The sequence below is a fragment of the Komagataeibacter ossonobensis genome (assembly GCF_057359305.1).
Window position 1 is genome coordinate 1 of the sequence record NZ_JBXAYQ010000025.1, and the last position, 49,242, is coordinate 49,242.

At 65.3% G+C, this 49,242-nt stretch carries 55 protein-coding genes; 11 read left to right on the forward strand and 44 right to left on the reverse strand.

The annotated features are described in order from the left end of the window. Positions 1-27: 27 nt before the first annotated feature. The 18 genes from AC1RQ9_RS12860 to AC1RQ9_RS12945 all read right to left on the reverse strand — a co-directional run bounded on the left by AC1RQ9_RS12860 (position 28) and on the right by AC1RQ9_RS12945 (position 12,205). Entirely contained in the window at positions 28-204 is a 177-nt protein-coding gene (locus AC1RQ9_RS12860; protein ID WP_485987269.1) for a hypothetical protein, read from the reverse strand. Next, positions 201-779, reverse strand: a complete 579-nt coding sequence (locus AC1RQ9_RS12865; RefSeq protein ID WP_485987270.1) for a hypothetical protein — start codon at positions 777-779, stop codon at positions 201-203. The genes AC1RQ9_RS12860 and AC1RQ9_RS12865 overlap by 4 nt, the downstream gene beginning before the upstream one ends. A 273-nt stretch (positions 780-1,052) precedes the next feature. Beyond that, the gene (locus AC1RQ9_RS12870; protein ID WP_485987271.1) at positions 1,053-1,448 is read right to left on the reverse strand and encodes a hypothetical protein; all 396 of its coding nucleotides are present in this window, start codon (positions 1,446-1,448) and stop codon (positions 1,053-1,055) included. 153 nt (positions 1,449-1,601) lie between these two features. Then, on the reverse strand, positions 1,602-2,027 hold the full coding sequence (locus tag AC1RQ9_RS12875; RefSeq protein ID WP_485987272.1) for a structural protein: 426 nt from the start codon (positions 2,025-2,027) through the stop codon (positions 1,602-1,604). Next, entirely contained in the window at positions 2,024-2,455 is a 432-nt protein-coding gene (locus tag AC1RQ9_RS12880) for a hypothetical protein (RefSeq protein WP_485987273.1), read from the reverse strand. Before AC1RQ9_RS12880 ends, AC1RQ9_RS12875 begins: the two co-directional genes overlap by 4 nt. Positions 2,456-2,518: 63 nt before the next feature. Then, positions 2,519-3,079, reverse strand: a complete 561-nt coding sequence (locus AC1RQ9_RS12885) for a hypothetical protein (protein ID WP_485987274.1) — start codon at positions 3,077-3,079, stop codon at positions 2,519-2,521. A gap of 21 nt (positions 3,080-3,100) precedes the next feature. After that, a complete protein-coding gene (locus AC1RQ9_RS12890; protein ID WP_485987275.1) occupies positions 3,101-4,777 on the reverse strand; it encodes a glycine-rich domain-containing protein in 1,677 nt (558 codons plus the stop codon). Next, positions 4,777-5,394, reverse strand: coding sequence for a hypothetical protein (locus AC1RQ9_RS12895; protein ID WP_485987323.1), 618 nt, complete (start codon positions 5,392-5,394; stop codon positions 4,777-4,779). Before AC1RQ9_RS12895 ends, AC1RQ9_RS12890 begins: the two co-directional genes overlap by 1 nt. 1 nt (position 5,395) lies before the next feature. Continuing rightward, positions 5,396-6,520 carry a baseplate J/gp47 family protein gene (locus AC1RQ9_RS12900; protein WP_485987277.1) on the reverse strand — a complete coding sequence of 375 codons (1,125 nt, stop codon included), beginning with the start codon at positions 6,518-6,520 and terminating at the stop codon, positions 5,396-5,398. Positions 6,521-6,562: 42 nt separating this feature from the next. Continuing rightward, positions 6,563-6,925 (reverse strand): phage tail protein, encoded by a 363-nt coding sequence (locus tag AC1RQ9_RS12905; protein ID WP_485987278.1) that lies wholly within the window; start codon positions 6,923-6,925, stop codon positions 6,563-6,565. Further along, entirely contained in the window at positions 6,922-7,602 is a 681-nt protein-coding gene (locus AC1RQ9_RS12910) for a phage baseplate assembly protein V (RefSeq protein WP_485987279.1), read from the reverse strand. Before AC1RQ9_RS12910 ends, AC1RQ9_RS12905 begins: the two co-directional genes overlap by 4 nt. Continuing rightward, complete coding sequence (locus tag AC1RQ9_RS12915) at positions 7,595-8,740, reverse strand: hypothetical protein (RefSeq protein ID WP_485987280.1); 1,146 nt, start codon at positions 8,738-8,740, stop codon at positions 7,595-7,597. Before AC1RQ9_RS12915 ends, AC1RQ9_RS12910 begins: the two co-directional genes overlap by 8 nt. After that, positions 8,737-8,946, reverse strand: a complete 210-nt coding sequence (locus AC1RQ9_RS12920; RefSeq protein WP_485987281.1) for a hypothetical protein — start codon at positions 8,944-8,946, stop codon at positions 8,737-8,739. The genes AC1RQ9_RS12915 and AC1RQ9_RS12920 overlap by 4 nt, the downstream gene beginning before the upstream one ends. 13 nt (positions 8,947-8,959) lie before the next feature. Then, complete coding sequence (locus AC1RQ9_RS12925) at positions 8,960-9,862, reverse strand: hypothetical protein (RefSeq protein ID WP_485987282.1); 903 nt, start codon at positions 9,860-9,862, stop codon at positions 8,960-8,962. 185 nt (positions 9,863-10,047) lie between these two features. Continuing rightward, complete coding sequence (locus AC1RQ9_RS12930; protein WP_485987283.1) at positions 10,048-11,187, reverse strand: hypothetical protein; 1,140 nt, start codon at positions 11,185-11,187, stop codon at positions 10,048-10,050. Continuing rightward, positions 11,180-11,305, reverse strand: a complete 126-nt coding sequence (locus AC1RQ9_RS12935) for a hypothetical protein (protein ID WP_256431413.1) — start codon at positions 11,303-11,305, stop codon at positions 11,180-11,182. Before AC1RQ9_RS12935 ends, AC1RQ9_RS12930 begins: the two co-directional genes overlap by 8 nt. Positions 11,306-11,352: 47 nt before the next feature. Next, positions 11,353-11,664, reverse strand: coding sequence for a hypothetical protein (locus AC1RQ9_RS12940; RefSeq protein ID WP_193731830.1), 312 nt, complete (start codon positions 11,662-11,664; stop codon positions 11,353-11,355). A gap of 109 nt (positions 11,665-11,773) precedes the next feature. After that, positions 11,774-12,205: a hypothetical protein gene (locus AC1RQ9_RS12945; RefSeq protein ID WP_485987284.1), complete on the reverse strand. Its 432-nt coding sequence runs from the start codon at positions 12,203-12,205 to the stop codon at positions 11,774-11,776. A gap of 105 nt (positions 12,206-12,310) precedes the next feature. On the opposite strand from AC1RQ9_RS12945, the gene AC1RQ9_RS12950 reads away from it, so the two are divergent. Continuing rightward, on the forward strand, positions 12,311-12,493 hold the full coding sequence (locus tag AC1RQ9_RS12950; protein WP_485987285.1) for a hypothetical protein: 183 nt from the start codon (positions 12,311-12,313) through the stop codon (positions 12,491-12,493). On the opposite strand, the gene AC1RQ9_RS12955 is transcribed toward AC1RQ9_RS12950, so the two are convergent. The 9 genes from AC1RQ9_RS12955 to AC1RQ9_RS12995 form a co-directional block, all read right to left on the reverse strand. Then, complete coding sequence (locus AC1RQ9_RS12955) at positions 12,494-13,981, reverse strand: phage tail protein (RefSeq protein ID WP_485987286.1); 1,488 nt, start codon at positions 13,979-13,981, stop codon at positions 12,494-12,496. Next, positions 13,978-14,391 carry a hypothetical protein gene (locus tag AC1RQ9_RS12960; protein WP_485987287.1) on the reverse strand — a complete coding sequence of 138 codons (414 nt, stop codon included), beginning with the start codon at positions 14,389-14,391 and terminating at the stop codon, positions 13,978-13,980. The genes AC1RQ9_RS12955 and AC1RQ9_RS12960 overlap by 4 nt, the downstream gene beginning before the upstream one ends. Next, positions 14,348-15,217 carry a hypothetical protein gene (locus AC1RQ9_RS12965; protein WP_485987288.1) on the reverse strand — a complete coding sequence of 290 codons (870 nt, stop codon included), beginning with the start codon at positions 15,215-15,217 and terminating at the stop codon, positions 14,348-14,350. Before AC1RQ9_RS12965 ends, AC1RQ9_RS12960 begins: the two co-directional genes overlap by 44 nt. Before the next feature lie 214 nt (positions 15,218-15,431). Further along, positions 15,432-16,082, reverse strand: a complete 651-nt coding sequence (locus AC1RQ9_RS12970; protein WP_485987289.1) for a hypothetical protein — start codon at positions 16,080-16,082, stop codon at positions 15,432-15,434. Further along, positions 16,082-16,555 (reverse strand): hypothetical protein, encoded by a 474-nt coding sequence (locus AC1RQ9_RS12975; RefSeq protein WP_485987291.1) that lies wholly within the window; start codon positions 16,553-16,555, stop codon positions 16,082-16,084. Before AC1RQ9_RS12975 ends, AC1RQ9_RS12970 begins: the two co-directional genes overlap by 1 nt. Before the next feature lie 194 nt (positions 16,556-16,749). Further along, positions 16,750-18,102 carry a major capsid protein gene (locus tag AC1RQ9_RS12980; RefSeq protein WP_193731874.1) on the reverse strand — a complete coding sequence of 451 codons (1,353 nt, stop codon included), beginning with the start codon at positions 18,100-18,102 and terminating at the stop codon, positions 16,750-16,752. A 485-nt stretch (positions 18,103-18,587) separates the two neighbouring features. Next, the gene (locus AC1RQ9_RS12985) at positions 18,588-19,283 is read right to left on the reverse strand and encodes a cupin domain-containing protein (protein ID WP_485987292.1); all 696 of its coding nucleotides are present in this window, start codon (positions 19,281-19,283) and stop codon (positions 18,588-18,590) included. 195 nt (positions 19,284-19,478) lie between these two features. Beyond that, the gene (locus AC1RQ9_RS12990; protein WP_485987293.1) at positions 19,479-19,979 is read right to left on the reverse strand and encodes a phage scaffolding protein; all 501 of its coding nucleotides are present in this window, start codon (positions 19,977-19,979) and stop codon (positions 19,479-19,481) included. A gap of 27 nt (positions 19,980-20,006) precedes the next feature. Further along, entirely contained in the window at positions 20,007-21,419 is a 1,413-nt protein-coding gene (locus tag AC1RQ9_RS12995; protein WP_193731821.1) for a portal protein, read from the reverse strand. Between the two features lie 115 nt (positions 21,420-21,534). Between AC1RQ9_RS12995 and AC1RQ9_RS13000 the strand changes: the two genes are divergently transcribed. Beyond that, positions 21,535-22,161, forward strand: coding sequence for a DUF2726 domain-containing protein (locus tag AC1RQ9_RS13000; protein ID WP_485987294.1), 627 nt, complete (start codon positions 21,535-21,537; stop codon positions 22,159-22,161). Between the two features lie 11 nt (positions 22,162-22,172). Here AC1RQ9_RS13000 and AC1RQ9_RS13005 read toward each other — a convergent pair whose 3' ends face one another. The 9 genes from AC1RQ9_RS13005 to AC1RQ9_RS13045 form a co-directional block, all read right to left on the reverse strand. Further along, positions 22,173-23,486 (reverse strand): phage terminase large subunit, encoded by a 1,314-nt coding sequence (locus AC1RQ9_RS13005; RefSeq protein WP_485987295.1) that lies wholly within the window; start codon positions 23,484-23,486, stop codon positions 22,173-22,175. 129 nt (positions 23,487-23,615) lie between these two features. After that, a complete protein-coding gene (locus tag AC1RQ9_RS13010; RefSeq protein WP_227672446.1) occupies positions 23,616-24,008 on the reverse strand; it encodes a terminase small subunit-like protein in 393 nt (130 codons plus the stop codon). Positions 24,009-24,248: 240 nt separating this feature from the next. Then, the gene (locus AC1RQ9_RS13015; protein ID WP_485987296.1) at positions 24,249-24,878 is read right to left on the reverse strand and encodes a hypothetical protein; all 630 of its coding nucleotides are present in this window, start codon (positions 24,876-24,878) and stop codon (positions 24,249-24,251) included. A 4-nt stretch (positions 24,879-24,882) separates the two neighbouring features. Beyond that, positions 24,883-25,401 carry a hypothetical protein gene (locus AC1RQ9_RS13020; RefSeq protein ID WP_485987298.1) on the reverse strand — a complete coding sequence of 173 codons (519 nt, stop codon included), beginning with the start codon at positions 25,399-25,401 and terminating at the stop codon, positions 24,883-24,885. Positions 25,402-25,621: 220 nt separating this feature from the next. After that, positions 25,622-26,701: a hypothetical protein gene (locus AC1RQ9_RS13025; protein WP_485987300.1), complete on the reverse strand. Its 1,080-nt coding sequence runs from the start codon at positions 26,699-26,701 to the stop codon at positions 25,622-25,624. A 194-nt stretch (positions 26,702-26,895) separates the two neighbouring features. Beyond that, entirely contained in the window at positions 26,896-28,308 is a 1,413-nt protein-coding gene (locus tag AC1RQ9_RS13030; RefSeq protein WP_485987301.1) for an APC family permease, read from the reverse strand. After that, the gene (locus AC1RQ9_RS13035; RefSeq protein ID WP_193731811.1) at positions 28,305-29,093 is read right to left on the reverse strand and encodes a carbon-nitrogen hydrolase family protein; all 789 of its coding nucleotides are present in this window, start codon (positions 29,091-29,093) and stop codon (positions 28,305-28,307) included. The genes AC1RQ9_RS13030 and AC1RQ9_RS13035 overlap by 4 nt, the downstream gene beginning before the upstream one ends. 461 nt (positions 29,094-29,554) lie before the next feature. Then, the gene (locus AC1RQ9_RS13040) at positions 29,555-30,631 is read right to left on the reverse strand and encodes a DMT family transporter (protein WP_485987302.1); all 1,077 of its coding nucleotides are present in this window, start codon (positions 30,629-30,631) and stop codon (positions 29,555-29,557) included. An 88-nt stretch (positions 30,632-30,719) separates the two neighbouring features. Further along, positions 30,720-31,283, reverse strand: coding sequence for a hypothetical protein (locus AC1RQ9_RS13045; protein ID WP_485987303.1), 564 nt, complete (start codon positions 31,281-31,283; stop codon positions 30,720-30,722). 400 nt (positions 31,284-31,683) lie between these two features. Between AC1RQ9_RS13045 and AC1RQ9_RS13050 the strand changes: the two genes are divergently transcribed. Further along, positions 31,684-33,507 (forward strand): amidohydrolase, encoded by a 1,824-nt coding sequence (locus AC1RQ9_RS13050; RefSeq protein WP_485987305.1) that lies wholly within the window; start codon positions 31,684-31,686, stop codon positions 33,505-33,507. Positions 33,508-33,697: 190 nt separating this feature from the next. Here the strand turns inward: AC1RQ9_RS13050 and AC1RQ9_RS13055 are convergent, their stop codons facing one another. Together AC1RQ9_RS13055 and AC1RQ9_RS13060 are read right to left on the reverse strand one after the other, a co-directional pair. Then, a complete protein-coding gene (locus AC1RQ9_RS13055) occupies positions 33,698-34,963 on the reverse strand; it encodes a virulence-associated E family protein (RefSeq protein WP_485987307.1) in 1,266 nt (421 codons plus the stop codon). Position 34,964: 1 nt separating this feature from the next. Then, the gene (locus AC1RQ9_RS13060) at positions 34,965-35,801 is read right to left on the reverse strand and encodes a bifunctional DNA primase/polymerase (RefSeq protein ID WP_485987308.1); all 837 of its coding nucleotides are present in this window, start codon (positions 35,799-35,801) and stop codon (positions 34,965-34,967) included. Positions 35,802-35,895: 94 nt separating this feature from the next. Between AC1RQ9_RS13060 and AC1RQ9_RS13065 the strand changes: the two genes are divergently transcribed. The 5 genes from AC1RQ9_RS13065 to AC1RQ9_RS13085 all read left to right on the forward strand — a co-directional run bounded on the left by AC1RQ9_RS13065 (position 35,896) and on the right by AC1RQ9_RS13085 (position 39,450). Continuing rightward, on the forward strand, positions 35,896-36,864 hold the full coding sequence (locus tag AC1RQ9_RS13065; RefSeq protein WP_485987309.1) for a S24 family peptidase: 969 nt from the start codon (positions 35,896-35,898) through the stop codon (positions 36,862-36,864). Positions 36,865-36,984: 120 nt separating this feature from the next. Continuing rightward, the gene (locus tag AC1RQ9_RS13070; RefSeq protein ID WP_010508445.1) at positions 36,985-37,239 is read left to right on the forward strand and encodes a hypothetical protein; all 255 of its coding nucleotides are present in this window, start codon (positions 36,985-36,987) and stop codon (positions 37,237-37,239) included. A 228-nt stretch (positions 37,240-37,467) separates the two neighbouring features. After that, entirely contained in the window at positions 37,468-38,079 is a 612-nt protein-coding gene (locus AC1RQ9_RS13075) for a YceI family protein (RefSeq protein ID WP_485987310.1), read from the forward strand. A gap of 55 nt (positions 38,080-38,134) precedes the next feature. Then, the gene (locus tag AC1RQ9_RS13080) at positions 38,135-38,560 is read left to right on the forward strand and encodes a DOPA 4,5-dioxygenase family protein (RefSeq protein WP_193731799.1); all 426 of its coding nucleotides are present in this window, start codon (positions 38,135-38,137) and stop codon (positions 38,558-38,560) included. A gap of 206 nt (positions 38,561-38,766) precedes the next feature. Continuing rightward, on the forward strand, positions 38,767-39,450 hold the full coding sequence (locus AC1RQ9_RS13085) for an EcsC family protein (protein ID WP_485987312.1): 684 nt from the start codon (positions 38,767-38,769) through the stop codon (positions 39,448-39,450). Between the two features lie 110 nt (positions 39,451-39,560). Here the strand turns inward: AC1RQ9_RS13085 and AC1RQ9_RS13090 are convergent, their stop codons facing one another. From AC1RQ9_RS13090 to AC1RQ9_RS13115, 6 genes are all read right to left on the reverse strand, one after another. Beyond that, complete coding sequence (locus AC1RQ9_RS13090) at positions 39,561-40,079, reverse strand: GlcG/HbpS family heme-binding protein (protein WP_485987324.1); 519 nt, start codon at positions 40,077-40,079, stop codon at positions 39,561-39,563. 259 nt (positions 40,080-40,338) lie between these two features. Next, the gene (locus tag AC1RQ9_RS13095) at positions 40,339-41,403 is read right to left on the reverse strand and encodes an alkene reductase (RefSeq protein ID WP_485987313.1); all 1,065 of its coding nucleotides are present in this window, start codon (positions 41,401-41,403) and stop codon (positions 40,339-40,341) included. 84 nt (positions 41,404-41,487) lie between these two features. Continuing rightward, positions 41,488-42,177 (reverse strand): hypothetical protein, encoded by a 690-nt coding sequence (locus tag AC1RQ9_RS13100; RefSeq protein ID WP_485987314.1) that lies wholly within the window; start codon positions 42,175-42,177, stop codon positions 41,488-41,490. A gap of 42 nt (positions 42,178-42,219) precedes the next feature. Beyond that, on the reverse strand, positions 42,220-42,600 hold the full coding sequence (locus AC1RQ9_RS13105; RefSeq protein WP_485987316.1) for a hypothetical protein: 381 nt from the start codon (positions 42,598-42,600) through the stop codon (positions 42,220-42,222). Positions 42,601-42,947: 347 nt separating this feature from the next. Beyond that, positions 42,948-44,030 carry an Lnb N-terminal periplasmic domain-containing protein gene (locus tag AC1RQ9_RS13110; protein WP_485987318.1) on the reverse strand — a complete coding sequence of 361 codons (1,083 nt, stop codon included), beginning with the start codon at positions 44,028-44,030 and terminating at the stop codon, positions 42,948-42,950. Continuing rightward, on the reverse strand, positions 44,027-46,171 hold the full coding sequence (locus tag AC1RQ9_RS13115) for an esterase/lipase family protein (protein ID WP_485987319.1): 2,145 nt from the start codon (positions 46,169-46,171) through the stop codon (positions 44,027-44,029). Before AC1RQ9_RS13115 ends, AC1RQ9_RS13110 begins: the two co-directional genes overlap by 4 nt. Positions 46,172-46,298: 127 nt before the next feature. Between AC1RQ9_RS13115 and AC1RQ9_RS13120 the strand changes: the two genes are divergently transcribed. The 3 genes from AC1RQ9_RS13120 to AC1RQ9_RS13130 all read left to right on the forward strand — a co-directional run bounded on the left by AC1RQ9_RS13120 (position 46,299) and on the right by AC1RQ9_RS13130 (position 49,068). Further along, complete coding sequence (locus tag AC1RQ9_RS13120) at positions 46,299-46,505, forward strand: hypothetical protein (RefSeq protein ID WP_485987320.1); 207 nt, start codon at positions 46,299-46,301, stop codon at positions 46,503-46,505. A gap of 75 nt (positions 46,506-46,580) precedes the next feature. Then, positions 46,581-47,405 carry an EcsC family protein gene (locus AC1RQ9_RS13125; RefSeq protein ID WP_485987321.1) on the forward strand — a complete coding sequence of 275 codons (825 nt, stop codon included), beginning with the start codon at positions 46,581-46,583 and terminating at the stop codon, positions 47,403-47,405. 202 nt (positions 47,406-47,607) lie between these two features. Then, positions 47,608-49,068 (forward strand): FAD-dependent monooxygenase, encoded by a 1,461-nt coding sequence (locus AC1RQ9_RS13130; RefSeq protein ID WP_485987322.1) that lies wholly within the window; start codon positions 47,608-47,610, stop codon positions 49,066-49,068. Positions 49,069-49,242 lie beyond the last annotated feature (174 nt).

Consider the following 49,242-nt stretch of genomic DNA (forward strand, 5'->3'; position numbering starts at 1 on the left):
CTTTCAAAGCGTCACCAAAAAACCTGCTTATGATCTGCGCGATGGCCTGATGGCAGATGGGTCCGGCACGGGCGGGCCAAGTATCTCGGCAATCTGCCGCCTGCGCCGCACGGCCCGCCATGCCGCGATACCGAACGCCAGCACCTGCGAAAATACAGCCCCGCTGACGAACAGCCCCACACCGGCCAGCGCGTGGGTGGTCATGGCTGTGCCGCCACGAAAATGGCGATCCGCCCGATTGCGGCCTGTCCGCCCTGCGGTGATGCGCCACGCAGGCGCGTGCCGGACAGGTCAGGCATGGCCTTGAGCAGGTCGATCAGCGTTTCCGCCGCCCCGGCCGCCGCCCTGGCTTCGGACACCACGCTGCTGGACAGGTTGGCCGCCGTGCCGGTGATGACCGCGATGATCAGCGTGTCGATCTTCTCCACATCGGCAAGGATGCTGTCGAAGGCCGCCCTGACGCTGGTGCTGTCATAGCTGACGGATGTGCTGGACCCGGCGGCGGACTGGAACGCAGCCAGCGCGGATATCAACGACGAGATGACAGTACTGGCCAGCGCAAGATTGGCCGTGCCCATGGCGCTGGCTACGAATGACACGTTGATGGCCGTGCTGGCGAAGGACAGGATCGCATTGCCGTAATCCACGACCTCGGCCACGTTCAGGGTGATGGTCGTGACCTTGCCGGATTTCGTGGCCGTGCAGGCCGCAAGCCAGCCAGTCGCCAGCGTTCCGGCCCCGGCGCGCAGCAGGGACCGGCGGGAAAAACTGATATGCATGAAAAGGCTCCGTTCGGGCAATTGCGCGGCGTCAGTGACGCATGCGGCGGAAATGTGCAGCCTGTGCGGGCAGTCCCGGCTGATCCCGTCATCCATCCCTGGCCGGGGCTGTGTCCTGCCCGCGTCGGGCCAGCGCCCCGGATGTCGGGCGTGGCGGGATGCGGCTGGCGTTTATTGCACTTCGCGACATATTTCTGCCTTGAAGTTGCGTATGATCGTCAAGGCAGCCCCGGATTGCATCGGCCATCCACCTAGCGCCGGGGCTGTCTTCCCCTATTTTGCCGGCATTTCGGGCTGGCCCCTGTAATTCAGGACCGGGATACCGGCCGAGGCCACGGCCCGCTTGGCCGCGGGCTTGTCCGCCAGCGGCACGCGCACGCCCGACTGCCCCGGCTTGAAGTGGTTTTCAGCCCAGCCGATGTTCAGGCCGATGGTGGTGATGACCTGATACGCCACCGCCCAGCGGCTGCCGGCATGGGGCGGTGGAACCAGCGCGGACACGGCCGAACAGGCCAGTACGAAGACCGCGGCATAAAGCGTGTACTGCTCCGGCACCGCGTCCAGCACGAACAGGACAAAGGCCCCAAGACCGCCCAGCCTGGCCATATTGCCCGACAGGACCTGATTGCGTGTCGCCAGCACGGCGCATAATTTGCGGTTGATGGTCATGTCATGTCCCACTGCCTTGCGGGAACCCGGCGACCGGCCACCGGCCCATGTCGCCTGTCCCCGGGGTTGGAAATATCAGCCCGTCCGTGCATCGGGCATGGTGCGAGCGGTGGTTGCCCGTGCCGTGTCATGATGCGGGGGAAACATGGCCGCTCACCCGGCCGCCGTGCCGGGCGCGGCATTCAGCGCGCTGGCAATCTGCGCCGGGCCGATATGCCCCGGCCCGTTCTCCATGGTGGCGATGCCTTCAATCAGCCCCCGCATGGTGGCCAGGTCGCGCAGGTCTAGAACGGTATGGGGCTGCACGCCCATATGGCGGCACAGGCTGGCGATGTAGGTGCTGGTCGCGTTCTCGATGGGCGGGGCATAGACATCAATGATCGCGGAGACCGTGTCCAGCCCGTGCGCGGCATAGCGCAGCAACTGGTCACGCAAGGCGCGGATGCCGTCCGCCATGGTAGGGAAAGCGGCAAAGCGCGGTTCCGACACGCCGGTTTCCAGATGCGCGCCGGGCTGGCCCACATAATCCAGGTTGCCGGGGTTGTTGTTGCGGATGCCGCGGGGAAGCTGTCCGGTCATGGTCCGTATCCGAATGCGCGCTTGCACAACGACCACGCCGCATCGCCAATCTGCCCCCAGCCCAGCAGGCCGGTCGCCAGCACGATGAAGGTCATGGTCACCCATGATGTCAGTTTCAGGCCGCCCTCGATCCGGGCCAGCCTGCCGGATATTTCGGTATCGCGGGCGGTGGCTGTGTCGGTCATGTCGTCCACGCGTTCCATGATTTCCCGGCGCGTCTGCGCGGCATTTTCGGACACGGTGCGGGTCAGGTCGCGCCTGAGGTCGGCAAACTGCCGTGACAGCGTGTTCAGGCCGTCACGCAGGTTGTCGTGGCCGCCTTCGACCTTCGCCAGCCGTTCGCGCACCTGCGCCATTTCCTCGGCCGTGGCGCAGCGTATGGATGCGGCCTGCCCGCCGGGCACGGTCGGTGTCATGTATTCGCTCATTCATCTTCTCATAAAAAAACCGCCTCTCGGGCGGTCGGGCAGGCGCAGGTTTCAGCCGATCGGTCAGGTCGTGGCGGCAGTCGCAACCGTGACATTCAGGCTGGCTGGGTTGGTCAGGTCGCCATCATTCGTGGCGCTGATGGTGACGGCCCTGGCGGCTTTTGGCGTGTAGGTCACTGTCTGCGCCGCATTCGTGCATCCATCGAACGTCACGGTCGCGGGCGAGAATGTGCCACCTGCGCCGCCATCGGACAGGGTGACGACCGTATCCGAGCCCGGCCCGTCATTGTCCGGTGTCAGGGTCAGCGTCAGGGCGGTTCCCGCCGTCGCCACGGACGCACCGGACAGCGTATATTCCGTGGACGGCGCATAAAGGCTGCCAGTGGGGTATTCCCCCGCCGCATCCAGCGCGTAGGCAAAACCATCGGGCACAACAATGCCAGTAAGGCCGGTCAGCAACTGGGTGGAGACAACCAAGCCCTTGGCAGCAGAAACCTGCGCAGCCGGAAGGATCGGGGTCGTGCCTTCGGGGTAGCTGTAGCCCGGCTGGTACATCAGGTCCACGGTCCGGTAGAGGATGTAGTTCTGCGTTGCTGTGGCCGTATTCGTGGTCGTGTCGGTCATCTGGATGTCCCTTTTATGTCGTTACCAGTGGATGATGATGTGGCCGTCGGCACCAGAACCGCCGGAATAGGAGCCTGACAGTGAACTGCCACCGCCACCGCCGGATCCCGGAAAGGCACCAGGATAACCGCCGGTATTCTGTGAAACGAACATGGTGCCAGCACCCCCAAAACATGCTCCGCCCATGCCGCTTACATAAAAACTGCTATTCCCTGTCGCGCCCTGCCCTTCGCAGCCGGGCAGGTTCACGGCGCCACCGGTGGCGGTGCCGGCGGCCCCACCATACACGCTGTCAATCGCGTTCGCCCCGGCTCCGCCTGCGCCGCCACCGCCTGCGGTCATTCCCAGAATGGTCGTGGCTCCGCCGACAGTGCCGTCGCCACCAGAAGTTGCCGTGCCACCTGCGCCAACTGACAGGCTTATTTCCTGACCGGGTGTAACGGCAAACTGTCCTCGACAGTAACCGCCACCGCCGCCGCCCGCCCCTGCGCCTTTTCCTGTAGCGCCACCGCCTCCACCACCGCCGCCGCGTGCCTCAACGTCAATGGAGTAAACGTTGGCTGGCACAGTCCATGACGTTGTGCCGGGAATTATGGTAACGACCCCATGGGTGGTCCGGATGGCTTGAATATCGGGATATGTTGCGAGGGAATTCCACTGGACTGCGGTAATCACATCCCCATAGCCGATCAGTGGACGCCACGTCCCATCAGCCACCTGCCCCCACAAGATGGACTGAACCTGGGCATCGGTTCCAGACATACCAAAGGTACCGGAGACCTTGGTTGCCTCTGCGGTCTCCGCACGCGATGTTTCGGTAGCAATGGCGTCCGACAGGCTACTTACGGCTGCAGTAAGGTTGCTCTGTACCGTGTTGATGCTTGCGGTTACGGTCACTATGTCGGAGTGCAGCGCCAGTGACATCCACTGTGTCTCAGCGATGACATCGCCATACCCGATCAATGGACGCCACGAACCGTCTGTCGCCTGCCCCCACAGCAGGGACTGCACCTGCGCGTCCGTGCCCGTCATGCCGAAGGTGCCGGAGACCTTTCCGGCTTCCGCTGCCTCTGCCCGTGCGGTCTCCGCGGCGTCACTGGCCTGCAGTTGGGGAATGGTTTCATAAAAGGGCGCGCCATCGGCCTGTGCGATCATGGCCGCCGTGATGGCTGTCGCACCGGCGCGCACGGTAATGGTCCAGAGCGGGTATGCGCCTGCGGGAACCGATGCGCCAATGCCCAACTGCGCCACGTCCTGCCGCACGGTCGGCGCGGTCCTGCCGCTGTTATCCGCCCCGGCATAGGTCACGGTCGGGTCGGCGGCGTTATAGAACGGCAGCACGGTATCATCCGTATCGACCGTGGCGGGCGTGACGTAAACGCTGTAGGTCGCCCCTGCCCCCGGCACCGTCAGCGTGACCGGGTCACGGCTGGCATACTGGCGCACAAGCTGGCTGGCGACGGCGGCCAGCGTGCCATAGGCGGATGCATCCACCACGCCGGGGGCCAGCAGCGAACCGGGGGCGATCACCAGCGCCAGCCCGCTGCCCGGCGTGCAGGCAAAGCCACTGGCGGCCACCGTGGACCAGCCATAGGCCATGGCCGCAAGCTGGCCCAGCCCCACATAGGCGTTGCGCTGCGCGTTCAGCTGGTCACTGTCCAGCGGGATCTGCGCGGGGTAGACGATCTGTCTGTCCATTATCCAAGGGTCTCCACGTCCTGAACCCACGCGATGGTGCCCGCGGGCATCACATCCGCGATACGGTCCAGTGTCTGCGTTGCGGGCGGGCTGGTGTCGCCGGTGGGCAACTGGGCAAATAGCTGGAAGGGTGCGCCGCGCGACCCGTAGCGCAGGGCGGGCACGCCGTAGCCGTAGCCGCCGCCAGTGGCCGGGCTGGCCATGCTGGCGATGCCCTTGCAGTCGGTCGCATTGCGCGGCTCGATCACGCGGCCTGCGGTGCCCACTTCATCGGCAATGGTGTTGACCACGTCAGGCCGCGTGCCCAGCGAGGGGAACAGCGCTTCCTCGATCCGGGCGCGGAAGGCGTCGTCACTCTCGCCGGGGTTGCGGGTCAGCAGCGTGCCGAAGAAGTCAGCCGCGAACATGTCCAGGAACGCGCCACTCATGGTGGCCAGCCGGGTCTGGTCCGCCGTTCCCGCCAGCATGGCCCATATCCATGCAAACACGCAGCCGAAACCCTGCAACAGGGCGTTCAGCACCGGGGCCTGTTCCGCCTCGCCCGCTGCAGGGGCTGCGGGGAACCACCCGGTTGGCAGCAGCCTGCGGATGCGCAGGGCGAAGCCGTTCTGCGTCACGTCAGCCAAAGGACACCGTCCCTGCCCGATAGGCCGTGCCGGTGATTGCGGGCAGGTCCACCGTCCCGCCCGCCAGCGTCACGCCGGTCACGTTGGTGACGGATGTGCTGGACGCATAGGCAATCTGGATCAGGCGCGAATAGCTGGCCGCATCCCCGATGGCGAGGCCGTTCAGATACGTCGCAATGTTGGTGCTGATCGTGGCCTCGATCGTGGCGAGGTTGCCGGTGCTGTTCACGCTGATGGTCATGGTGACAGGCGGTCGCACCACATTGGGCCGCACCACCATGATGGACACGGCCGCCGGGCGCACGGCGTCGACGGCCGTATAGACCGCGTCAATCACGCTGTCGGCCACATCGCCCGACCCGTCATCGACAAACACCACCACGTTGCCGGGCAGTGTCGCGCCGGACGTGTCCACGTTCTCCACCACCTGGTAGATCAGGTCGGCGGAAACATCGGTCACCGCGTTTTCAATGGCGGCAATCGTGGCCTTGGAGCGGCTGTTGATGTAGGCCACGAACCGCGTGCGCAGGGCCGCGTCCGTCTCGCCATCGCTGCCATTGGTCAGGGCTGTGGCATTGGTTACAGTGTCGATACCCGCAACCGCCGTGCCCAGCAGGCAAATGGCACCCGCCGCCACGTTGCCGGTGCTGCCGGTTGTCTCGCACTGCACCGGCACGGTGATGGACGCCGTGCCCGCAGGCCGGACATAGGCGCTGTCGGCGGCCGACCAGGCCAGGTTGGTGCTGTCCTCCACCACGTCATAGATCAGGTTCGATGCCGTCTTGACCGTGGTGCCCACGGCAATGGTGGCGGACTGGCTGGCGGGGGTGAAGGATGTGAACGTAACCGTGCCGGTGGCCGCCGTGCCCGGCTCACGCGTCAGGCCGAAATCCTCGACGAAGCTGTCCACGTCCGACCCGATGGAGGTCGCAAGGCGCGTGCGCGAGAGGATCTGGAGCGCAATGAACTGGAACCAAAGCCCCAGCCCCGCCACCGCTTCAAGCATGGCGCGGCCGGCGGACCCGACATTCAGGTCCAGCAGCGACGGGCATGCGCCCTGTGCTGCCGCCACCATGTTGCCCAGCGTTGTCTTGAATGACTGGAAGGTTATGGCCAAGCGGGCCTCCCATTAAAAAAGGCGGCTCCGGGGAACCGCCTGTCAGGTGCTTAATGTCAGTTCCTGCACCGTGCCGGTCGGGGCGTCGGTGTAGGATATGGCCAGCAGGTAGGCCCCGACCTTGGGGTTGGTTATCGTGACCGTGACGGGTTGGGTCTGGTCCACGCCTGCTTCATCCTGCATCTGCTGCAGCACAAGGGCGCGGATGCCCGCGTCATCCATCACGCTGCCGACCCGGGCGGGCAGCCCCGCGCCATAGTCGGGCTGCCAGATATAGCCGCCCGCGTTGGTGCATAGCCTGCGCAGCAGCGCATGCCGGGTCTGTTCCGCGCCCGTCACCACGGCCACGCCGCCGGTGCCCGACAGGTCAAGGTCTCCGCCCATGGTGTGGGACAGCGCGCTCATTGCGGCGTCCCCGTCGATCCACTGCCCGGCTGCACGCCATTGTGGGTGTGGCCTTTGCCGGAAATACCCGCCGCGAGCACGTCTTTCTGTCCGGTTACGGTGCCCTGCGCGGTCATGTCCTTGTCTGTGGTGATTGGGCCGCCGGTTACGGCAAGGCCGTTGGCGTCGAATGTCATGCCCACGCCACCCACCTTCCATGCCTTGGCGCCATTGGTCAGGGTTTCCGTGGCGTTCCCGGCCCCGCTGTAGATCGTGTCTTTCGTGATGTGCCACCACGGGGCGTCCTGCGTGGCGTTCCCCGGTGCGGTGCCGCCATTTGCCGGTGGCGCGCCGCATCCGGCCACGACCAACATCTCGCCCGGCTGGGCCGGTTTGCCGGTGGCAGGCGATGTGGGTGGCATGACCACCGCGTCATAAACCGCCATGGCGGCCACGCCGTGTTCCGCATCGCCTTCGACATGCACGACCAGCACATGCGTGCCGATATCGGGCGGGCAGGCAATGCGCAGGCTGCCGACCTGCATGGCAGCGTAAGGCAGCCAGCCGCTTTCGATGTTGCTTGGCTGGGCCATGACCTTGACGGCGTGGTTGACCGGGTCCACGGCGCTGACCAGTCCGAAACCGGGCTGCGCCTGCGCACCGGCCATGTTGGCTGCGATCATGCGCGTGTCAGTCATCCGTTCCTCCGTCTTGTGTGGTGTTGCGCGCGCGCAGGGTGACGTGCTGGGAAAAGCCGCCCTGCCATGAAAAGCTGCTGGTCACGGCGTCCACATCCAGCGTGCCGTCCCATGTCGTGCCCGTGCCGGTCAGGCGCATGAAATCGCGTGGCGCCAGCGTCACGCAGCCGGGAATGGTGCCGGTTATGGTGCGCGCATGCGCCGTGATCTGGTTGTATTTCTGTTGCGCGATCCGTTTCAGATCATCCAGCCGCGCGCCGGGCATGGCAAAGCTGTGCAGCGTGCCCTCGCCCTGCGTGGTGGCGCCGCCTGCCGCGGACCAGTAATAATCGACCCGGCTGCGCTGGCGGCTATCCCAGCTCATGACATGCACGACCACGCCGCGCCCCACCTGGTAATCGCGTGCGAAATGCAGGCCGTACGCCCCCATGGCAATGGGACTGTCCGGCCCGGTATCGGCATAATCCAGCACATGGGTATTGGCGGTCGTGGCCGTGGGATATGGCGCGCAGACAATGGTGGCGCCACTGGCATACAGGTCGCACCCGGCCATGGTGGCGATGCCGCGCGCCAGGTCGAACGCGGTCTGGAACCGGCTGTGGGTGGCGGCGGATGCGCGCTTGTGCTCCAGTTGCCAGAACTGCCCCACCATGGCGTCGGTCAGGGTGACATCGGGCGTCAGTCCGGCCGCTGTAATCATGGCGCGGACCACGTCGGCCCCCGTCATGTTCATCCACCCGTCACGTACCCGCATATCCAGCAGTTTCGCCAGATAGTCACGGCACTGCACCCGCACCGTTGTCGCGGTGGGGTTCAGGCCCACATGGTCCACGATGCCACGGAACATCGTTACCCACTGCGCGCCCCCCTTTGCCGCGTCGCGCATCTGTACCGTAATGTCGATATCGGGCAGTGTTTCGCCCTGTCCCGCCGGTTGCAGGTCGAACCACGGCCCGCCCGACGGGATGCGCGCCCGGTCCACCGCCAGCGTCATGTCCAGCGTATCGGCGCGGCTGTAGCGCGTGCGCGACAGGGTGAACTGTTCCAGCCCGGTTTCCGCGCGTTCCACCCCGCCCACCAGCACCCGCGCACGCGGCATGCGCCACATGGACGGTGTGGATGTCGTGGTGGAGGTCATGATGTCACCCCCGGCACGCCACTGTCCTGTGAGGTATCGGCGGCGGGCAGCAACAGGGTGACCGGCGTGGTGAAACCCGACAGGTCGGGATCGGCCATGCCGTTCAGCCGCGCGATGCGCCACCACTGCGTGGCGTCCCCCAGCTGCCGGGCCGCGACGTGGTAAAGCGAGGTGTCACTGCCCGTGACCCTGATCGTGGTTGGCATGTCTGCCCTCCTGTTACGCGGTGACCAGCGGGCCATTCTGCATGGCGCCGGTGGCCGACAGCGTGTTGGCATAGGCACGGTTGACCAGCGCGCCGGACGTGACGGCGGCACTGTGCAGCTGCGCGTTCTGGGTCAGGGTGGACAGGCTGGCGGCACTGGCGGGGGACATCGCGTCCAGGTTCGCCCCCGTCTGGCCGATGGCGGTGGTCAGGCCCGCGCCCGATGCCTCCAGCCCCGACACCACGCTGGCGGCGCTGTCGGGGGCGGATGCCAGGTTGACCCCCGCCCCCGACAGGCCACCCACCATGCCAAGCTGGTCCTGCACGCCCGCCAACACCCCGCCCGCGCCGGTCATGTCGGCAATGGGGGTAACCTGCGCCATGACGGTTCCAAGCTGGCCGGTAATGTTGCCTGCAATGGTTGCGACATCATCCACGGCACTGGCCATGCCCGACAGGGCGGACCCCGCGTCATCCCCCACCAGCGCCGACAGGCCGGAGGCAACGCCCGCCGTGGCCGCCACCTGCGGCGGCTGTTCCAGCACCAGCCGGTAGGGAATGACGATACCTTTGTGCGTGTAATCGTATGAATACTGCACGATGCGCACCAGTAGCGACAGCCCCGCCCCGCTGAAGGCCACGGGCTGTCCCGCAATGCGCATCTGCTTGAGCATCCACGCCCGTTCAATGGCGGTGGGGCCGACAAACGTGCCCGCCAGTTCAAGCCGGTCGGGGTCGTTGCCCACCGCGTCGATGATTTTGTTGCCACCGGGCAGGCGGTGGACGGCAACCTGCTGGGTGCCGCCATCGCGGATCAGGTGCGGCACCTCCATGCCGGTCAGGGTCAGCCCGCCAATGGTCACGGGGGCCGACGCCCACAGCCGCCCGATCGATCCGATCGCCGTCTGTGCGTTCATGAGGGTCAGGGACAAAGGCGCGCTCCCCACGCTGGCCCGCCGCCGCCCACTGGCGGCGCGTGGGCGGGATGAAAAACAGGAAAATGGGGGGAAAGGCCACGGCGCGTACGGTATGACGCAGCCATGCCATCATTGCCCCTGTCTAACGCCAGACCGTGCAGGCTGGAAGGATGATTGCCGGATGCCTATATCCCCACCGCGCGTCCCGGCATCTGTGGATAGCGGATGACGTCGGGCGCGGTGCCGGTGGCGCGCAGTTCGTGCCGGGCGGCGGCGGTGTCGATCCGGGCCATGGCCTGTCCCACCGCCTGATGGTCCAGGGTGACGGGAATGGTGACCTGCAGGACCGGCGGCCGGTCGCCGGGCTGGCCCGTGTGCGGGGATGACGCGCGGGCACCTGTCCGTTCAACGGGACCGGGGCTGATGAAGGGCGGTCTGCCCCGCGCCCTGTCCTGCGGGGGGACGAATGCCGGGAACGGGGCCATGCCGCGTGGTGGCGTGGGAAACATGGCCACGGTGCGTGGCATGGCTGGCCCCGCACTGGCGCGGGTTCGTGTTGCCGCCATGGCGCGGATGGCGGGGGACGCCACGCCAGCGCGCGCCCTGCCCGTCTGCTGGCGGGGCAATGGGGGTGCTGCGACGGATATGGCCCGACCGGACGGCATGACAGGGGCCACCGTGGTACCGCGCATCCGGTACGGCGCAGCGGCAATGGGGGCATGATCCCGGGGGATGAGGGACGTGACGGCCGCAGATGCGGTGCGCCCCTGTGGCATGATGGCTGCGGCCACGGCGTCCGCCCGCTTCCATGATGCCGGGATTGCCGCCCCGACAGGCCGGGCGCGGGATGCAACCCGCCCGGCCCATGGCATGGCGGCAGCGCGCGCGGGCGGGCATGGCACGGCCGCCTTCCCCCGCGCGGGGGAAGGCAATGATGGCAGTGCCGGGATCACGGGACGAGTCATGGCCGGGGCGCGTGTCGTCCCCTGCCCGTCGTTCCGGCGTGGCATGGGGCGGGGCATGGCGTATCCGCCCCCGTTCCGGCCGCCGGGGGCGGATGCGGGCAGACCATGCCGCGCCGGGATGCGGACAGGCCAGCCGGGCGCGGATACAGGCCTGGATATGGGCGTGCGCGCGGGCATGGCGGGCGTGGGGATGGAAGCCGCCTTCGCCCCCGGTGCGCCGGGATGGGGAACAAACACCACGCTGCGCCGTCCCGCGCGGGCATGACGGGTAATGCGCCCGACAACCATCGCCAGCCGTCCCGGCGTGCCCGATTGCCCGTCACGTGGCAGGCGCGCGATGACGCGGGATATTTCAGCCATCGGGGTCGTCCCATCTTTGCGCAGTCCAGTCATATCGCCCGCCCGCCAGCTCGCCAAACGCTACAAGAAAGGCCATGCGCCGCACGCGCGGCATGGTCATGGCCACGTCCCACGGCACCCCGTTCCTGACCAGGGCCGCGACCTCGATCAGGGCGGGATGCCGGCTCAGTTTTTTGCGGCAAGGCTTTCCGCTGCCGCCACGTCGTCCCCATCCGCGCCATACAGCGCATCCGACAGGGCGGTAATGCCGGTATTGCCAATCTGGTTGGCCAGCTGTTCCAGCTGCACGCGGCTGGCGGGGCGAATGGCGGGCACGCCGTCGATTGCCTCGACCGATGCCACCATCAGCGCGTATTCCACCCATGCGGGCGACGGGCTGTCCGGGCCGAATTCCAGCAGCGCCAGCACATCCCCCGGCCCGCGCTCGCGGTAGGTTATGGTACGGCCATCGCTGGTTTTTACGGTGTGTTCGCTCATGCTGCGGGCCTTCTGGCTGTCAGGGCGTGTTTGAAAACAACCTGTTGATAAAAGACAGTAAAAGTTTCTGGGTGCCGTCCTGTTGAAAAAAGGCGGCACCCCGAAACGTTCAGGAAATACGGTTGCGCGCGCGGGCGGCAAACGTGATGGTCTGGCTGACCAGCGTTTCGGACTGGTACCGCCCCGCATCGGACAGCTGCAGCGACGCGCCGACGAATTCATACGTGCTGAGCGACCCGTCGCATTCCGTCACGTACTGGTAAATGCTGCCCAGCACCACCGTGCCCGCTGACCAGAAGCCGCTTTCGATGGCGGCAAACAGGTCATCCGCCCCCGCCCCGTCACGCTGGAAGGTGAACTGACCACCCCAGCCGCCCGGCACGTCATAGAACAGGGGCATGTCGTTCAGCGGGTTGGATGTCAGCTGGTGCGTGCGCTGCTGCGCGGTAAAGCCGGTGACGGTGGGCAGGTCCACGCGGCTGCCGTCATAGACCAGCACCACGCGGCAGTCGCGTCCGATATTGAAGGGTTTGGCGGACATTCGTCGCTCCATGAAAAAAGGGCCACAGCGCGGGTGGCCCATCATTGTTGCGCATGGATGTCATGCGTATTTTTATGTGGCGGCGCGGGTCACGCGGGCGTGAACATGGGGCCTTACCCCGCATGGAACACCCCGATGGGCACCACACCCGAAAAACCACCCACGAAAGACCTCGCCGCCATTGCCGCACGGGGGCTGAGCCACCCGGAAAAGCTGACGCATGAGGAAATAAAGGAACTGTGCGGCCGCGTTCTGTCGGAAGAAAACCGCCGCGCGAAAGCAGGCTGATCAGGTGGCGGGTGTGGCGGTGCTGACCGTGACACTCGCCCCGCCCTGCAGGTTGACGACAAAGAAGCGGTTGATGCCCTGGTAACGCACCTGCACATCGGCCCGCACGTAACCCAGCGCCGTGGCCGATTGCGGATTGTTGGACGTGTCGCACACCACCGCGTAATCCGTGGTTGCCCCCAGTATGCCGCTGCCCACCATGTTGGACAGCGTGCCCAGCAGCACGGCGCGGATATCGCCAAACAGCGTGGTGCCGATAACGGCACCGACAAACGCGCCCATGCCGGAATTGATGGTTTCGGCAATGTAGTTGGTCAGGCGGGTATAGCTGTCATCATCCGTATCCGCATCGGAACTGGTGTTGATCCCGCCGCGCACCGCCCAGTAGCTGCCACCGGGGGCAGGGTTGCAGATCACGTCGATACCCGCGCCGAACAGCGCCGAAAGCTCGGCCGTGGAATAGGTCGCGGCCTGCCCGCTGGATACCAGCCCCGCCTTCTGGCTGCCGATCACGCCCGACAGTTCTTTATTCAGGCTGGACTGCTCGGGCGACAGGCCACCCAGCATCCCGGCGACAAAGGCCTGTGGCGGCACCAGCATGTCGCCATTGGTGTCATCATCCCACCACAGCCAGTCGCCAAGCATCAGCTTGATGGCGTAGCTGTCCACGCCTGCCGCCGCCTTCATGGCCGCCGCGTTGGCAATGGTGTCGCCCGCCGGGCCGCAGGCGATCATGTACATCCCCTCGGACAGGCCAAAGGCGGCCTGGGTGGTCCATGACGTGCTGTCGCTGACGCCGTGCAGCAGCCCCAGCGCGCAACCCTGCCCGCGCAGGGCATACAGGCCGGTCCGCGCCACGCCATCCGTGCCCACGAACGCCGCCGTGCCCGGCGCGCCGCCATCCGCGCCCCCCGCCAGCGTGACCGTGCCCGCCGCCAGCGCCGGGACCGTGCCGGGCACCGTTATGCGCACCAGCGCCGTGCCGTCAGCCGCCACCGCCGCCGCCAGCACGGCCCACGTGGTACCGCGATAGGTCCGGCTGCCCAGCACCGCATGGGCAATGGTCAGGGTGTAATTGGTGGTGATGATGCCGTCCTGCGTCACGGTGGCGGCAATGGCGTTGCCCGCGCTGCCGGTATGAAGGGCGGTCAGGGTCACGCCATCCAGCGTGCCAGTGGCGGCCGCGTCCGTGCCATCGGTCACGCGCACGCAGCGGAAATCCGCCGCCCCCTGCAACAGCGCGATGTTGACCGCCGTGCCGATATCGCTGGACAGCGCCTGCTTGGGGCCAAAGGCGGACAGGCAGTCCCCCATCGCACCGACGATGACCGGCGTGCCCACCGGCCCCCACGCGGCGGTGCCAACCAGGCCGATCCGCCCCGACGGCACGCCGTTCAGCGCCAGCGTCTGCGGGCGCAGGACCTGCACATACAGGTCAGGCACGTTCAGGCTGTTGGTGTTGAGCTGCCCGGACTGGTAAATGGTCATTGTATCTGTATTTCCCTGTTGCGCGGCATGGCCGCGTGAAAAGTCGGGTGTGGTGTGGTGCGCAGGACCGCCGGGCCGGATGCCGGGCCGCCCGCGCCTGTCACGCCGTATCCCCATGACGCCGGGCCGCATGGCCCCGTCATGCAGGTCGGGCGCGTGTCATGAACGGGGACGCACATAATGGCGCATTCCCCGGACACGATGCGGCAGCCAGCCATCACCGCCCGGCCCGTGGTGCCCGCGTGCCATGTCCGGTTCCCTGCGCGATGATGCGTCGGGCCGGTGTTCCCACGGGCCGGCATGGCCGGGGGCATGGTCAGGCGGGTGGGCATCCGGCGGGCTGCCTGAATGGTGGTGGACAGCGGTTCAGCCGCCGCCGGTGTCCAGCAGCACGTCCCCGCGCGTGACATCGGGGCCGATGCCCGTGCCACCGGCCAGCATGGCCGGGACCACGCGGGTCAGGTCGGTGTCATAGGTGACAAGGAAGCGCGCGGGCCGGGCAAAGATGCCCCGGTTCATGGCGGTGTCGTCGTTGGTGGTGGCGCGCGCTTCGATACGGAAGGTGGAGCCGCCTGCATCCGTCAGCCAGTCGGTCAGCGCCAGCGCATCGGCCATGGCGCGGCCCAGCGCGTCCCGCCCTGCAGGGGTGGCCGACCATGCGGTGATGACAAAGACCTGCTGCTGCCTGCGCGCGACACAGCGCGCCGACAGCGTGCCCGCGTTGATGGCCTGCGCCACGGCCGTGGCGGGCAGCGTGATGCTGGCCCCGCTGGCGGCCGCACCGGGCATGGCGGCTGCGATGATGGTGGCAATGGTGGCCGCCGTGTCCGTCGCGGTCGCCACATGCAGGCTGCATGCATTGCCCGGAACCCCCGGCAGGCCACGGGCGCGCAGCCCCACCGTGCCTGACGGCGTGGCCCCGGCATCCACCGTTACGGTGGCCGTGGTGCCGCTGACCGCCATGTGTACGGTGGCGGGCGCTGTTGCATCCATGCGCCATGGGCGGCCCAGCGGTTCATCCACGCGCGCCCAGCTTTCGGCCAGGTCGGCAATGGTGATGAAGTCACAGCCCTGCTGCAGCGTACGGGCCGCATCCCCCAGATCGGCCTGCGTCAGCGCGCCCCGGCGGATGACGAGCGGCCGCCCGGTAACGGCCCCCGACGCCGTGCCATCGGGGCACAGGGCCGCGGCAAGGGCCGCCGCGATCGTGGTGGATATGGTGGAGATGTCGGCCATGTCATATCGGCTCCTGCTCCCCCCGTGCCGGGGGAATGATGTCATGGATTGGCGTCCGGCCCCTGCCCTGCATGCGGGGCGCGCGCCCGGCGGCGCGGGACCGGATGGCTGGCGGGCCTGTCATGGCGGTGGCCGCGCGGGGTGATGCCGGTGTCGTATCGTCCCGGCGGTGCGTGTTGCGTGTCCGCATGGGGCAACGGGCCGTCGTGGGGGATCAGACCTGCTGCTGGCCCAGTTGGCAGCGCGTGCCCCACGGCCCGGCGCGGGCGCCGCCGATGGTGTAGCGCGTGCCGCCCCCGTCCCGTGCCCACATGGCGGGCTGGATGGTGACGCCGGGAATGGCGGGCAGGAACATCTCGAACCCGCCCGAATGGATTGCGCCGGGCTGTGCCGGGCCGGGAATGCCCGCCCCGCTGCCGGGGCGGATCATGGCGGGCCAGCCGGTGGCGCACGGGACCTGTGCTGTCACGTCGCCTGATGTGGCGTAGCCGCCGGGATCCGCCACGTCCGCCGCCTGCGCCATGGTTGCGGTAATGTCCACCACTGCGTTGCACAGCACGCACAGGGGTGGACGGAAGGGTTCGGCGCGGGCGATGAAATACGTATCATGCCCACAGGTCAGGATATCCCCTGTCCGCACATCCGTCGTATCCATCAGCGCATAGACAAAGGGCACGTCCCACAGCGCCGGCCCGGCAAAGCCGAAGGCCCGGTCATTGCTGAACGCCGCCATGGTCCGGGCATACGGCGTGGCGCACGGGCTGGCGGCGGTTGCGGGGCGGTACTGCACGGTGGCCGCCCCCACGTGGCCCGCCGCCAGGGCAAACCCGCGCGCGGCAAGGCGGCACAGGGCTGTCTGGTCCATCAGATCACGATCTCCCCCACCCCGCGCAAGCCCGGCCCCGGCGGAATGCCCAGGAAATTGCACAGCTGCACCCGCCAGCGCGTGTACAGGGTAAAGCGGTCCGTGACCTCGGTGCGGTTGCGGGTCCACACCGCCGCGCGGTCGGTGTCCAGGTTGGCGGTGGCCGCCATGATCGCGCCCTCCAGCACCTGGCACTGCATGATGAAGGCCCGCGCCTGCGCGCATTCGGCGGGGGCAAGGTTGCGCAGCCGCCATTCGTTGAAGCCGTAAACCCGGAAAAACCGCCATGACTGCATGCCGCTGTCCTGGCTGCCCATGGCGGGATAGCCCATGTAACGCCGCGCCTGCGCCAGTTCGCTGTCCGCCAGCGGCGTATCCGCCATTGTTGCGGCGGTGGGCGGCGGCGCAGGCGTCGTATCCCCGGTATCCGTGGCGGACCCGCTGGCCGCCGTGGTCGTATCCGTGTCGGTCATGCCTGTTGCTGTCGCCTCCGTGCATAATGCGGCCGTCCCGGAAACAGGCCGTTGGAAAAATAAAAGTTTCTGGGTGCCGCCTTTTTTCAAAAAGGCGGCGTCTTCCGAAGCTTTTTGGAAAAAGCTTCACCAAAAACTTCCTTATGTCCTGTACGATGCGGGTGACGGCACGATCCCGCCACCCGCATTGGGCATTACGCCCCGGCACCCAGGCTTTCGATCACCACCCCGCGCTTGAGGTAGCTGTTGGTCGCGGTGGGAATGACCGATGTATCGGCCGTAAGGTCGGTCGGCAGGGCAAAGCCGCCAATCCACGACCATGACTGCGCGATGATCTGCGCCAGACGGTCCAGCGCGGGGCGGGTAATCATGCACACGCCCTCCACATCCGTCAGTTCGCCACCATCCAGCAGGGGCGCGTAATGGGTGCCGATATTGGCATAGTCGCCTTCGACCAGCGCGCCCTGCCCGCAGATGATGGCGCGGTGGATGTTGCCCGCGCCAAGCGATGCCTGCTGCGGGGCCTCGGTCGTGGGAATGAAGCGCACGCCCAGCAGGTCAAAGATCTGGCCGTTCTGGTACGTATCGGACCCGTACTGCCCGCGATACAGCAGCTTGAAATCCTCGTCCCGGAACAGGCCCAGAAGCTGCGCATTGTCCAGATAGCAGTGGTACACCCCGCCATCGGGCGTCGGCACGTTGTTGTCACGCAGGGTGGCCAGCGCGCCAAGGATGGACTGCACGCCCAGCAGGTCGCCCGCCGCCAGCGCCGCCGTGGTGGCGCGTGCATTGGGCCGCAGCACCAGCGGTGCGGTTGCGGCAATGACCGCGTTGCCCGCCGTGCCGTCCGCCACCTTGACGGATGCCGAAAGCGTCAGCGTGCCCGAAACCCCGTCGGGTGCGGTGGAGGTATTGGTGGCGTCCGCCGTTGTCCCCACCAGCGTGTACGACCCGGCCCCGATGGTGACGGTCATGCCAGCCGACGCGCCAACGGATATCACCTGCCCCTCGTCAGACAGGATGGTCTGGAACCCGCGGATGTCATCCACCGCCACCGTGCCGCCAGCCGCCCCCAGCGTGGTGGTGACGCGGGTATTGCCACCCAGATAGCCGCCCACCCCGTTCTGCGCCCCGCCAAACAGCGCGTTGCGCGCCAGGCGGTCAAGCGTCTGCCGCGCATTGATGCCAAGGCGCGATGCATTGGCCAGGAACTGGTTGGCGATGCCGACACCTTCGGTCACCTGGTTCAGGTCCATGGTGTTGCCGTACTGGTTGATGGTCAGCGTGTACTGCTCGACCGACCATTCGGCGGGGGTCATGCCGTTGTCAAAGCTGGTGTTGGCGGTGGGGTTGAGCGGGGTTGTCGCCGGTGGCAGCAGGCCCGCGCGGGTGTCGGTAATGGTCTGGCCGATGCGGGCGGGGAATTCCATCTGGTCCGCGATCGAACGGAAGCCCAGCCGTGACTGCAGCGCATCCTGGAACGCACGCGACAGGAAACCCTGCTGGATGACCGGCTGCAGGGCGGCGGGGAAATTGGCAATGGCCATGAATTTCATTTCCTTGAAAAAACGAAAAAAGCCGCCATGCAGGGATGCACTGGCGGCGGCAGGGGTGGCCATGACGGGCTGCGCCATGGATGGGCCGGGTGGATGGATCAGGGGTGCGGCGCGTCTGGCCGGTTGCAGGCCCCTTGCCGGTTCCGCGCGGCATGATGGGGCGCGGAACGGGCAAGGGGTGATACCGGGGCATGGTGGCCCCCACGCATCTCTTTCACATTACGGGTGGGTTTCAGTTCCCGAAATCGTAAGGGCAGGAAATAAATACCCTGCAATCACGGGGATGTTTCCGGTGGCGCTTTTTCAGAACGCTTTACCAAAAAACTTATTTTAACCTTAAGGGCTGTGATGCCTTTACTTTTGAAATAGTATTCAGGACCAGCGCGGCCCTGACCCGCTGGCTACTGTTGCGTGTCCCATGCGATGGCATGCGGGCCGGGGCATGGCGCCCGCTGGCCCGCATGCCGCGCCATGCATCAGGCGGGGCGGAAGATCACATAGACTTTCCTGACCGTCTCGCGGTTGTCCCATGCGCATTCGGCGCCGCGTTCGACAAAGAAGATATCGCCCTTCACGAATGTCTGTTTCCTGCCCGCGCCATCCACCAGCGTCACGCTGCCTTCGGTCAGGTACATCAGTTCGGCATGGTCATACCGCACGGCGCGGCGGGCATAGGGGGTGGCGGACCATGTGCCGCAGCGCAGTTCGCCATTGGCGGATTTATAGTCATTGAAGCTGTGGCAGGTGGGCGCCGGACCAACCAGCACCGCCGCCGAAGGCGACGCCGACGGCGCCATGACCGGGTTGGGGTCGATCACCACCGGTGTCTGCGCCCCCGGCGTGCTGGTGTCGCAGCGCATGGCGATGGCCTGCGTGCCCGGCGCGGCGGCCCAGCTGAAGGCGCTGCCCCTGGGGATGACAATGCTGGCATCCGGGCCAAGGACATTCGCGCCGATGTTCAGCTCACCCGTCAGCACGATCACGAATTCATCCGCCGGCATGGCTGTAACCAGTCCCGCGCCCTGCGGTGCGCAGGCCATGACCGACAGCCCGTCCCCCTGCCCCGCAAGCTTCGTGCGGGCGAGCAGGAAATCACCCGGCGCGGGCATGGAGGTGTCGGCAAAGGCGCGCAGGTCAACAAAGCTGCGCACGGTCACGTCGGTCTGGTTCATCAGGTCACGGTCCTTCAGGCAGGTGGCATATCCCGTCCACCCTGTTGCAAGCAGTATATGTCCGCCCGTTCGCACCGGGCGGATTTCAGACCGATATCGTAACATCAGGCGGCCCGCACGTCACCTGTGGCCATGGATCGTGTCCCTGCGCCTGCCCCCGGCGATGCGGGACGGGCGCGACGGGCGGCAACAGCCCTAATGCGCGACCGGCCAGCGCAGGCCCGCGGCACTGGCGGCGGCCTTTACATCGCGTGCGCCTGCCGTGCGGGCATCGAACGGGGCGGGATCGCCCGCGCGTGGCGCGGGGCCGGATGCGGTGGTGCCGCTGGCGGCCCCCGATGCGGGCTGCGGCGTGGTGAACAGGTAGGCGCGGCTGTCACGTGCGGCCTGCATGATCGCGTCCAGTCCCTGCGGTGTGCCGTCCTCGGCCAATGTCACGGCCGACAGGTCCACCAGGCGCACGACATCGGCGGGTTCGACCGCCCCCATGCGGGCGGCCATGGCGCGGGCTTCGGCGCGGATCACGGCGCGGCTGGCGCGGGTGCGGGCGCTTGCGGCCTGTTCGGTGGCGCGGGTCAGGTCGGCTTCCAGCGTGGCGCGGGCCTGCATGGCTTCGTCACGTTCGGCGCGCAGGGCGGCCAGTTCGCGGCGCATCGTGTCCATGTCGGGGGTTTCGGGAACGCTTGATCGGGTCATGTCATGCCTCCGTTCGGGAATAAAGGATCAGTTCGGGCTTTCGGTGCCGATACGCGCCCATTCGCCATGGGGGCTGGGCGTGCCCGCGCGCGCGGCCAGGATCACGCACGCCGTCTGCCGCGACAGGAAACCGCCGCGCACCGCCGTATCCAGCCCCTGCGCCAGTTGCGCCAGGTCGGCTTCCGTCCCCGCGAAATAGGGCGGCCACTGCAACGCCAGGCCATCCGCATCCAGCCCGGCGTAATCGCGCCCGCCAATGCGCAGGCCACCGGCAATGGCGTGGGAAAACGCGCAGACCATGCGATACAGCGCCAGCAGCCCGTATTCGCCGTATGACAGGCGCATCCGGTCCGCCAGCCACAGCAGGGGCTGGTACAGCATTTCCATCGCGCGGCCCGACGTGGGGGCGCTCAGCCGGTCGGCCTGCGCGCGGTTGCCGTGGATCTGCTCCATCACGCTGGCGCGCAGTTCACGGTAATGGTCGCGCATGGCCCCCGCCGCGTCACCGTTGATTTCCAGCAGCTTGGCGTCCCCATCCAGCGGCAGCGTCAGCGCGGATGCAGCCCCCCCGGATGATGCGGGCGTGCCATCGGCATACGGGTCCGGCCCCGCGCGGATCACCAGCCGCGGGTCGGCGCTGTATTTCAGGCCACGCCCGGACTGGGACAGCAGGTAATCGCACTCGATCACCGTATCGATGGCGGCTTCGAACGTGCATGGCCCGTCCACCACGCCGGGGGCGGCCAGGTTGGCCATCCATACCCATGGCACGAAGCCCAGGCCGTGATGCGTGCTGCGCGTGGGGTCCACCCGCGCGGGCAGGCCCGCATCGACCCGCTGTGGCACATAGACGTGGCAGTCCGCGCGGTCCCAGACCCGCCGCCACCAGAACACGGTCGTCGCGTCATCAGGCCCGACCGGCCACCCCTGCCCCGCCAGTGTCGCGCCCGTGACCTTGTAGCATTCGGTCATGCCCGACAGCTCGCCCGTGCCGTCCCATTGCGGGGTCAGGTACAGCGTGTCATGCACCGCAAGGCGCAGGCGGCGGTCCACCGCTTCCACCAGCACCGCGACCGATCCGACCGACCCGCGGGTGGCTGCGTCCATCATCAGCGCGGGCAGCGCCGTGCCTGCCGCGACCTGTGCCAGTATGCCCGGCAATGCGGGGTCGGTGGCTGCCGTGGTGGGCCAGTGCGAGGCACCGAACAGGAGCGACACCGCATCATCCACCACCGCGCGGCACATATTGGTGCGCACTGATGGCCGGCGCTGTGACAGGGGGATGTATTCCCCCGCCCCGTTATATTCGGTGCCGAACGGGTTGGGGATGGCGTCGTACTGCGTGCCCCCCAGCACGCGGCCCAGGGCTGCAAGCCGGTGGGCGCGCGCGGGCAGGTCCGGGTCGCGGGGGTATGTTTTCCTCAGTTCCTGCCAGTCCATGCTGTCTCTCCGGTATGGTGGGCGATGGGGGTGGATTTGGTGGTGATGCGGCGGCAAAACCGCGATAGACAGGCCACCGTGGGGCACCTGGCCGCGTGGAGGAGTAGAAAAGAAAATGGATATCAGTCACCTGTTGCTGACCCCGGTCCGCCTGGCGGTGGAAATTGGCGTTGTGGGTGTTGCGATCGCGGTGGTGGCGGGCGCGTGGCACAGGCGGCATGGCCACCCGCCCGCGGCACACCCGTTGCAGCCCGCATCGCCCCCGCCCGCGCCACCGCCGCCGGTCCCGCCCGCGCCGGTGGTGGATGCGGGGTTCAGCGTTCCCGTTTCCATGACCGATTACGGCTGGGCGGTGCGGCTGTACCAGCCCATGGCCCTGATGTCGGAATGGGAGCGGCGCGTGCTGACCGTGCTGGTGGCGCAGGTGCCGCGTGGCTACCATGTCTGCCCGCAGGTCAGGCTGGCGGATTTCATGGCCCCGCGCGGGCCGGACCGTGACGCCAACCGGCAGGCGTTTTTCAAGATCGCCTCCAAATCCATCGACTTCGTGGTGGTGCATGTGCAAAGCGGCACCGTGGTGCTGGGGATCGAGCTGGATGACAGCACCCACGCCCATCCCGAACGCCAGTACCGCGATGGACTGGTCGAGGCCGCCTTTGCCCATACCGGCATTGCCCTGTTGCGTTTTTCCCCCGGCGCGCGGGTGGATATCAGCGGGTATTTCCGCGCGGCCCCGGCGTGATCCGCCGCCCCTTACCGCCCCAGCGTAAACCGCGTCGGCACCCATCGCGCGGGGGCGGCGGGCGGCGTGGACAGCATAAGGTCACTTAATGCCCAGACCAGCGCATCCGCCCGGTCGGGGGAATGCGGGCCATGGTAGCCACTGGCGGAAAACTGGCACAACTGTTCCTCCAGCGTGGCAAAGCTGCCGTGATGGGTCACGCGGCCCTGTTCATACAGCGCCGCCACGGGTTCGGCACGCGCGGCCTTGCCCCGGCTGGCAGTGACCATGCGCAGGGCGGCGTTGGGGTTGATGCCGCGCAACGTGGCCTCGACCAATGCACCGCCAAAATTATGCTCGGCCACGATGCGTTCGGCCCCCCAGTCCGCCTGTGCCTGCAACGCCGCGCGCGCCCACCCCGCCGGGCTGTCCCGTCGCGACAGGTCGGACAGGACATGGCCATTCCCGCCCGCGTCCACGCCGCATACGACAATGCCGATTTCGTCCGATCGTGTATCCTCCGGCCCGGAACAGCCCGACGGGTCCACCGCCACGACAATGCGGCGCATGTCCCGCGCCACGCGGCCACGGGTTGCGGGGGTGACAGGGGCCGCACGGCGGAAATCCTCCAACCGCCATAACGCGCCATCCACCGCCTGCTGGTATTCGCCTAACATGAAGCGCCTGCGTTCCCGTTCGGGCAATGCCTCAAGCTGCGCCATGTATTGGGGCGACAGGTTGGCGCGGTTGCCATCAGGGTTCAGGCGCATGGTGGCGTAGCGCGCACGGTCCAGGGGGGCTGCGGATGTGGGGTCCACCCCGTCCTCGAACACGCGGTACAGCCAGTGCGCGGTGGTGGGGGGATTGGCGTCGATATACTCCTTCAGCGCCAGCGGCGATTTCTGCGCCAGCCGTGTCAGCAGCATGTTGCGCGCGCCATAGGTGATCTGGCTGGCTTCGTTCAGGTAGACGGTGGCGAATTCCAGCCCCAGTATCTTTTCCGTCCGGTCCTCGTCATCCAGCCCGCCGAATAAAATGACTGACCCGTTGGGCATTTCCACCGTCCAGTCGGTGCGCGACAGCGCCCATGGCACGGTGGGAAAGCACCGCCGCATGACGGTGGGAAACGTATCGGCCAGCACGGTGGCCCGCAGCGCGTTCAGCCGGTGGCGGAATATGCCGTGCCGCGTGCCCGCCGCCTTCAGCGCGCGGATCACCACCGCGCGCACCAGCACGAACGTCTTGCCCGAGCGCGCGCCGCCGCGCAGCAGGATATGCGTGGCGGGACCGCCCAGCAGCCGGTTGGCCGCGCGCTGGTCCGCTGTCAGGCTGAAGGCGTGTTTCAAAAGCCTGTCCCCTGAAATATCGTGTAAGTATAAAAAGTTTTTGGTGAAGATTTTTTCAAAAATCTTTGAAGAACACCGCCTTTTTGAAAAAAGGCGGCACCAAAAAACTTTTATCTATTAGAATAGACTTCATAATTCCGCATCATCGGTCGTGATCGTGATGGCAATGGTATTCCCCCCTTCCCGCCGGTCAGCGGGCGGGCGCAGGCGGGTTGCGACCCACATCCGGGCCTCCATGCGCAGTTTGATCGCAGGCACGTCGTCACGGCCGGTGGCGCGGTCGGCTATGGTTATGATTTCCTCGGCCAGCGTATCGGCCGCAGCCTCCCGCGCGGTGGCATACAGGGCGCGAAACCCCGCATTGTCGCGCAGCCAGCGAAATACCGTGGCCCGATGCGGCATGGCCGGATCAGCACAGATCGCGCGTAGGCTGTGCCCATCAGCCAGGCGGGTGCAGATTTCCTCCGCCAGCCGGCGGCTGTACGCCCCGCGCCGCGCGCCCGGTGTGGCGGGTTCGGGCATGGTTATCCTTCCCTGTTATCCGGCGGATAGGAAAACGCCCGGGCTGCCATGTGGGGCGGTCCGGGCGTGGTTGTGTCATGATAGGGCTGTTATCGTGGAAAAGCGTGCAGGTGGGAAGCGGTTTGTTCTGCCCACCGGCTGTTGCAGGGGGGGAAGCGGAAGGTCGGCTTTCAGTTTACAAAGATAGAAAGCAGACCAATCATCGAGTATCAGGCAGAAAGTGTCCCCCGATATCTCGCTTTACTGGTGGTCTCCCTTGTCGGACGGAACATTGTCATCGGCAATGAGGTTGCAGGCGGCCACCGGGCGGGGATGATTTTCATACCCGTTGATACAGAATTCAAACGTATCGTGGCGCACCTGCTGGCCCGCTTTCGTATTGAGGAAAAATGGTGCGAGTTGTTCCGCGCAATGTCCGCCATCACGAAAATCCATATCCACCGCATCAAGAAAAATCTGCGTGGGGACGAAACCGGCATAAAGCGGATCGTCGAACTTCTGGGGGGCCTTGATATTCTGAAGATACCGGATGCTGAACGCACACATCGGCCCGTAAAGTTCGCGATGGCTCAGGAAATGGTAATCGAGCCGCCTGCCTGCGATGTCACGACGAACGGTTCCCCTGATACTCGCCACGCCGTTCGCTTCTCCCGCCTCATAGACCACGACCTTGCGGACAAGATAATCCAGCAGGATCATGGATTTGCAATCATCCGTGCCGCAATGCACGGCCTTCGCCTTCGCTGCAGCAGCTTCAAGTCCTGCAAAAGTCGGGGGAACAAGCACGCTTTCAGCCGGGCGTGACGGCGAACGCGCATGGGCCGGACATACTGTGAAAAAGGCTGCCAGTATAAGGGCAAATGATCGCATAGGTTTACTCCCGATAGAACTTGAACTCCTTTTCCGGAACATTAAAGACACGCACACGCCTCCCGTCTTGTGCCCAACCCGGGACATAATTCCTGATCGGTTTTCCACTTCGGTCCCGAACCCCATCGACTGATTCCAGTCCGCTGCCAATATCGAATCCATGCAGATTCGTATCTCCCTCTTTTGGCATGCTGAGCGGGGAATAAAAAAGGGTAGCACCCTGGCTGATATCACGCGCCTGACCGGACAGCAGGCTTTCCGCGATACGTCGGCTTATTGTCGTTGCAGGATGGTTGTGTGCGTAATTGTTATGCTGCCAGACTGCGGACACCGACCTGAGATGACGGCGCTTAATCCTGTTGATGACAGTCCATCCGACCATGAGTTGTGCCGTCTCGTTCGAGCCACGTGCCTCTGATGCAATAATACGGCCGAGATCTTCAATATTCTGTCTGGTGAGCCTTTCGTCCTGAGAATAGGACAAAGAAGGCAAACGGCCAGAAGCAGATTGTAATGACGGCATGCTGTCTGTCTTTCCCGAATGTTATCATAGCTTCAAATGTTTCTAATTTGTTCCTGTGCAGGCATCGAGCATCATTGCGTATGTGCGCTCTGAGCGCGCCATGCTCCCTGATATCTGCTTCGGGCAATGCAGCAATGTGGCAGAATGTCTGCAATGAGGCGACACCTGCCACCCGTTTTCCCATATCAACGTTGGGCGGCACCCCCGCCAGCAACAGTATTTATGGTCCTGCGCCCTGCCGGCCCGGTATGTCCTGCACAACATCAAATACAACATCCGTATACGCGCGCTGACAGTACCGGAATCCCGTCAGCGCAGACACCACCTCCACCGGAATATCAAAATAGAAATCCAGCATCCCCGGCGGGTAACCGCTTTCGGTTTCCTCGCGGTCCATTGCGGTGATGGTGTCGTGTAACGCTGCGGGTGGCGTGCCGGTTATGGTCAGGTCGTGCGGGCCTGCGGCCTGTCCGTGATGGGTTACGGACCAGATTTGTGCACCGTCATGATCGAAACTGGCAGCACTTTCATACCGGCGTTCATCCACCGTGCAGGTCACGACCGTGGCGCCTGCGGAATATGCCGCCAGTCGGGCTTCATGCCCCCGCGCCGTGGCCGGGTCGTTGCACACAACCACCGTCCACCCGTCGGGCAGGCTGGTGATGGCCATGGGCGCGGGGCGGGTGACGTCCTGTGGCATGCCGGTATCCGTCAGGCCCATGCGGGCCAGAACTGTGGCGCGGTCGATGCCGTGGAACGCGAACGCCGTGACCGCATGCCCCGCCGGTCGGGGCGGGCAGGTTTCGCGTATGTGGAAACGCAGCCGGATGGGGGGGAAGATGTCCTGCGTGCCCTCGGTTACCTGTGCGGGTGCAAAGGTCACGCCCGCCTCCCCCACGCGATAGGGATAGACGATGTTTTCCGCCGTGCCGTCGCGGTGGGCGCACATGATGACGGCGGCCTGCACCGGCCCGTCGCCACCGGGCAGCAGCACGGTGCAGTTGGCGACCACCGCCGCCGCCCGCGCGCCTGTCCGCATTGCCGCGTCCTGTACCGCGTCGCGCGCGCGGTCCAGCTGTATGGTGCTGTCGGCCTGCCCGCCGGGGCCTGCCACCGTCTCGATCGCGCCAAGGTAGCGCCCCGGGGCCATGACCGCGCCAAACGGGGCAAACACCCCCTGCCGGGACAGAAGCCGCTCCACTTCGGGACGCAGGTGGGCGGCAAGGCGGTCAAAATCCCGCCGTGGCGTGGCCAGCCACTCCGGCAGGTCAGACTCGGCCCAGCCCTTGTACACGTCCATCCCTGTTTCCCCGTGCCGGTTCGGGGTCATGATGGGTGGTGGGGGATGGCCGTGTCAATCCGGCGCGCCAAAGGTGCGCGCCTGCCGGTTCGTTACCATGGGTGGGGTCAGGCTGGTTCAGGCTCCGGAATATCTGCCTTTTTCATAAAGATCTATTTTTCCAGAGCTTTTTGAAAAAAGCTTCGCCAGAAACGTTAATCTGCTGTTGCCGTCCGCCCCACGCAGAACCCAAGCCCCGTCACCGCAAACGGCAGCACCGCCAGCATCAGGCTGGTCCGGTCGGTCAGGCCCGTAATACGGGTGAAATTGACCAGAATGACAGACAGCACCGCGCACAGCGCCACGGCCGCAATACACGGAATGACCACCGCGCTGAACGGCCGCCCGCGCGACAGGTCACGCCGGCGGGCAAAGAACGCCACCACGGCGGCCGATGTCAGGATCATCAGCACGACAATGCCAATGGTCGAAATCCCGGCCATCGACCCGAAAATATCCACCAGCGGGTCCACCCCCGACAGGGCCGCGGCCACCAGCAGCATGCACGCCGTGCCCGTCTGCACCACGGACGCCACGTGCGGCGAGGCATGGCGGTCATGCGTGTGCGCCAGAAAGGCGGGCATGATCCCCTCGCGCCCCAGCGCAAGCTGGTAGCGCGCGATGATGTTGTGGAACGACAGCAGGCACGCGAACAGGCTGGTCAGCAGCAGCACCTGCATGGCCTGCTGCATCATCCGGCCCGCATACCGTCCCGCCGTTTCCAGCACGATGTTGCGCCCGTGGTCCAGAAACCCGCGCGTGACCCCGGTAATGCTGTCCGCCCCCCATGCATGGATCACGCACCAGCACGATATGGCGTAGAACAGGCCGATAATGACCACCGCGCCATAGGTCGCGCGTGGAATGGTGCGCTGCGGGTCGCGGGCTTCGTCACGGAAAATGGCCGTGGCCTCGAACCCGATGAACCCGGTAATGGCAAACAGCAGCGCCACCGCGAACGGCCCCGCCTGCCCTGTATCGGGCACGGGGGCGACCGGCATGGGGTGCCACAGGATCGTGGCGTTCATGACCACCACCACCCCGATTTCCAGCACCAGCGCCACGCCCAGCACGCGCGAACTCAGGTCGATATGCCGGTAGCCCATTACCGCCACCGCCGCCAGCACGCCCGCCGCATACAGCCACCACGGCAGGGCGGGGCCACCCCACTGCCGCACCGCGTCATCCATGGACCAGCCGAAAAACCCGTAAACCCCAAGCTGTATGGCGGTATAGGTCAGCAGCGCCAGGAACGCCCCCGCCCGCCCGCACCGCGCGCCCAGCCCCGCACGGATATAGGTAAAGAACGCCCCCGCTTCGGTCATGTATTCGGTCATGGCGACAAACCCGACCGAGAACAGCAGCAACACCACCGCCGCCGCGACAAACCCGGTCCATGCAAGCGCGCCGTTGCCCTGCGTGATCGCCAGCGGCACGTTGCCGCTTATGACCGTAAGCGGGGCGGCCGCGGCAATGACCATGAAGATGATTTCTGCAACACCCAGGTTGCCCGACAGCCGCCCCACCCCACCACCGGCGGCCGTGGTGGCGCCTGCCCGCGCGCTCATGCCGTCAGGCCCATGCCACGGTACAGGTCCAGCCTGCGGTCGGCCAGGAAGGGGTTTTCACGCTGCGCGCGCGCAACCAGCCCGGGTTCGATATCAGCCACCAGCAGCGCCTCTTCCAGCCCTGCCTGCGCCAGCACCGTGGCATCGGGCGCGATGATGCGGCTGTTGCCCACGTAAACCGTGTCGCGCTCGCGCCCGGTATGGTTGATGTAGGCCAGGTAGATCTGGTTTTCCCACGCCCGCGTGCGCACCAGTTCGCGGGCGGAAAACAGGTATGGCTCCATCAGCGCGGTGGGCACCAGCAGCGCCTCGCACCCTGCCTGCGCCACGTGGCGGACGTATTCGGGAAACTCCACATCATAACAGATCATGCCCGCCACGCGCACCCCGCCAAAGGATACGACGGCGGAAGGCTGCGCGCCGGGCAGGAAGAACGCGCGTTCCATGTCGCCAAACAGGTGCAGCTTACGCACATGCAGCACCTGCGCGCCATTGCGGTCCAGCAGCATGGCGCTGTTGTACAGCCCGTCGGGCGTGTGTTCGGCATACCCCACCATGACCGCCACCCCGCGCGCCATTGCGATGTTGCGCACGGCCCCCACCGCGTCGAAGCGCGCCAGGTCATGCAGGCTGTCACCAATGTCGTAGCCGGTCACGAACAGTTCCGGCGTGACCAGCAGGTCCACCCCCTGCCCGGCCGCGCGCGCCATGGCGGCGTCAAGCTCTCGCAGGTTGGCGTCGATATCCCCCGGGGTTCCCGCTGTCTGTAGGCCGGCCATGCGCATGATGTAAGGTCCTGATTTATTGCTGCTTCGCAATGGGTATCATGCCCGCCGCCCGACGCAACACAAATCTTGCCGCCTGCGCAATGGATGGTGTCCTTGCGCAGCCTTTCATGCCGGATGCGGCATAAAGGCGATCAGGAGGGTGGCCATGGCAGTTCCGGCGGAATCTGAAGCTGTCCCGGGCAGCAGGCGTCCGACGCCCATCCCGCGGCAGACGGTCCCCCAGTGACATCCACAATCGAAACGCTACCGCCCACATGCCCCGGTCAGCATGAGACAACCGATCTTTCACAGCCGAAAACCAGGGCCGCCATACAACCGGTACCTTCATGAAAAGCGCAGCTGGTCGAAAACCCGATCACAAAGCTGCAAGACTGGTGCGCCCATACATCCATGTGCGTAATCCATGCCGCGGCAGGGTGTATCCCCTACCCCCGCGCGGTGCGTCCTGAACCCGGGGGTCAGGCCGCATGCGTGTGTCCGTCCGGGCCATGGACATGGCGATGGTGCAGGTCGGGATAATGCGGGTGGCTGTGCACCAGCCTTTTATGCACATGGCGGTGGGTGTGGGGTTCGCCCACCGGGTCATCGGGGCCGTGTTCGTGCTGGTGGTGTTCGTCATGCACGTGGCGGTGGGTGTGTTCCATTTCCTCATGCACATGTTCGTGGTCGTGGCGTTCGCTCAGGTGCAGCCACAGCCCCACCGCCATGAACGCCCCTGCCACGGCCAGCCGCCCGATGTCATGTGCATGGAACAGGGCCACCGACACCACCGCCCCGATAAACGGGGCCAGCGCAAAATACGCCCCCGTGCGCGCCGCCCCAAGGTGGCGCAGCCCCAGCATGAACGCCACCAGGCTGACCCCGTAGCCCAGGAAGCCCACGCCCCCCGCCGCCGCAACGACGCCTGCGCCCGGCAGGCTGGCATGCTGCGCCACCAGCGCCACGCACAGGTTGACGGCCCCCGCCACAACGCCCTTTATCATGGCGATGCGCACCGGGTCGGCTGCCGACAACTGACCGCTGAGGTTGTTGTCAATGCCCCAGCACACGCACGCGGCGATGATGTACAGCGCCCCGGGTGCAAACGCCGCATGCCCCTGCCATGACAGCACGCCCGCCCCCGCCACGATGCACGCCGCGCCAAACAGCAGCCTGCGGTCCACGTTTTCCCGGAACACCACCCACGCGATCAGCAGGGTCGCGATGCTTTCCATATTCAGCAGCAGTGACGCACTGGCCGCGTCACTGCGCGCCAGACCGATCATCAGCAGCAGCGGCCCGGCCACGCCGCCGGTGGCAATCACCCCCAGCAGGCACGGCAGGTCGGCGCGCGTCAGCGCGGCCTCGTCATGGCTGGGCAGGCGCAGCGCCGCCCGCGCGCCAAGCACCAGCGCCAGCCCGAGGCCGGAGCCAAGGTACAACAGCCCCGCCGCCATCTGTGGCGACATGCCACCCAGCAGCAGCTTGGCAAATGGCGTGCTGGCGCCAAACAGCACGGCGGACAGCAGGGCAAGGACAAGACCGGATCTGTTCATCCCCCACCCATACCACACGGTATTCGCTGCGTGCCATGATCATGATGTGGCATGGGCACGTGAGCGGACAATACGATCTCAGCTTCCCTCACCACCGCTCATGCAGGATATCCAGCGCCCTGAGCAGCGTGCGGATGCGCGTGCCGGGGGCTTCGTCCATGCCGCATACCGCGCACACCACGCGGCCACGGGCCGGGGTCAGCAGCGACAGGGCGCGGTCAAGGGCGCGTCGGGCCTGCACGCCGGCCTCCGTATCCTCCAGCGTGCCGCAGCCCGCGCCGGTATGGGGGATGTAGCGCTGCACCAGCCGCCCGCCGCGCGTGGCCCGCAGCCACACGGCGCGAAACCGCAGCCCCGCCGCATGCTGCTCGGCGGTCAGGGCGGCATTGGCACGGTGGAACAGGCGGTCCAGCATGCAGGCGTCACGCACCCGGCGCACGGTCTGCTGCACGCTGCGCGGGGTCAGTACGATGCGGTCTTCCACCACCACGCGGGCGCGGGCGGCGGGACCATCGGCCCCCATGTCGGGTTTCAGCCCCATGGCGATGTCACGGGCGGCCAGGCGCGCGCGACGGTCGGCACGCAGCATGGCGGCCACCCGGCGGCGTTCCCCATCCGGGGCGTCAGGGGTACGGACAAGGGGTACGGACATGGCGTTTCCAGTGCAATCTGTATGATATTTTCATACTACATGCCCGCCATGCAGGCGGCACGCCGGGGCGTACCCCTTGCCGCCGGGGCCAAGGGGTACAGGCACGGCACGCTGCACCCCCTGGTTTTCCGCGCTTTCTGTTCGGGGTGTACCCCTGTTCCCTCCGTACCCCTTGAAAAACAATTTCAGTCACGGAGCATGGATCAAGGACCGCCATGGAAAGTTTGCAAGTTAAGGGGTACAGAGGGAACAGGGGTACACCCGCCTGTTTTATCTGGCGCATGCCGGGGCGACATAAGGCGGTACACACCCGTGGCCGGGCATTTGCCTGCCCCCGTTTGACAGCGGCCCGAAAGCGCCGTCTATTGTCGGTCCGTAATGTTTATGGGGATCCTGTTTCATGGGACTGCCGCATCACCATGCCGCCTGCATGGCCGCCCTGCTTTCATGCGTCTCACCCGCCATGGCGAAGACCGTGCCGGCCGATGTCGTCTTTACCAACGGCTACATCTACAGCGTTGATAAAAAGGACCATGTGTACCAGGCCCTGGCGGTAAAGGACGGGCACATTGCCTATATCGGCAGCAATGCGAAGGCCGGGCGCTATGTCGGCCCCGCCACGCAGCGCGTGGACCTTGGCGGGCGGATGATGATGCCGGGGCTGGTGGACGGGCACATGCACCCGCTGGAGGGGGGCAAGAGCCTGATGGGCTGCTCGCTGGACTATCAGGCCCTGACGCATGATGAATTCAGCCAGCGCGTGCGCGCCTGCACCGCCAATCCCGCCCTGCGCCGCCCCAATGGCACGCTGGTGGTCCGTGGCTGGTTTCAGGAGGCCATGAAGCCCGCGGGCGTGCGCCTGACGAAGGAAGATCTTGACCGCATCGACGCCCGCCGTCCCATCGTGGTGCGGTCCACCTTTGGCCATACCACGCTGGTCAATTCGGCGGCGCTGCGCATGGCGGGCATCACGGCGGCGACAAAAGCGCCCGCGGGGGGCGAGATCGTGCATGACGCCAAAGGCCAGCCCACCGGCGTGCTGGAGGACGTGGCGCAGGATCTGGTCGAACGCGTGGACCCGCCGCTGAGCGCGGATGAAAACGTGCAGGCCGCCCGTGCGTCACTGGCGGCCATGCGTGAACAGGGGATTACCGGCTTCCTTGACGCATGGGCGCTGGATGCCGACCTGTCCAGCTATGCCGCGCTGCAGAAAAGTGGTGAGCTTACGGCCCGCGCCCATTTCGCCCCGCTGGTGGAACCGGCCACGGGCACCGATGTCGCGGGCAACGTGCAGCGGCTGAAAGCCATCGCCGCGAAATATGACCAGGGGCCGATTGGCGTGGCACCCGGCATGACCGTGCGCAACGTCAAGTTTTTCATGGATGGGGTGATCGCAGCCCCCGAACTGACCGGCCGCGTGCTGCAGCCCTATTACATCAATACCGGCACGAAGGATGCGCCCAACTGGGTGCCCGGCACGTCGCTGGGGCCTGATCCCTATTTCCCGCCCGCTGTCCTTGGCCCGCTGCTGCTCGGCGTGGTGCAGGCGGGATTTGACCCGCACATGCATGCTGATGGCGACGGGGCGGTGCATATTGCGCTGGATGGCGTGCAGTACGTGCGCGACCACCTGCCGCATGCCGATTTCCGCCCCGCCATCGCGCATGATGAACTGGTCTCCCCTGCCGACGTGCCGCGTTACAAACCGCTGGGCGCGGTGCCCGTGCTGTCGTTCCAGTGGGAAAAGGAAGGCCCGGACACGGTGGATGCCGGTCGCGACTTCCTCGGTCCCGAACGGGCGAAGGCAATGGAACCGGCATGGCCGCTGTACAGGGCCGGGGCGCGGATTGCCTATGGTTCCGACTGGCCGGTGGACCGCCTGAACGAATGGTTCGCGCTGAAGGTGGGTGTCACCCGCACCAACGCCCCCGAAGCGGGCGAGAAATATGCACACCCGCTGGGTGGTGCGCCCGGCCTGCCCCGGCCCGCGGTGCTGCGCGCGATCACCATGAATTCGTCCTGGGAACTGCGTTCGGACACGCTGACGGGATCGCTGGAACGCGGCAAGCTGGCGGACCTGATCGTGCTGGACCGCAACGTGATGCAGGTCCCGGCGGCGGACATCGCCAACACGAAGGTGCTGCTGACCATGGTGGGTGGCAGGGTCGTGTATAACCGCGACGGGTCCATTCCACTGAAGGCCACGACCGGCGGGGCGGAATAACCGGCCTGAAGGCGTCTCCCCTTTTGCCGGGGAGCGCCTGTTTCGAAGCTTTTTGCAAAAAACTTCTATCTTTCGGGGGGCATGGTGCGGCTGTGGCGTGGCCCGGTCATGCATCGGCCCCGATTGCACTGGCTCCGATTGATAGAATTTCCCGGCTGCCGCCTTTTTTCACAAAAGCGGCGTCTTTCCATCATTCCCCGACCGGTGCGACCCACACCCATTGCGGGCCAGACGTGGCGCAGCGCAGCCTGCGGCGGTTCCAGCCAAGGCCGCGCAGGATGGTGGCCACGCGTTTCTGCGCCATGCGGTCCTGACGGTCGCGCGGCAGGCCGAGTGCAAGGTGCAGCACATCCGCCATGCGCACCTGCGTCTGTCCCCCCATGCCCAGCCATGCGGCAACGGGGTCGCGCCAGGCGTCTTCATGCATGCGGCTGTCCTGCGCCTGCTGCACGATGGCGCCGACATGGCCGTTTTCCAGCCACAGGGGCATGGGGGCCGTGGCCTCGACATGGTCGGCTTCCGCCCATAGTTGCGCGCGCCATTTTTCGACCCATGCCACGTCGGCATGCTCGCAGGTGACGGGCCAGTAGCGGCGGTTGCCGGTGGGGTCGGTCAGGTATTCCTCCTCGTTGGTGGTGCCGGCAAAGACGCACTGACGCGGGCGCGTGACCTTCAGCGCGGCATAGGTGGGGCGGTAGCGGTCATGCTGGCGGCTGAAAAACGCCTTGGCGTCGCGCGCGCTGCTGCGGCCCAGCGCCTGCAGTTCGGCCATTTCCACGCCCCATACCCCCAGCAGTCCCTGGGCCGCGTCCTTTTCCCCCAGGTCGCGCGGCAGGTCGTCCTTGAACCATGCGGTGCCGAACAGGGCGGCCAGCAGGCGGCTCTTGCCCATGCCCTGCCGTCCCTCCAGCACCGGCACGTAATCGAACTTGCACCCCGGGCTGCGCACCCGGCGTATGGCGGCGCACAGGAAGCGCGCGCCCACGGCGGCATGGTACGCATCATCCGCACAGCCCAGCGCATGACGCAGCCATGTGCCAAGGCGCGGCGTGCCATCCCACCGTAATCCGTCCAGCCATTCGCGCACGGGGTGCGTGCGGCGCATCATGGCGGCGGTGCGGCAGGACTGCTCGCCCACCGTGCGGCTGACCGGCAGGTCATAGGCGCGTTGCAGGTACGCCTGGATCAGGGCGGCGTCCATGTCCTCCATGGGGCGGGGATAGGGTCCGGGTGCCGCCGGCGCGCCGTCATAGGGCTGTGGCGGGGCGCGGGTGATGATATGGCGACAGCTGAATTCATCCCACGCCAGCAGGCCGCGCAGCCGCGCGTCATGTCCCAGCAGCACAAGGCAGTTGCTGAGCGATGGCACGATCCGGCCCCCCACCCCGCGGGCCAGCAGGTCCATCCATGCGAAATGGCCGGGCGCGTGCGCCCCGGCAGGTGTGACCCCTACCATGTCAAGGTAGTGCTCTACGCACGGGACGCGGGTTGCGCAGCCCCGCATTCAGGCCCGAACGGATGGTGGCGCGGGCCTCGTTCAGCGGGATGCGGCGGCGCTGTGCCGCATGCAGCAATGTATCACGTGCCTGCGCCATGTCCATCATGCCTGCCCCGCACCACCGCCCCAGCGCATAGGCGCGGGCGTTGAGCGTGGTGTTGGCCATGCCCGGCGGCGCGTCGCATACGGCATGCAGCGCGCGCAGCAGCACGCCCGGCGCGCGGTCGCGGTCCATGCGGCGTGGGGGTACAGGCTGTGGCGCGGGGGCCAGCAGGGTTGCCAGCCAGTGCGGGATGGGTGGCGGCGCGACCTGCCACGGCGGCACGCGCCATGTGTACGCCCCGCCCGTGGCCGGATGCGTGCCCGGCGGGATGGTGACCGCCTGCCGCCCCCGGTGCGGGTCCAGGCCGGGGGCCGGGCAGCCCGCCTGCCCGCGCAGGGGTTCGCCATCGTGGCGGAAGAACAGGACCGCCCCGCCTGACCCGCCGGTGCGCGTCATGGGGCGTGGCGGCAGCGGACCATGGCGGCGGACAAGGGCGGCCAATGCCGCCACCCCGTCGGCGGCATGGGTGCCGGGGCGGTCCACATCCAGCGCGAACAGGCGTGACGGCCCGCATACCACCCGCCACCCGCATCCGGGCCAGCGCGCGGCCCAGCGCGCGATGGTGCCGGTGTCACAGCTGGCGTGGTCCACCGCGCCACGGAAACACGCGGCGCGTGAGGCCGCATGCACGGGCAGCACATGCCACCCCATGCGGGCCACGCGGTACAGGTCGGGCGGGATCATGTCGGTCATGGGCGGGTTTTATGGGACATATCCCACTCCGTCAAGGAATAATGGGACATATCCCCTCTACACAGGGCGGGCGGATTATGGGACAGTTCCCATTATGGATACACGCTCCCCCGCCGCCGCCGAGATCGAGCGCCGCATGGCGCTGCTGAACCTCAACAAAAAACGCCTTGCCGAGCTGGCGGGCCTGAACGAAACGTACGTGCACGACATCCTGCGCGGAAAGTCGCGCAATCCCGGCGGCGACCGGCTGGAAAAGGTCGCGGCCGTGCTGGGCTGCACCGCCAGCGACCTGCTGCGCGGGGGGGCGGGCGGCAACCCGGGGCCTGCCGCCGCGCGGCTGAAGGCGCTACGTGAACGCGCGGGCTATACCGTGCGCGCGCTGGCGCGTGACGTGGGATTCGGGGACAGGTTTTCCAGCTATGCCTTTTATGAAAACAAGCTGAAAAAAGAGTACATCCCGGTCGAGCTTGTGCGCAAGCTGGTGCCGCTGCTGACCGACCGGGGCGATCCCCCCATTGCCGCGAGCGAGGTCTGGGCCCTGTCCGGTATCGTGCCGGGGGCGACCGACCTGAACGAAAGCATAAGCCGCGCCGAACGCGCCGCCATGCCCCTGCAGACCGATGACGGGGCGATAACGGTGCATGAATACGATATCTCGCCCCAGGCCGGTGCGGGCGCGATCGTGGACCATACCGCCTGTGGCGATGGGGAGGGACACCCGACGCTGGATTCATGGCGCATCCCGCGTGATTTCATCCGCAACTACCTGCCCGATACCGGCGGGCTTGCCATCATCCGGGTGGCGGGCAATTCGATGGAGCCGGAATTTGCCGCAGGTGACCGCGTGCTGGTCGATACCGGCCACCGCATCCCCTCGCCCGACGGGGTGTACGTGCTGTGGAACGGCATGGGGGTGGTGATAAAGCAGCTGATGCTGGTCCCCAATTCCCGCCCGCCACGCATCCGCATCATCAGCGTTAACCCGACCTATCCTGTTGATGAGGTCGATGCCTCCGACCTGGTGATAAACGGCCGGGTGGTGGGCAAGTGGGTGTGGAAATAGGGGCTGGCGGGCTGAAACCGCTCAATTGTAACTTTTTGTTGCCAAATGGTTGCCGCATTCAGGGCGTCCTGTTTCCCGGCCCGGCGCATGACGCCGGGGAAAAAGGAAGGAACGCAACACATGTTCAAGTCTGCTTCAGTACTCGCGACGCTGGCGGCGCTGGCCGTTGCCACCCCGGCCATGGCACAGGGCGCAAATGACTTCTGCAAGGCCGTGAGCAAACAGCCCAGCGGCGAATGGAAAATCAATACCGACACCACCGTCATGATTGGCGGCGCGCGCGTGGACCTGAAACCCCAGACGGTCTATCGCGGCGAAATCAAGATAAACGAGGAAGACCTGCACAACGAATTCGACAAGAACTGCAAGAAGTAAAAACCCATTCGGCATCACCTACCGTCATGGTCCGGCATCCTGTCCCGTTGTGCCGCCCACCCATACTACATGACGGGACAGGGTCCGGCGGAATGGCCCGTCCCCTGCCCTACTGACGCCGCATTCACCCCCTAGGCACACATCCTGCGCCCGTCACCGCTGCCCGGATGCTTCATGCCTGCTGCCCGCATATCCCCTGCATTACAACCCCATGCCATGACCGGCGTTATGTCTGTCATGACTGACATGATATCCATTCCCGCCCGTTCCCGCCTGCCCGCGATGGCCGTGCTGTGCATGGTCACGCTTTCGGCCCATTCCGCCCGGGCGGAAAGCCAGCATCTGGCCCTGACCCCCGCCAACACCACCGTGCTGCTGCATGCCGACAGCGTGGTGGGCGCGATGGACGGGCAGTTTGCCCGCGTGTCGGGCACGCTGGATTACGACCTGTCGCGCCAGACCTGCCATGTTGACCTGAGCATGGATGCAACCAGCGTGCACATGGACACCGTGGTGGAACGCAAGGCCGCGAAATCGGGCAACATGCTGGACAGTGACCGCTTCCCCACCACCCGTTACGTGGGCGACTGCAGCCCCCGCGTGGTGAAGGGGCAGGTCCAGTCACGCATGGTTGGCCGCCTGACCATGCGCGGCCAGACCCACCCCATGACGTTTGATACGCAGATGGTCTTTACCGGCAACACCCTGACCATGCTGGACAGTACCGGCACGTTCGACGGCCGCCAGTGGGGCATGTCCACCATGCTGCACACCGTCAAGCCCCGCATGCGCACCGAAACGCGCATCACCCTGCCCGCCACCCCTGCCGCCCACGGCTAGATCGCCCCACGGCCCAATCGCCCCACGGCCCAATCGCACAGAAAGCGCGTTCCCCATGACCGACCAGACGACCGCCCCCCGCACGCTGGATGAAATCGCCTGCTATCACGCCCATATCTATTTTGACGACGCGGCCACGCGCGACATGGCGGCCCGCGTGCGTGAACAGATTGCCGCCCGCTTTGCCGTCCGGCTGGGGCGGTGGCATGAAGTCGCGGTCGGCCCGCATGTCGCGCCCATGTACCAGGTGGCCTTTGCCACGGACCTGTTTGCGGCACTGGTGCCGTGGCTGATGCTGAACCATAATGGCCTGAGCATCCTGATCCATCCCGGCACCACCAACCCGCGCCGCGACCACATGCGCGACAGCATGTGGATCGGCCGCCCCCGCGCCCTGCTGTCCGACCGCCTGCCCGAACACACGTCCGAGCCGGATGGCGTGGGCGAAATCAATACCCAGCCCGATGCAAAGGCCGGCTGACCGGCAGGATGGTCAGGAACAGTTTCCGGTGAAGCTTTTTTTCAGGAAGCTGCCGGGAACGCCGCCTTCGTGAAAAAACGGTACCCGGAAACTTTCACCTTTTATCCATGTGACATGAAATGGCTTTATGACCTGCCGAGGCGTTGCATACGGGCATGTCGCATAAAACCATTTATTTTCCGGCCATGTTTCCATATGGAAGCCGGATGGCCGGTTTGCATGACAGTCCTGATCCCTCCCTTGCCCGTTTCATTGACTGGGCCTATCAGGCATCCGTCGCGGGCGTGGGAAAGGCCGGGTCGGCGGAAGACATGGCCCGCGCCTGCCTGGCCCGCAACGGTGGCGATGCGCTGCGGGCGGCGCGCGCGCTGATCCGCCGGCAGAACGCCAAGGCCGCGACGGCGGGATTCATAAGCGGGCTGGGCGGCCTTGCCACGCTGCCCCTCGCCCTGCCCGCCAATGTCGCGGGCGTGCTGTATGTGCAGGTCCGCATGATTACGGCCATTGCCGTCATGGGCGGGCATGACATCCGTGATGCGGACGTGAAGGCCGCGTGCCTGTCCTGCCTGACCGAAGTGGGGCTGGAGGAAATGGCCAAGAATATCGGCCTGTCCATTGCCGGGTCCACCGCCGTGAACAATATCGGCAACCGCGTCGCGGTCGAGGCCAAGAAACACCTTGCCCGCCACGCCCTGCATGCCATCGCCGCACGCGGCCTGGCCGGTGGCACGGCCGCGGCCGTGCCCGTGCTGGGCGGCGTGATTGGCGGCACATTCGACGGCCTGAAAACCAACCGCATCGGCCGCGCCGCCATCCGGCAGTTCATCACACTGCCCGTCCCCGCCCGCCTGCCCCCACCAGAAGATGACGGGCATCGTGAAGGGGTGTAAGGCCCCCGCATTGCCGTAACGGGCAGTCCGGCAGCCGTCCCGTCCTGTGCTGACAGCCCGGTACGGGTATCACGCCACGGCGGTCGCATGTGGCCCGGCGATGGGGTGCGTTACTGGAAATCCGCGCGGTATTTCGTCACGGCAGCCTGTGCGCAGGCTTCGTCCTTTTCCCCGCCCGGCGCGCCGGATACGCCAATACCGCCCAGCACGGCCCGGTCCGATACCCGGCGCAGCGTGACCCCACCGGGCACGAACAGCACTTCGGGAATGGTGTTCAGCGCCCCGTTGGGCGGTCCCGTCACCTTGGCCGCGATCAGTGCGCTGGTGGTGTCCATGTTGAACGCCATGCCATAGGAATAGGCCGTATAGGCCTTGCGATAGGACACCGACAGCGACTGCAGCGGCACGCTGTCACCCTTGATGACGGCCTGCTGGTGGCCCGTCGTGTCCACCACGGTGGCGGTTACGGAATATCCCTGCTTCGCGCACGCATCCACGGCCTCGATCGCCAGATGCACCGCGGTCATCCAGTCCAGCTTGGGCGTCGTGACCACATGCCCCTGCGCATGGGCGGGGATGCTGGCGCATAATCCCGCCGTGACAAGGACAGACTGCGTGAACCGGTTCATATCCATTACGCGTGCCATTCCCTGCTGCGGACAGGTGGACATGATGCAGAACCGGCGGAATGGCATGCAATCGCAAAAGCGGTCCCTCACATGATGGTGTTGGGCGCAAAGGCGTGTGATCGAAGGGATGCCGGGCTGTTGTGCGGATTCATAAGGAAGTTTTTGATGAGGCTTCTTTCACGAAGCTTCAGGAGACGCCGCCTTTTTGAAAAAAGGCGACACCCGCAGACTTCTGTTCTTATCCATCAGGCCGGCAATGTCAGTCCCCCGCCGCCCCCATGGTGGGATAGTCGATATAACCTTCCGGCCCATGGGTGTAGAACGTGGACGGGTCGGGCGGTGTCAGTTCCACGCCCGCGCGCAGGCGTTCGGGCAGGTCGGGGTTGGCAATGAAGGCCTGGCCAAAGGCCACGGCATCGGCACGCCCGGTCTCGACGGCTTTTTCGGCGCTGGCGCCGGTAAACTTCTCATTGGCGATATACACGCCGCCAAACTGCTTTTTCAACTGCGGGCCAAGGCTGTCCGGCCCCTCGGCTTCACGCGCGCAGATGAAGGCGATGCCGCGCCGCCCCAGTTCGGTCGCGACATAACCAAACGTCGCGGCGGGGTTGGAATCCCCCATGTCATGCAGGTCGCAGCGCGGTGACAGGTGCATCCCCACCCTGTCCTTGCCCCACACGGCAATGGCGGCGTCGGTGACTTCCAGCATCAGCCGCGCGCGGTTTTCGATCGGCCCGCCATACCGGTCGGTGCGGTGGTTGGTGGAATCCTGCAGGAACTGGTCCAGCAGGTAGCCATTCGCGCCGTGGATCTCCACCCCGTCAAACCCGGCCACCTTCGCCAGTTCCGCGCCGCGGCGGAAGGCGTCCACAATGCCCGATATCTCATCCGTGCGCAGGGCGCGCGGGGTGACGTAATCGCGCATGGGGCGCAACAGGCTGACATGCCCCTTCGCCGCAATCGCGCTGGGGGCGACCGGGGCATTCCCGTTCAGGAAATACGGGTCCGAAATCCGGCCCACATGCCACAACTGCATGAAAATGCGCCCGCCCACCGCATGCACGGCAGATGTCACCTTTTTCCACCCTTCCGCCTGCCCGTCCGTCCAGATGCCGGGCACGCCTTCATACCCGATGCCCTGTGGTGTGACCGGCGTTGCTTCCGATATGATCAGCCCCGCCAGCGCGCGCTGGGCATAGTATTCGGCCATCAGGTCGTTGGGAATGTGCCCGTCGCTGGCACGCAGGCGCGTCAGCGGCGCCATGACAATGCGGTTGGGCAGGGTCAGCGCACCGACCTTAAGCGGGGTGAACAGGGTTGGCATGACACGTCTCCACAGGTTCATTTTGGCGTGGATGATGGGCCTGTCACCGCCTGCGTGCAACCCGTACGCGCAACCCTGTCCACATTACGGGCATGCACCCGCCTTTTTCAGCAGTTCATCCCATTTCCTGCAGGTTTTCACCGCCCCCTCACCCAGCCCGGTGCAATAGAATATCTGCGTATGGGCGGGATCGTTCATTTCAAACGTGATGCCGGCCTCGCGGCTCTTGCGCCAGTTGCGGATGCTGGACGATGCGGTTTCGCGCGCGGTTATCGTGCCGATTATCCCGCCATCCCATAATTCATACCTCTGCTGTTGTTCACTTTCGGGAACATTGAACAGCACACCTGCAATTTCATCAGGCCGCGCGATGACATAATCCCCCTTTTGCATGATCATGACTTCATGGCCGTCAAACAGCAGCACATTGGGGTAATTATCGGTCAGGGTGCAGTCAGCGGTGATGATCGGGTGTTTCATCAGTGGCTGCAGGCGTTCGTCAAGCAGGGTATTGAAGTACCTGTCCTGGCGTGCGGTCTGTATCCGGTCGTTGATGAAGGGCCTGCGGATAATCAGGCCCCGCAGCAGGCCAAAGCCAATATAGGACGCCGAGACCAGCATGAAGGCATGGGCGACAGGCTGCTGCACCCGCATTATCATCATGATTATGGACAGTACGGGCCAGGCGACCAGGTAATGAAACGTAATGACCATGATCATGAGTTTTGATCTGGTACGGTATGCAATATCACCGTCCAGTTTGGCGTGGATCATTATTTGTCTCCGGGTATGTCTATTTAAAATATCATTCAGATTTCAATACTGGCGCCTGCCAAACAGGTACCATATCGCAATCGGCCCCAGGAATATGGACCCCTGCCACAGAATGGCGCTGACAAGGAACGCCAGTATCATCCAGATAATCGAGGGTATGACCAGGATAGTATCGCTTGCGAACAGGTCCTTGAATGCTTCCCATCCCGCCCTGGTAAACGGGAACAGCAGGGAAGAGAGCGTGTACATTGCAATGGTCATGACCGTCATGAATGGATGCGACGGCCGGCTTGGCTGCGTGAGGAAGGTAATCATCAGGCCTTCGAGCACAAATGCTATGGCGAAGCTTTTTCCCACGAAGTCCGGGCCGAACATATGGCCAAGTTCACGATAGCAATTTTTCACCTTGATCAGGAAATCCACCGGGTGCTCCGAATTATGAACCGTAACGAATAAATCTGTTTGGCATTTTTATGACCATTTAGTCCATAAGCGGCGGATGGGTTTTCCCATTTTGCGGCATTAATTTGAACATGTGTGTCCAAAATGCCGCGTACGCATCCCTGCCCACCCGTCACGGCATGCCGGTGACCGGCAGGATGCAGGCCCCGGGCGTGCGGGCGTTTTATGGTTCCGTAATGCGAAAAGCCGGGACAGCTTATGTTTCTGCGCCGGGAACGGGGACCGTGCCCGTCAGTAACGGGCCGGGATGCAACATGCGCGGCCATGGGGCACACGGTCCATGCCGTGCATCGGCCCTGTCCTGTTGGTCAGGGCTGCGGCCCCTCTGGCGGTGGCAGGGCCGCGCGGATGGCGGTGGAATAATCGGGGCCGATCACAGCGCTGGGCGCACGGTGGATGCGGCTTGCGGCATGCAGTGCGTCATAGCCGGGATAGCGTTTGGGGTCATACGGCCCCAGCAGGCCCATGTCATACGCCATGTCGGCTGTATGCCCGCTGAGGATCACGCGCCAGTCAAACCGGTACCGCAGCCGCGCGCCCGCGCGCGCCAGTATGCCGGTGGTGCAGTTGTCGGTCAGGGTGTTGTACCACACGGGGCGGGAAATGATGTCATGGATCGCGCCCACGTAGCTGAGGAACAGGTGTTCGCGCACTTCGGGCGCGATATCCAGCCGGTACATATAGACCCGTTCGCGCCGGATGTCGGTGCGCACGCCAATCAGGTCGCGTTCATCAGCGGTGACATAGAACAGTTCGTAATGATGAAAGAACCCGGCAATGGTGGAATAGGGAAACCGGGCCTGTCGCCGGGTCTCGATGGAAATCGCAAGGTGCTGGCCATCGGAAAACCCGAAGCTGAGGAACACATGCGCGATTGCCTCCCCCGCCCAGTAGGAGGTCACAAGGTCCACCCGGTCCAGCCGCCGCAGGTCATACGTCGCGTCATACCATGCCGGGATATAGTCGGTTTCGGTACGGTAGCGGAAATTGCGCACGTTATGGACATGCACCATATCCCCCACCCGCCATGCATCGGCCGGCACGGCGTATTCACCCGCCCAGACCCGGTCATTGCGCGGCGGGTCGGTGACATACCAGATTGCCAGCGCCGTCACCGTCACCACGCGCACCGGAAAGGCCAGCCCCGCCGGGCGCAGCCAGCGCGCGCCGGCCATGATGGCGGGAAACGCCACCGACAGCCCCAGCCGCAGCGCATCGGGCAGGATGGTGGAATAATACACCGCCCCCGCACCCAGCAGCACGCCCGCCCCCTGTACCGCGCGCGCACCCCATCGCCGCACCCTGCGCCACCCGTGCCGCCTGCCGGTATGGCCGGGTGTCCCGCCTGATGTCCCTGTGGGGCCTGCGTCCTGCCCGCGCGTGGCCGTCATGGCCGCCCCGCCCGCGCTACCACGCGCCGCGGCACGGGACGGGGCGCCGGCGTCATGTTCCGTGGCGGGTTCTGGGCCAGTTGCAGCAGCAGGATGCGCTGGACCTCGGCAATGGTGGCGGGATTGGACTGGGTCGAATGTTCGGAATTGCGCACCACCAGTTCGGACTGCACATCGGGGATATGCGCGCTTTCATACGACACCACCCCGTCATCGGCATGGGTCAGGTCGCGCGGGTTGCCACAGACGGGAATGATGGAATGCGCCTGCACGTCGGGGGCCATGGGAATGGTGGGCAGCGTGCGCATGAACGCGCTGTGCGGTGACATGGCGTACACACTGCCCAGACGCAGCACGCGGTTGTTCAGGTGCGTGCTGTCCCCCGCCCCGGTCAGGATGTCGCGCGCGGTTTCTGTCACGCGCACCGGCAGGCTGACCATGCTGCCGACAAGACGCGCGATGGACATGGCCGCAAGGTAGCTGCCGTGCTGCGGGGTGGAAATGAACACCACGCGCTGGATTTCGGGCATGGCGGTGGGGAACATCGTCTCACGCACCAGGTCGCGCGTGCTGTCGTTCAGGTGGAACGATGAAAGCGGCCGCCCTGCCGTGCCATCCCACAGCCGGTCCCCGGGGTTGATGACCAGCATGCGCGCCAGCAGCCCGCCCTGGCTGTGCCCCACCAGCGTGATATGCCCCAGCGCCGGGTCCGCCTTCACCCCGCCCAGGCTGTCCACCGCCTGCGTGATCGCATGCCGCAGCTGCCATGCCGAATACGGGATGGGGTTGGATGTGGCGTAGGAGAAGAACCAGAAATCGAAATGGTCGCGGATGCGCCGGTCTTCCAGCAGGTCATTGACCATCACGGCCCAGCGGTACGGGCTGGACGCGGTGCCGTGTATGAACACGACCGGCATGTTGCCGCGCCGGTGCGGCGTCATGGCGATCAGGCGCGGGCGCGTGCCGTCATAGGTCGTGCCGTCAAAGAAACCGCGATATTCCTTGGTCCACAGCGCGGCATCCACCAGGCTGAGCGCGCGGGCGGCGGTCTGGTCATATTCGGCGGGCACGCGGGCGTGGCCGATGGTGGCGTCCGGGCTTTCATCCATCACCCGCAGCACCAGCCGCCCGGTCAGGTGCGTGCCCAGCACCTGCGCGCGCGGGTTGTCGATTTCCAGCAGCAGGCTGGCGGGCACGCGCAGCTTGTCCGATACGCTGAAGCTGCCGTCATTGGTGGTGTCACTGCCGCTGCCGGTGGGGTCGCCACTGGCCAGGTTGCCGCCCCCCTGTGGCGCGGGTGGCGTGGGCACGGCGCGCAGGGCGTCATCATGCGCGGGGCCGGTCAGGTCCGCCACGGCAGACGGCTGGATCAGGTGCTTGGCCTCATGCGGGGCGGATGGCGCGGGCTGTGGTGCAAATGCGGGGTCGGGACGGGCCAGCGCGGTCAGGGCCTCGCCCAGTCCGGGGGAGCGATAGACATTGGGTATGCCGCCAACCCCCAGCGTGGCCGTGGGCTGCAGCCGTTCCAGCAGGCGCCCGTGCCAGCGCAGCTGCGCGGGGTCGGCGCTCAGGGCAATATCGCCAGACGGCAGCGCGCGGGTCTGGGCCGTGATGTTGACCGGGGCGGGAAAGGCCGCGGCCAGCCCGAGGTTGTACAGGTCGCACGCCTGCCTGAAACGCCCGTCATACGGGCTGGGACCACCCGCCTGCCCCGGCTGCAGGAAGGCATAGGCATAGACCGCGGCGGCCAGGAAATCCTGCGCATGGTGGTGGCGCAGGCCCTGCCGGTAACTCAGTTCGGCCAGGGCGAACAGCACGTCGCCCCCGTCATCACGGCCGGCCACCTGCGTGCGCAGGGTGGCGATGGCGCGGTCCGGATTGCTGCGCCATGCGGGCAGCAGCCCGTGGCGGCGCAGCACGATCATCGTCTCATCGCCCGGCCTGCCGCCCTGCATGGCCGTGCGCGTGGTGTCACGATAGCTGTGGACCAGCGACACATGCCGCACCGTAACCGGCCCCGCGCACCCCGCCAGCAGCACAAGCGCCAGCACGCCCCCGCCGCGCGCGGCATGGACCGTGTGGATGGAACGGCATGTGCTGCGTGCCGACGCGCGGCGGGTACCGGTGGGAATGCGTATCATGCCGCAGGTTAAGCACCAGTTCGCCCCCCACGCAATGCGCTGGCACCGTTGGGGGACGGGGTGGATGGACCGTGACAAACGGGGCGGGACAGCGTCGTGCGCGCAACCTGCCGGGCACCCATGGCCCATGTCCGTCTTGCTGTTGCAAGCAGTCTTTCTGCTTCCGCCTCATGTGGGACAAACGGAGCCGTTTGCGGCTTTTCGAAAAGCAGACGTTCCAAGCACAGCGCCGGTCAGTAAAAAGAAAGGCACCTCACATCTTTGGCCGCAAAGCGAAATTTTAGCATGGGACAAGAAGCTTTCTTTAGGCATATCCATATGGTTATTAGAATGACATATTGTTACACTGTGTGAGCACCCATACCTAATAAGTTTTTCGAAACCTCATTTGCACTGGAATTATAAAATTATGACGTTATCTATTTACGAAAAAAATGCTCTCCTTGAAATAGAGTTATGGAAAAACCCAAAAAAATCATGGTATAGCACTGCTATAAGCTTTGTAAATAAGCCAATTGATTTTGCTGGTGATGCAGTCATGAGCACTCCTTTGATTGGGGACATTGTCAAAAAATCCATGATTGGCGTTCTTGAGCTTGCAAATGACGCGGCACAGTGGAGTGTTGACGCCGCTGCAATCTTCAAGGAATTCCGTGGCGATGGTTATGATGTCCTGGAGTTATGCGACATTAATAAATTGGATCTAGAAGAGATTGATTTGACAGTTGGATGGCTCGCAGCAAAATACAAAAGTATGCTGTTTGCGGAAGGGGCTGCGACTGGGGCGGTGGGCGCTGTTGGCCTCATCGTCGATGTTCCCGCTCTCATGATTGGATGCTTAAGGGCCGTTGGTGAGTATGCAACGTATTACGGCTTCGATGTGAATAATCAAAAAGAGAGAATTTACGCTCTGAATATACTTGGCCTCTCCTCAAGCCCTACGGATGCTGCCAAGGCTGCAGCAATGGCGCAACTTACGAAGCTTTCCGGAGACATCGCTAAGAAAACCACTTGGAAGGAACTCGAAAAAAGTGTCTTTGTTAAAATGGTGCAAGAAATTGCCAAATCACTTGGCATTCGTCTAACAAAAGCAAAATTGGCACAAGTTGTTCCTGTGATTGGTTCTGTAGCTGGCGGCGGCTTCAATGCATATTATGTCTCGAAGGTCTGTGAAACCGCTCATTATCTGTATCGGGAACGTTTTATTATCGAAAAATCACATCGTGATAAATAATGTTGGGAACATATTCGCTAATTAGCTAAACGAACGGCAGAAAAAACTATTCGCTGCTCCAAAGCGGTCGGTCCACCCCCCCAGAACCGCCTGTCACCCTGACAGAAACGGAACGCGCTGGAACACTTCGCATCCTTCCGGCGTTCACGCGATGGCCGTTGTCCACAGGTCCGGACAATGCCTTTGCCTTCGGATGGAAACCATGTCGAAGCCCGTTCTTGTTGTCGGTGCGGGACCTGTCGGCCTGACCATGGCCGCTGGACTGGCCCGGTATGGCACGCCTGTCAGGGTTATTGACAGGCTGCCGGTGCGCACCATCCAGTCCCGTGCGCTGGCCATCTGGCCCCGGACGCTTGAACTGCTTGACGCGGCGGGTTGTGCTGGGGCGTTCGTGGCCACCGGGCTGCATGCGCAGGCCGTCAGTATCCATGCAGGCCGCAGGACGCTGGCCCGGATACCGTTCGGGACGATCGCCTCCCCCTTCAATTACCTGCTGATGATCCCGCAATCGGAAACCGAGCGGCTGCTGGAAGCGCATCTGGGCACTTTTGGCGGCATGGTCGAACGGGGGGTCGAACTGACGGATTTCGTGGACGGGCCTGATGGCGTTTCGTGCACCCTGACCCATGCCGGGGGCAGGACGGAAATGCTTGATGCGGCGTGGCTGGTCGGTTGCGATGGCGCGCATTCCTTTGTCCGCCGCACGCTGGGTCAGGTTTTTGCGGGGGATACGCTCACCACGGGTTTTGTCATTGCCGATGTGCGTGTGGCGGGCCTGGCCATCCCGCCTGATGAACCGGCGATTTTCTGGCACCCCGATGGGGCTGTCATGTTCTTTCCGATATCGCGCGACCGCCATCGTATCATTGCCGATCTTGGTGCGGCCCCCCTGCACATGCCGGATCTGGGGGAAATGCAGCGGATTGTCGACCGGCGCGGACCGGGCGGGATCACCCTGTCCGACCCGGCGTGGCTGTCGGATTTCGGGGTCAATGAACGCATGGTGCGGGATTACCGCAGGGGCCATGTGTTTCTGGCCGGGGATGCGGCGCATGTGCATAGTCCCGCCGGGGGCCAGGGCATGAATACGGGCATGCAGGATGCCTTCAACCTGGCGTGGAAGCTGGCGCTTGTCGTGCGGGGGGATGCCGGGCCGTCCCTGCTGGATAGCTACGGCGCCGAACGCAGCGGCGTTGCGCGGCAGATACTGTCGGATTCCGGCCGCATGACCCGGATTGTCCTGCTGGAAAATCATCTGGCGCAGCGGGTACGCAACCTTATCGTACGGCTGGGTTTCGGCATCCCGGCCATCCGGCGCGCCATGGCCGACAGGATGTCCGGGATCAGGGTCGGCTATCCTGACAGCCCGCTCAACACGGGTTCGGCCCGTGGGCTGCGTGGCCCCGCACCGGGGCAGAGACTGGTTTCAGGACAGTGTGATGGCGGCGGCCCCCGCTTTGTCCTTGCGGCCCGGGACTGTGCCGCAGCGCGGGCCATGATCGCGGACCATGCACCGTTGCTGGCCCCCGATATATGCCCGCCACCGGATGAAAACGGTATCTGGCTGGTGCGGCCCGATGGCTACGTCGCTGCTGCGGCGCGCAATGGCCACTGGCCGGTGATTGCTGCAGCACTGGGCAAAGTGACATCGTGCGGATCATGAGGAAGTTTTTGGTGAAGCTGTTTGAAAAAAGGCAGCCCCCAAAAAACTTCCTTATGTTTTTCAGGCTGACCTGAGGGCAATGGTTTCCTCGTGGCGGCCATGTTAGCGTGGGTGGGTGGATACGCCCTTCACCTGCGCCAATGACCGTTACCGCACCGACACCCGGCAGGGTTA

What these genes read in the sequence shown, in the direction of transcription:
- AC1RQ9_RS12860 (WP_485987269.1), bottom strand. Translation starts at nt 204, where the DNA reads ATGACCACCCACGCGCTGGCCGGTGTGGGGCTGTTCGTCAGCGGGGCT.
- AC1RQ9_RS12865 (WP_485987270.1), bottom strand. Translation starts at nt 779, where the DNA reads ATGCATATCAGTTTTTCCCGCCGGTCCCTGCTGCGCGCCGGGGCCGGA.
- AC1RQ9_RS12870 (WP_485987271.1), bottom strand. Translation starts at nt 1,448, where the DNA reads ATGACCATCAACCGCAAATTATGCGCCGTGCTGGCGACACGCAATCAG.
- AC1RQ9_RS12875 (WP_485987272.1), bottom strand. Translation starts at nt 2,027, where the DNA reads ATGACCGGACAGCTTCCCCGCGGCATCCGCAACAACAACCCCGGCAAC.
- AC1RQ9_RS12880 (WP_485987273.1), bottom strand. Translation starts at nt 2,455, where the DNA reads ATGAGCGAATACATGACACCGACCGTGCCCGGCGGGCAGGCCGCATCC.
- AC1RQ9_RS12885 (WP_485987274.1), bottom strand. Translation starts at nt 3,079, where the DNA reads ATGACCGACACGACCACGAATACGGCCACAGCAACGCAGAACTACATC.
- AC1RQ9_RS12890 (WP_485987275.1), bottom strand. Translation starts at nt 4,777, where the DNA reads ATGGACAGACAGATCGTCTACCCCGCGCAGATCCCGCTGGACAGTGAC.
- AC1RQ9_RS12905 (WP_485987278.1), bottom strand. Translation starts at nt 6,925, where the DNA reads ATGAGCGCGCTGTCCCACACCATGGGCGGAGACCTTGACCTGTCGGGC.
- AC1RQ9_RS12910 (WP_485987279.1), bottom strand. Translation starts at nt 7,602, where the DNA reads ATGACTGACACGCGCATGATCGCAGCCAACATGGCCGGTGCGCAGGCG.
- AC1RQ9_RS12915 (WP_485987280.1), bottom strand. Translation starts at nt 8,740, where the DNA reads ATGACCTCCACCACGACATCCACACCGTCCATGTGGCGCATGCCGCGT.
- AC1RQ9_RS12920 (WP_485987281.1), bottom strand. Translation starts at nt 8,946, where the DNA reads ATGCCAACCACGATCAGGGTCACGGGCAGTGACACCTCGCTTTACCAC.
- AC1RQ9_RS12925 (WP_485987282.1), bottom strand. Translation starts at nt 9,862, where the DNA reads ATGAACGCACAGACGGCGATCGGATCGATCGGGCGGCTGTGGGCGTCG.
- AC1RQ9_RS12930 (WP_485987283.1), bottom strand. Translation starts at nt 11,187, where the DNA reads ATGGCTGAAATATCCCGCGTCATCGCGCGCCTGCCACGTGACGGGCAA.
- AC1RQ9_RS12940 (WP_193731830.1), bottom strand. Translation starts at nt 11,664, where the DNA reads ATGAGCGAACACACCGTAAAAACCAGCGATGGCCGTACCATAACCTAC.
- AC1RQ9_RS12945 (WP_485987284.1), bottom strand. Translation starts at nt 12,205, where the DNA reads ATGTCCGCCAAACCCTTCAATATCGGACGCGACTGCCGCGTGGTGCTG.
- AC1RQ9_RS12950 (WP_485987285.1), top strand. Translation starts at nt 12,311, where the DNA reads ATGGGGCCTTACCCCGCATGGAACACCCCGATGGGCACCACACCCGAA.
- AC1RQ9_RS12955 (WP_485987286.1), bottom strand. Translation starts at nt 13,981, where the DNA reads ATGACCATTTACCAGTCCGGGCAGCTCAACACCAACAGCCTGAACGTG.
- AC1RQ9_RS12960 (WP_485987287.1), bottom strand. Translation starts at nt 14,391, where the DNA reads ATGTCACGCGCGGGGACGTGCTGCTGGACACCGGCGGCGGCTGAACCG.
- AC1RQ9_RS12965 (WP_485987288.1), bottom strand. Translation starts at nt 15,217, where the DNA reads ATGGCCGACATCTCCACCATATCCACCACGATCGCGGCGGCCCTTGCC.
- AC1RQ9_RS12970 (WP_485987289.1), bottom strand. Translation starts at nt 16,082, where the DNA reads ATGGACCAGACAGCCCTGTGCCGCCTTGCCGCGCGCGGGTTTGCCCTG.
- AC1RQ9_RS12975 (WP_485987291.1), bottom strand. Translation starts at nt 16,555, where the DNA reads ATGACCGACACGGATACGACCACGGCGGCCAGCGGGTCCGCCACGGAT.
- AC1RQ9_RS12980 (WP_193731874.1), bottom strand. Translation starts at nt 18,102, where the DNA reads ATGGCCATTGCCAATTTCCCCGCCGCCCTGCAGCCGGTCATCCAGCAG.
- AC1RQ9_RS12985 (WP_485987292.1), bottom strand. Translation starts at nt 19,283, where the DNA reads ATGAACCAGACCGACGTGACCGTGCGCAGCTTTGTTGACCTGCGCGCC.
- AC1RQ9_RS12990 (WP_485987293.1), bottom strand. Translation starts at nt 19,979, where the DNA reads ATGACCCGATCAAGCGTTCCCGAAACCCCCGACATGGACACGATGCGC.
- AC1RQ9_RS12995 (WP_193731821.1), bottom strand. Translation starts at nt 21,419, where the DNA reads ATGGACTGGCAGGAACTGAGGAAAACATACCCCCGCGACCCGGACCTG.
- AC1RQ9_RS13000 (WP_485987294.1), top strand. Translation starts at nt 21,535, where the DNA reads ATGGATATCAGTCACCTGTTGCTGACCCCGGTCCGCCTGGCGGTGGAA.
- AC1RQ9_RS13010 (WP_227672446.1), bottom strand. Translation starts at nt 24,008, where the DNA reads ATGCCCGAACCCGCCACACCGGGCGCGCGGCGCGGGGCGTACAGCCGC.
- AC1RQ9_RS13015 (WP_485987296.1), bottom strand. Translation starts at nt 24,878, where the DNA reads ATGCGATCATTTGCCCTTATACTGGCAGCCTTTTTCACAGTATGTCCG.
- AC1RQ9_RS13020 (WP_485987298.1), bottom strand. Translation starts at nt 25,401, where the DNA reads ATGCCGTCATTACAATCTGCTTCTGGCCGTTTGCCTTCTTTGTCCTAT.
- AC1RQ9_RS13025 (WP_485987300.1), bottom strand. Translation starts at nt 26,701, where the DNA reads ATGGACGTGTACAAGGGCTGGGCCGAGTCTGACCTGCCGGAGTGGCTG.
- AC1RQ9_RS13030 (WP_485987301.1), bottom strand. Translation starts at nt 28,308, where the DNA reads ATGAGCGCGCGGGCAGGCGCCACCACGGCCGCCGGTGGTGGGGTGGGG.
- AC1RQ9_RS13035 (WP_193731811.1), bottom strand. Translation starts at nt 29,093, where the DNA reads ATGCGCATGGCCGGCCTACAGACAGCGGGAACCCCGGGGGATATCGAC.
- AC1RQ9_RS13040 (WP_485987302.1), bottom strand. Translation starts at nt 30,631, where the DNA reads ATGAACAGATCCGGTCTTGTCCTTGCCCTGCTGTCCGCCGTGCTGTTT.
- AC1RQ9_RS13045 (WP_485987303.1), bottom strand. Translation starts at nt 31,283, where the DNA reads ATGTCCGTACCCCTTGTCCGTACCCCTGACGCCCCGGATGGGGAACGC.
- AC1RQ9_RS13050 (WP_485987305.1), top strand. Translation starts at nt 31,684, where the DNA reads ATGGGACTGCCGCATCACCATGCCGCCTGCATGGCCGCCCTGCTTTCA.
- AC1RQ9_RS13055 (WP_485987307.1), bottom strand. Translation starts at nt 34,963, where the DNA reads ATGGTAGGGGTCACACCTGCCGGGGCGCACGCGCCCGGCCATTTCGCA.
- AC1RQ9_RS13060 (WP_485987308.1), bottom strand. Translation starts at nt 35,801, where the DNA reads ATGACCGACATGATCCCGCCCGACCTGTACCGCGTGGCCCGCATGGGG.
- AC1RQ9_RS13065 (WP_485987309.1), top strand. Translation starts at nt 35,896, where the DNA reads ATGGATACACGCTCCCCCGCCGCCGCCGAGATCGAGCGCCGCATGGCG.
- AC1RQ9_RS13070 (WP_010508445.1), top strand. Translation starts at nt 36,985, where the DNA reads ATGTTCAAGTCTGCTTCAGTACTCGCGACGCTGGCGGCGCTGGCCGTT.
- AC1RQ9_RS13075 (WP_485987310.1), top strand. Translation starts at nt 37,468, where the DNA reads ATGTCTGTCATGACTGACATGATATCCATTCCCGCCCGTTCCCGCCTG.
- AC1RQ9_RS13080 (WP_193731799.1), top strand. Translation starts at nt 38,135, where the DNA reads ATGACCGACCAGACGACCGCCCCCCGCACGCTGGATGAAATCGCCTGC.
- AC1RQ9_RS13085 (WP_485987312.1), top strand. Translation starts at nt 38,767, where the DNA reads ATGGCCGGTTTGCATGACAGTCCTGATCCCTCCCTTGCCCGTTTCATT.
- AC1RQ9_RS13090 (WP_485987324.1), bottom strand. Translation starts at nt 40,079, where the DNA reads ATGAACCGGTTCACGCAGTCTGTCCTTGTCACGGCGGGATTATGCGCC.
- AC1RQ9_RS13095 (WP_485987313.1), bottom strand. Translation starts at nt 41,403, where the DNA reads ATGCCAACCCTGTTCACCCCGCTTAAGGTCGGTGCGCTGACCCTGCCC.
- AC1RQ9_RS13100 (WP_485987314.1), bottom strand. Translation starts at nt 42,177, where the DNA reads ATGATCCACGCCAAACTGGACGGTGATATTGCATACCGTACCAGATCA.
- AC1RQ9_RS13110 (WP_485987318.1), bottom strand. Translation starts at nt 44,030, where the DNA reads ATGACGGCCACGCGCGGGCAGGACGCAGGCCCCACAGGGACATCAGGC.
- AC1RQ9_RS13115 (WP_485987319.1), bottom strand. Translation starts at nt 46,171, where the DNA reads ATGATACGCATTCCCACCGGTACCCGCCGCGCGTCGGCACGCAGCACA.
- AC1RQ9_RS13120 (WP_485987320.1), top strand. Translation starts at nt 46,299, where the DNA reads ATGTCCGTCTTGCTGTTGCAAGCAGTCTTTCTGCTTCCGCCTCATGTG.
- AC1RQ9_RS13125 (WP_485987321.1), top strand. Translation starts at nt 46,581, where the DNA reads ATGACGTTATCTATTTACGAAAAAAATGCTCTCCTTGAAATAGAGTTA.
- AC1RQ9_RS13130 (WP_485987322.1), top strand. Translation starts at nt 47,608, where the DNA reads ATGTCGAAGCCCGTTCTTGTTGTCGGTGCGGGACCTGTCGGCCTGACC.